Here is a 55188-nt window from a genome sequence, read left to right as displayed (position 1 = left end):
GTTGGTCAGGGTATAGAGCGGAGAGACCGTCGACGGCAGCATCAGCAGGGCCAGCAGCGCCAGCCCCTGGTAACAGCGGCGCAGCCAGGGTGCGCGGGTCCGCAGATCGAGGATGTACACCCACATGATCAGCGCCGCGGCGAAGCCCAGAAAACCGCTGCTGCCCACCATCATGTTCATAAACCAGCCCGGCAGGTCCGGCAGCAGGGTGGCGGCGATGCCGTTGGCGAACAGGTAGTAACAGAAGACGGTGGCGACATAGCCGGTGTAGGCCAGAAGCGCCCCGTCGCGCAGAAGCAGGCCCAGCGCGACATAGCCCAGGACCAGAATGCCCAGCACCCCCAGGAAAAGCCCCTGGAACAGCAGATCGGTCGTCTGGTGGCCGATATAGGCGGCGGGCGCCCACACCCGCGCCGACAGACGGATGGCGCTGACCGAATCGGCACGCAGATAAAGCGAGACCGGCTTTCCCTCCGGCAGGGTCAGAGGCAGGGCGTGCAGCCGGGTCTTCATCGGCCGCTGGCTGAAGGGAACGAAATCGCCCAGCCGGACCAGCCGATAGGCGGCGGGCTCCTGCGGCCGTCCTGCTGCTGCCGTCGCCTTTGGCCCCATGGCCTTTGGAATGAACAGGTCGAGATGGTCGATATAGGCTTCGCCCATCTCCAGCAGCCAGTCCGCCGGGGCGCCGGGTGCCCGCATCAGGTCGAAGCGGTACCAATGGATATCGCGGGTCTGGCCGGCGCCGCGGAAATCCTCCCGCGGCTCCATCCCGCCGTCGGCATCGGCTTTCAGAACCTCGGCGAAGTCCAGCTTGCGGTCGGGATCGACCAGCCGGGCGAAATGGCCGGCCAGAGTCGCGCTGGTGGTGGTGGGGCCAAGCAGCAATGGCTCCATGGCCGCTCCCGCCGCATGCGCCGCACCGGCGAACCACGGCAGGGCCGCCCAGAGCAGGACGAACAGCCTTGCGATCCGGCGAAGACGAACGGACATCGAAGCCGCGGGAGCCGCGTCGCGTGTGGCGCCGACGGTCCGCCGGGCCGGCAAACAGCCTTTCCCGCTTCCGTCCTCACGGCCGTTGTTCAAGTCCGTCGTCATCGTAAGGCATCGATAAAGCTAAAGTTTTAGGAAAAGATTAAGCTGGTATGCATTTTGTCTTCCTGAATTTCCGTGCTTTTTTAGACCGGCTCAGATGCGCGAGGGGGACAGCCTGAACTCGACGACGGCGTCGGTCGAGGCGAGGGCGCCGACCAGCGCCATCGGATCGGGGTCGCCCTTTCCCTGCAGCACCAGCTGGCATTCGAACTGGCCGCTGCCGCTGGCGAGGTGAAAGGCCCAGTCGATCACCTCGAACCCGTGCGCCTTGGCCTGCGCCCGCAACGCCTCGGGCGGCGGCGCCTTGTCGCGGGGGAAAACCAGCATCAGATGGACCACCGACTGGTGGGGCAGCAGGCGCTCGATCGGCCGCAGCAGGCTCATCACCAGGATGGACAGCACCGCTCCGGCGACGGCCGCCGCATAGAAGCCGAGCCCGATGATGATGCCGATGGCCGAGGTCGCCCAGATCGACGCGGCGGTGGACAGGCCGCGGATCGACAGCCCTTCGCGCATGATGACCCCGGCGCCGAGGAAGCCGATGCCGGTGACGATGCCCTGGATCACCCGCGTCGGATCCCCGGCCAGCGCCGCCCCCTGCGCCGCCCCCTGCGTCCCGATGCCGCCATACCACATCGACGGGTAGGCGTTGACCACCGTCAGCGCGGCCGACGCCAGGCAGACCAGCCCATAGGTCCGCATCCCGGCCGCCCGGCCGTGATAGCTGCGCTCGTACCCCAGCAGCAGCCCGACCGCCAAAGCCCCTAAAAGATGAAGGAGAATCAAGCCGTTGGTCACCAGTTCGGCCGACGACCAGTAGGAGCGCAGCAAATCCATGGTCCATCCTATCGCAGACCGGAGCCTCCGGTTCATGCCCTCGACGCCAGTCTAGCGCAGCCGGGGCCGGAGCGCCCGCACGGCGCAAGGCGCCATTCCGTCACAGGGCGTGTACGGCTCCGCTTGACCTGTATCAATTCCAGTCCACCGGAAAGTACCGATACTCAGGGCCGAAAACCGGTACCTAAGGACCAACCAGAAGGACTGGTTGCCGCGACCGGCTCAAACCGTTCCCGCCCGATCCATTCCCGCTCTGCCCGAGAGTGCCGCCATGAGGCCCATCCCCTCCCCCGTCCTGTCCCATCCGTCCGACCGGAAGGCGACCGACTCCGCGCCGGCCCCGACCCGCCGAGCCGAAGGGCTGATGTTCCTGTCGCTGGCATTCCTGGTCTGGCCGGTGATTGCCGTCGGCACCGTCTCCGCCTACGGCTTCTCGATCTGGATGTACCAGCTCCTCACCCACTGAGTCCCCGACATGCCCCGCGCCCCCGAAGTCCACATCTCCAGCCTCGTCATCCAGCACAGCCCCGACCGCACCGACGCGGTGCGCGAGGCGGCGGCCTCCGTTGCCGGGCTGGAGTGGTGCGCGGCGGAGAACGGCAAGGCGGTGGTGACCCTGGTCACCGCCAGCGCGGCCGAGGTCGTCGACCGCATCGCCGTGCTGAACGCCGTCCCCGGCGTGCACAGCACCACCATGGTCTACCACCACTATGAACCCGCGGACGCGATCGACGCCGCCTGACGGCACCGCCATCCGGGCGCGCCGCATCCGCTCTTCCGACCGAATTTCCTCCAAGACTGGAGTCTCCTTGCCATGTTCCTGTCCCGCCGCGAATACCTGAAGGCGCAAGCCGCCGCTGCCGCCGCCGCGGCGGCCGGAATCTCGCTGCCCGCATCCGCCGCCAACATCCTGACCGGTGAAGGCGCCAAGCTGAACTGGTCCAAGGCCCCCTGCCGCTTCTGCGGCACCGGCTGCAGCGTGATGGTCGGCGTCAAGGACGGCCGCGTGGTCGCCACCCACGGCGACGTGAAGGCCGAGGTGAACCGCGGCCTGAACTGCGTGAAGGGCTATTTCCTGTCGAAGATCATGTATGGCGAGGACCGGCTGAACCAGCCGCTGCTGCGCATGAAGGACGGCAAGTTCGACAAGGACGGCGAGTTCGAGCCGATCACGTGGGACGCCGCCTTCGACATCATGGCGCAGAAGTGGAAGGAGACCCTGAAGAAGAAGGGTCCGACCGCCGTCGGCATGTTCGGCTCCGGCCAGTGGACCATCTATGAGGGCTATGCCGCCTCCAAGCTGATGAAGGCCGGGCTGCGCTCCAACAACCTCGACCCGAACGCCCGCCACTGCATGGCGTCGGCGGTGGCCGGCTTCATGCGCACCTTCGGCATGGACGAGCCGATGGGCTGCTACGACGACATGGAGCAGGCCGACGCCTTCGTGCTGTGGGGCTCCAACATGGCGGAGATGCACCCCATCCTGTGGACGCGCGTCACCGACCGCCGCCTCAGCCACCCCGGCTGCAAGGTCGCCGTCCTCTCCACCTTCGAGCACCGCAGCTTCGACCTCGCCGACATCGGCCTGGTCTTCACCCCCGGTTCCGACCTGGCGATCCTGAACTACATCGCCAACCACATCATCAAGACCGGCCGGGTGAACAAGGAATTCGTCGAGAAGCACTGCAACTTCAAGCGTGGCCGCGACGACATCGGCTATGGCCTGCGTCCCGACAACCCCTTGGAGAAGAAGGCGAAGAACGCCGCCAACGCCAACGACTCCGACCCGATCAGCTTCGACGAGTTCGCCAAGTTCGTCGAACCCTACACGCTGGACAAGGCGCACGAGCTGTCGGGCGTGCCGAAGAACCGGCTGGAGGCGCTGGCCGAGCTGTACGCCGACCCGAAGGTGAAGGTCGTGTCCTTCTGGACCATGGGCTTCAACCAGCATGTCCGCGGCGTCTGGGCGAACAACCTCGTCTACAACATCCACCTGCTGACCGGCAAAATCTCGCAGCCCGGCAACGGTCCCTTCTCGCTGACCGGCCAGCCGTCGGCCTGCGGCACTGCGCGTGAGGTCGGCACCTTCTCCCACCGGCTGCCCGCCGACATGGTGGTGACCAACCCAGAGCACCGCAAACACGCCGAGGAGATCTGGAAGCTGCCGGAGGGGACCATCCCCGACAAGGTCGGCTACCACGCCGTCCAGCAGGACCGCATGCTCAAGGACGGCAAGCTCAACGCCTACTGGGTCATGTGCAACAACAACATGCAGACGGCCCCGAACACGGCGAAGGAGACCTTCCCCGGCTACCGCAACCCGGAGAACTTCGTCGTCGTCTCCGATCCCTACCCGACCGTCACGGCGCTGGCCGCCGACCTGATCCTGCCCACCGCCATGTGGGTGGAGAAGGAGGGCGGTTACGGCAACGCCGAGCGCCGCACCCAGCTGTGGCGCCAGCTGGTCGACGCGCCGGACGGCGCACGTTCCGACCTGTGGCAGATCATGCAGTTCTCCAAGCGCTTCACCGTGGAAGAGGTCTGGCCGGAAGAGCTGCTGAACAAGAAGCCGGAGCTGCGCGGCAAGACCCTCTACGACGTGCTGTTCCGCAACGGTCAGGTCGACCGCTTCCCGCTGTCCGACCTCGACTCGAACTACAACAACTTTGAGGCCAAGGAAGCCGGCTTCTACGTCCAGAAGGGCCTGTTCGAGGAATATGCCGCCTTCGGCCGCGGCCATGGCCACGATCTGGCGCCCTTCGACCAGTACCACCAGGAACGCGGCCTGCGCTGGCCGGTGGTGGACGGCAAGGAGACCAAGTGGCGCTACCGTGAAGGCTCCGACCCGTATGTGAAGGCTGGCGAGGGCATGCGCTTCTACGGCAACAAGGACGGCAAGGCCAACGTCTTCGCCCTGCCCTACGAGCCGCCGGCCGAGGCGCCCGATGCCGACTATCCGTTCTGGCTCAGCACCGGCCGCGTGATCGAGCATTGGCACAGCGGTTCGATGACCATGCGGGTTCCCGAACTGCGCAAGGCCTTCCCGAATGCCGTGGTCTTCATGCACCCCGACGACGCCAAGGAGCTGAACGTCCGGCGCGGCCAGGAGGTGCGCGTCACCTCCCGCCGTGGCGAGGTGCGGGTGCGGGTCGAGACGCGCGGGCGCAACAAGCCGCCGCGCGGCCTGGTCTTCGTTCCCTTCTTCGACCAGACGGTCCTCATCAACAAGGTGACGCTCGACGCCACCGATCCCATCAGCAAGCAGACCGACTACAAGAAATGCGCGGTCAAGATCACGCCCGTCGTGAACGCCTGAGGAGTGTCGGCATCATGAAGACCCGTTTCCTGATTGCCGCGCTGGCCCTGCTGGCCGGCATCCCGGCCCTGACCATCGGCGTCGCCACCAGCGGCGTGGCCGCCGACAAGCCCGCCGTCACCGCCAACGCCACCGGCACCGTGGGGGGGATCAAGGTCCCGTCCACCAACCACCCGATCACGCTGGACGTGCCGGCCGAGGCGACCCACCGCGAGATCACCGACGACCAGAAGCGCGTGCGCAACTACGCCGACCAGCCGCCGCTGATCCCGCATGCCATCCGCGACTATCAGATCGACCTGAACATCAACAAGTGCCTGACCTGCCACGACCGCCGCAACACGGCCGGCTCGCAGGCGCCGATGCTGTCGGTCACCCATTTCCAGGATCGTGACGGCCAGACGCTGGGCACGGTGGCGGCGCGCCGCTACTTCTGCACCCAGTGCCATGTGCCGCAGACCGACGCCCAGCCGATCGTTCCCAACAGCTTCCAAGACTTCGACTCGGTCCTGGGCCATGCCCAAGGCGGCCAGAAATGAAAATCCGTGACGCAGTGCTGTGCCTGTGGCGGCTGTTCGCCCGTCCCAGCGTCCATTTCAGCCTGGGCTTTCTGACGTTGGGCGGCTTCATCGCCGGCGTCGTCTTCTGGGGCGGCTTCAACACCGCCCTGGAGGCCACCAACAAGGAAGCCTTCTGCATCAGCTGCCACGAGATGCGCGACAATCCCTATGAGGAGCTGAAGCAGACCATCCACTTCACCAACCGCTCTGGCGTGCGCGCCAGCTGCCCGGACTGCCACGTCCCGCACCAGTGGACCGACAAGATCGCCCGCAAGATGCAGGCGTCGAAGGAGGTCTGGGGCAAGATCTTCGGCACCATCGACACCCGCGAGAAGTTCCTCGACAAGCGCCGCGAACTGGCCGAGCACGAATGGGCGCGGTTGAAGAACAACAACTCGCTGGAATGCCGCAACTGCCACAGCGCCGATTCGATGGACATCACCAAGCAGAACCCGCGCGCCGCGAAGATGCACGAGACCTATCTGTTCACCGGCGAGAACACCTGCATCGACTGCCACAAGGGCATCGCCCACCGCCTGCCCGACATGCACGGCGTCGAGCCGGGCTGGAGCATGAAGACCAGCCAGAAGTAAGCGTTTGAGTAAGGAAACAGCCCCGTCTCCGGAAGGAGCGGGGCTGTTTGCGTTTCACGGGAAACGTGTCGACTTCGAATGCCCCCACTTACCCCAGCATCGCCACCACCGACAGCGCCAGCAGCGTCACCAGCACCGCCTCGCCCAAGCCCACCAGTCCGCGCAGTCCCAGCGCGATGGCCCAGGTGGTCAGGTCGCGGCGGTGGCGGACCTCCTTCAGCAGGCGCTCCTGGATGCCGCCGACGGTGCGGCGGGCCGACAGGCTGGCGATGCCGCCGACCAGCGCCACCACCCCGGTGCCGAGCACGAAGTACAGCGCTCCCTTCCAGCCGGCAAAATGGTCGGGGTCGTTCAGGTAATGCCCGGCACCGACGATGATCCACACCGCCGCCGGCCAGACGCCGACGATCTCCGGCCCCGGTCCTTCTCCCTTCGACTCCTCGTCCATCGCCGCCGCTCCTTAGCCGCCCGGCACATGACGGTAGGCCAGCACGCGCGTCGCCGGACCACCCTCGACATCGGCCAGCGGCAGCAGCAGTTCGACGAACTTCGCCCCCGGCAGCATCGGGTCGTCGCGCACCAGCAGGCAGCGCGGCTCGCCGCTCTCCAGGCAGGCGCGCAGGTCGGACAACCAGCGCTTCGCCGCCTGCTCCGGATGGCAGTCGGTCACCCGCCGCGTCGTCGGCCGTTCGGACAGCCGGCGTTGCAGGGCGCGGCCGCAGGACTTGTAGACGAAATCGCTGCCGTCGGCGGTCGGCTCCATCAGGGCGATGCGCGGCACGCTCTCGCGCACCTGGGCGGTGTCGATCTCGGTCGCCAGCGGCATGCGGCGCTTGCGCTTCAGCCGGAGCCAGTGGGTGTAGAGCACCCGCACCTGCGGCGACTGCTCCACGTCGATCGGGTCGGCCCGGCAGGGCGGCGGCGGCACGTCGAGCACCGGCGTCGCGACCGGCGCGTCGGCGAAGGCGGCGGCGGCCGGCACCGGTTGGGAGACGGGAGGCACCGGCCGCGAGGCCGCGGCGGTGACCAGCGTGTGCGCCTGTCCCGCCGGCGTGTGGCCGATCCGTCCGCCATGCTTCTTCAGCATCGGCAGCGGCGCCCAGGCGCTGCAGGTGTGATAGCCCTTGGTGATGCGGCGGTAGTCCTGGCTGCTGGCAGTGCGGCATTCGCCCTCCACCCCGTGGCGGGCGACGTACACCAGCGTGTTGTCCTCCGACAGCGCGCGCTCCCCGCCCCACGAGACGCAGGCGGCGCAAGCGCGGCTGTCCTTGGCGAATGCGTGGCTCATCGGGGCGTATCTCCAAAGGGTATGCGAAACGGGAGAATGGGAATTGATGCGTCCCTTTCCCCATCGGTTCAAGGGCCGCATGGGCCGGAACTGTCCTGCCCGAGATTCAGTCATGCGAGGGTGGCATCCATGCCACCCCTTCCCCCCCGGCCCGGAACCCCCTATAAGGGGGCCTTGCACGACATGCCCATCCCCGCTCTCCGTCTCCGGTCCCCCGGCGCCGGGGGGTTTTCGGCTGACCACACTTCAGAGAAGCGGACCCATGCCCAAACGCACCGACATCAAATCCATCTGCATCATCGGCGCGGGTCCGATCGTCATCGGACAGGCTTGCGAGTTCGACTATTCCGGCGTTCAGGCGTGCAAGGCGCTGCGCGAGGAAGGCTATCGGGTCATCCTCGTCAACTCCAACCCGGCCACCATCATGACCGACCCCGGTCTGGCCGACGCCACCTACATCGAGCCGATCACCCCGGCCGTCGTCGCCAAGATCCTGGAGAAGGAGCGTCCCGACGCCCTGCTGCCGACCATGGGCGGCCAGACCGCGCTGAACACGGCGATGGCGCTGTCCGACGACGGCACGCTGGAGCGCCTCGGCGTTGAGATGATCGGCGCCAAGCGCGACGTCATCGCCAAGGCCGAGGACCGCATCCTGTTCCGCGACGCCATGGACAAGCTGGGCCTGGAGTCGCCGAAGTCGCGCATGGTCCGCACGCTGGACGAGGCGATGGACGCGCTGGAGTTCGTCGGGCTGCCGGCGATCATCCGTCCCAGCTTCACGCTGGCCGGCACCGGCGGCGGCATCGCCTACAACCGGGCGGAGTTCGAGGACATCGTGCGCGGCGGCCTGCGCGCCAGCCCGGTCGGCGAGGTGCTGATCGAGGAATCGGTGCTGGGCTGGAAGGAGTATGAGATGGAGGTCGTGCGCGACGGCGCCGACAATTGCATCATCGTCTGCTCCATCGAGAACATCGATCCGATGGGCGTCCACACCGGCGACTCGATCACGGTCGCCCCGGCGCTGACGCTGACCGACAAAGAATACCAGATCATGCGCAACGCCTCGATCGCGGTGCTGCGCGAGATCGGCGTGGACACCGGCGGCTCGAACGTGCAGTTCGCGGTCAACCCGGCCAACGGCCGCCTGATCGTCATCGAGATGAACCCGCGCGTGTCGCGCTCCTCGGCGCTCGCCTCCAAGGCCACCGGCTTCCCGATCGCCAAGATCGCCGCCAAGCTGGCCGTCGGCTATCGCCTGGACGAACTGACCAACGACATCACCGGCACCACGCCCGCGAGCTTCGAGCCGACGATCGATTACGTCGTCACCAAGATGCCGCGCTTCACCTTCGAGAAGTTCAAGGGCTCGGAGCCGCTGCTGACCACCTCGATGAAGTCGGTGGGCGAGGCGATGTCGATCGGCCGCACCTTCCAGGAGTCGGTGCAGAAGGCGCTGCGCTCGATGGAGACCGGCCTGACCGGCTTCAACGAGCTGAAGATCGGCGGGGAGGAGAACCCGGACCGCACCGCCATCCGCGGCGCGCTGGCCACCCCGACGCCCGACCGCCTGCTGGTGATCGCCCAGGCCTTCCGCCACGGCTTCTCGGTGGACGAGGTGCAGGCCGTCTCCAAGTACGACCCGTGGTTCCTTGAGCAGATCAAGGAGATCACCGACCGTGAGGCGGCGATCCGCGACGGCGGCCTGCCGACCGACAAGGCCGGCTGGCTGAAGCTGAAGCAGATGGGCTTCTCCGACGCCCGTCTGGCAGAACTGGCCAAGACCAGCGAGGCGGCGGTCGCCGCAGCGCGGCGCATGGCCGGCGTCACCCCGGTCTACAAGCGCATCGACACCTGCGCCGCCGAATTCGCGTCGGCCACCCCCTACATGTACTCGACCTACGAGACCGACGGGACCGGCGAAGCCGAGTGCGAGTCCGAGCCGACCGAAGCGAAGAAGGTCGTCATCCTCGGCGGCGGTCCGAACCGCATCGGCCAGGGCATCGAGTTCGACTATTGCTGCGTCCATGCCGTCTACGCCCTGCAGGAGGCCGGCATCGAGACCATCATGGTCAACTGCAACCCGGAGACCGTCTCCACCGACTACGACACCGCCGACCGCCTGTATTTCGAGCCGCTGACGGCCGAGGACGTGGTGGAGCTGGTGCGGGTCGAGCAGCGCAAGGGCAACGTCCTGGGCTGCATCGTGCAGTTCGGCGGCCAGACCCCGCTGAAGCTCGCCGCCGCGCTGGAGGCCGCCGGCATCCCGATCCTGGGCACCTCGCCCGACGCCATCGATCTGGCCGAGGACCGCGAGCGCTTCCAGAAGCTGCTGCATGAGCTGAACCTGAAGCAGCCGGCCAACGGGCTGGCCCGCTCGCTGGAAGAGGCCGAGGCGGTCGCGACCAAGATCGGCTTCCCGGTCGTCATCCGTCCGTCCTATGTGCTGGGCGGCCGGGCGATGGAGATCGTCCACGACATGGCCGGTCTGCAACGCTACATGGGCACCGCCGTGCAGGTGTCGGGCAAGAACCCGGTTCTGATCGACAGCTATCTGCAGGACGCCATCGAGGTCGACGTCGACGTCGTCTGCGACGGCACCGACGTCTATGTTGCCGGCGTGATGGAGCATATCGAAGAGGCCGGCATCCATTCCGGCGACAGCGCCTGCGCCCTGCCGCCCTACACGCTGCCCGCCGACACCATCGCCGAGATCAACCGCCAGTCGGACGCGCTCGCCCGCGCCCTCAAGGTGGTCGGGCTGATGAACGTGCAGTTCGCGGTCAAGGACGGCACCGTCTACATCCTGGAGGTCAACCCGCGCGCCAGCCGCACGGTGCCCTTCGTCGCCAAGGCCACCGGCACCGCCATCGCCAAGATCGCCGCCCGCGTCATGGCGGGGGAGAAGCTGTCCTCCTTCACCCTGAACGGCCCGACCCCGCCGCACACCGCGGTCAAGGAAGCGGTCTTCCCCTTCGCCCGCTTCCCCGGCGTCGACATCGTGCTGGGTCCGGAGATGAAGTCGACGGGCGAGGTCATGGGCCTCGACCACAACTTCGCGCTCGCCTTCGCCAAGGCGCAGCTCGGCGCCGGCGTCACCCTGCCGGTCAAGGGCAGCGTCTTCGTCTCCGTCAAGGACCACGACAAGCCGGCGCTGGCGGTGATCTCCAAGAAGCTGCACGAGATGGGCTTCCGCATCCTCGCCACCTCCGGGACAGCCAGGGTGCTGAGCGATGCCGGCGTGCCGGCGGAGACCATCAACAAGGTGGTGGAAGGCCAACCGCACATCGTCGACGCCATGATCAACGGCGACGTGCATCTGGTCATCAACACCACGGAAGGCGCCCAGGCGCTGGCCGACAGCTTCAGCCTGCGTCGCACCGCGCTGACCTACAACATTCCGTACTACACCACCGTGGCGGGAGCACGCGCGGCAGTGGAAGCGATTGCCGCACTCCGGAACGGCAGCCTTGAAGTCGCCCCGTTGCAGTCGTACCTTAGCGGATCGTATTAAGGACGGACGACGGCGCGGCGGACCTCCTCCGCGCCGTCTTCGTCCTTGATGTCGCTTTGGACAGGTCGAACGACTGCAAGCGGTGATGGACCGAACATGGAAAAAGTTCCGATGACAGCGGCGGGCTTCAACCGCCTCCAGGAGGAATTGAAGCACCTTAAGATCACCGAACGCCCGGCGGTCATCAAAGCCATCGCGGAAGCCCGCGAACATGGCGACCTTTCGGAAAACGCCGAGTATCACGCGGCGCGCGAACGTCAGAGCTTCATTGAAGGCCGCGTGCTGGAGCTTGAGGACAAGATCAGCCGGGCGGAGGTCATCGACCCGGCCAAGCTGACCGGCAACACCGTGAAGTTCGGTGCGACCGTGACCCTGGCCGACCAGGACACGGACGAGGAGACGACCTATCAGATCGTCGGCCAGGACGAGAGCGACATCAAGAACCGCCTTCTGTCGATCCAGGCGCCGCTGGCCCGCGCCCTGATCAACAAGGCCGTCGGCGACAGCGTGGAGGTCTCCACCCCCGGCGGCTCCAAGCTGTACGAGATCGTTTCGGTCGAGTTCCGTTGAGGTTTTGATCTTCCCTCTCCCGCCCCCGGGAGAGGGAAGATAAAGCCCCCCTCACCCCCCAAGCTTCTCTTTGAAAAACTCCATCACCCGCCGGATCGCATCCGAGCGGGCGTCTTCGTTGGTGCCGACATGGGCGGTGCCGTCAGGAGCGGTTGCGAGATCCTGGCGCTTGCGCACCGGGGCGTCCGGCGCATCGAAGCCATGATAGGCGTCGGGGTAGACCACCAGATCGACCTTGTCCTTGACCCCGTCGCGGCCGGCCAGATCGATGCAGGCCTGCGGCGGCGTCCAATCGTCCTTGCCGCCGGCCAGCAGCAGAAGCGGACCGTCGGGCTGCCAATCCTCGTTGCTCAACGGCGCCTTGCAGCCGGGGTAGAAGGCCACGGCGGCACGGAAGCCGCCCTCCTCCGTCCCGGCCGGCCCATCCTCGCCGGCGCCATAAGCGGCCAGCACGGTGCTGGCGCCCTGCGACCAGCCGATCAGGCCGATGCGCTCATGATCGACCTCCGGCCGCTTGCGCAGGAAGGCCAGCGCCCCCCAGGCGTCGCGCTTGCGCTCCATTGTGGCGCGGACGGTGCGATCCTTCAGCGCGGTGGTGCAGACCTCCTCCACATCGCGCGGGCCGAAGCTGTCGACCATCAGCACCTCGAAGCCCTGCCGCTGCAGGTGGGTGGCCCACCAGACATGGCGCGGCGACACCCGGCCGTTGCGGGCATAGAGACCGCCGCAGCCATGCAGCATGACCACCGCCGGATGCGGACCGTTGCCGGCGGGGCGCAGCAGCCGGCCGCTCAGCATCGTCGGCGCCCCGCCGGTCAGATCCCCGTCGGCGGAGGGAAAGCGCACGATCTCCTCGGCATGGACGCCGACGGCGGCCTGCGCCGGCCCCGCCAGCACCAATTGCCCAAGAACCATCACCCCGACACCGGCACACAGCGCCGCGCCCAACACAGCCGCGCGACCGCGGGCGGAAGCCTTCATTCTGCAACGTCCCCGACGTCCGGCGCCGGCCACGACGGCGGCGCTCGCGGTTGCAATATTAATCCTCCGCGATGCGGAAGACCATGGGCGGCCCGCAATTGTCTCCACCACCAGGATCGGTGTCGATGACTCTCCTGCGGGGGCTCTCCTGCGGCGGCTGTCTTGCGGCGACGTTTGCGCTAGGGTGCGGGACATGACCGAATCCGAATCCCGCTCCCCCACCCCGCCCTTCGGCGCCTTCTGCCTCTATTGGCTGCGGCTTGGGCTGACCAGCTTCGGCGGGCCGGCCGGGCAGATCGCGATGATGCAGGGCGAACTGGTCGACCGCCGCCGCTGGATCGACCAGACACGGTTCCTGCACGCGCTGAACTTCTGCATGCTGCTGCCGGGACCGGAGGCGCAGCAGCTCGCCACCTACATCGGCTGGCGGATGTATGGCGTGCGCGGCGGGTTGGTGGCGGGCGGGCTGTTCGTGCTGCCGGGAGCGCTGGTCCTGCTCGCCCTGTCCTGGATCGCCGCCGCCCATGGCGACGCCGGACCGGTCGCTGCGCTGTTCGACGGCATCAAACCGGCGGTGGTGGCGATCATCGCCGCCGCGGTCTGGCGGATGGGCCGCCGCACGCTGAAGGGGCCGGCGGCCGTCGCCATGGCCGGTGCCGCCTTCCTGGCGCTGTTCGCGCTGCACCTGCCCTTCCCGCTGGTCATCGGCGCGGCGGCGGTGGTCGGCGGCGTGGCGGCACGCATGGGCCGCCATTGGTTCGCACACCCGCATCCGCTGGCCGACGGCGATGCCGGCCCGGTGGAGCCGGCGCCGGGACGCGGCCGGCTGGCGGCCCTTGCGGGCCTGTTCGTGCTGCTGTGGCTGGTTCCGGTCGGGGCAATCCTGCTGGCCTTCGGGAGCGATCCCTGGCGCGGCGTCGCGGCGCTGTTCACCAAGGCCGCCCTCGTCACCTTCGGCGGCGCCTATGCCGTGCTGCCCTACATCGCCGGGCAGGCGGTGGATGTCTATGGCTGGCTGAGCCCGCGCGAGATGGTCGACGGCTTGGCATTGGCCGAGACGACTCCGGGGCCGCTGATCCTGGTGACGCAATATGTCGGCTTCTTCGCCGGCTGGAACCGGCCGGGCGCGCTGTCGCCGGCGCTGGCGGGAGCGCTGGGGGCGGCGCTGACGACCTACGTCACCTTCCTGCCCTGCTTCCTGTTCATCTTCGCCGGCGCACCCTATGTGGAGCGGCTGATCCACAACCGTCTGGCCACGGGGGCGCTGGCCGCCATCGCCGCGGCGGTGGTGGGGGTGATCCTGAACCTGGGAGTCTATCTGGGGGTGGCTGTGCTGCTGCTGGATGGCCAGACGGCCGGGCACATGATCTGGACCTGGGCGATCATGCTGGCCGCGCTCTATGCGCTGACCCGCCGCGACATGGCGATCCACTGGGTGGTGCTGGGGGGAGCGGCGGCGGGCCTGCTCCAGGCGCTCGCCGCATCTTCCCTATAAAACGAGCCCCTGACCCCGCTCAGCGCCGGGTGGCGCGGGCGGGCGTCTCGGCCTCGTCCTCGACGAAATCCTCGTCCTCGTCGTCCTCGGTCCCTTCCGGGATGTCGGGCGAATCGACGTCGATGGGAACGCCGGGGGTGTGCTTGCTGGTGCGGATCGACAGGGCCGACTTCACATGGGCGACGTTGGGGGCCGCCGTCAGCTTGGTCGTCAGGAAGCGCTGGTAGTCGTCCCAGTCCTCCGCCACGATCTTCAGGACGAAATCATATTCGCCGGCCAGCATGTTGCACTCACGAACAAGCGGCCAGCTGTTGACGAGCTCCTCGAATTTCTTTAGGTCCGCTTCGGCCTGGCTGCTGAGGCCGACCTGGGCGAACACCGTGACGCCGAATCCCAGTGCATCGGGGTTGACGTCGGCGTGGTAGCCACGGATGAATCCCGCCTCCTCCAGCGCGCGGACGCGGCGCAGGCAGGGCGGAGCGGAGATGCCGGCACGTCGGGCAAGCTCCACATTGGTCATCCGGCCGTCGTTCTGCAGATCGCGCAGAATCCGACGGTCAATTCGGTCGAGTTTGACCCGCCGCATGGTTTTACTCGGTCGCTCCGGGGGTGATTTGGAGAAAGGATATTACACGGGCATGGTGTCTACGCCAAGACGGAAACCCCCGCAAGGGCGAGCAACCCGGATAACGGTCTTTTCGCCGCAATCCCCTTCGCAGCCACAACGATCCGAGTTCTCATGCAACCTTTGACCTGCTGGGTGGTGTCGGACGGCAAGGCCGGCATGGAAAACCAGTGCATCGGCCTGGCGGAGTCGCTTGGCCTGACGCCGGTCGTCAAGCGCGTCCACCTGCGCACGCCCTGGCGCCAGCTGACCCCCTACTGGCGCATCGGCAACCGCTTCGCCGCCGGTCCGAAGGGCGATCCGGTGGAACCGCCCTGGCCCGACCTGCTGATCGGCACCGGGAGGCAGTCCATCGCCGTCTCGCTGGCGGTGCGCCGCCAGTCGGGCGGCCGGACCTTCACCGTCCAGATCCAGGATCCGGTGATGAACCCGCGCCAGTTCGACCTCGTCGTCGTGCCGCGTCACGACAAGCTGCGCGGCGACAATGTGCTGGTGACCCGCGGCGCCCTGCACCGGGTGACGCCCGCCATCCTGGCCGACGCGGCAGAGCGATTCGCACCAAAGCTGGCCCATCTGCCGCACCCGCGCATCGCCGTGCTGATCGGCGGCGACAACGGCGTCTACCGCCTGACGCCCACCATCATGGGCGACGTGGCCGAGAGGCTGGCCAACCTGACGCGCACCCACGGCGCCGGGCTGATGGTCACCCCGTCGCGCCGCACCGGCGCCGACAACGAGGCGATCCTGCGCGCCCGCCTGTCCGGCCTGCCGGCGGAGGTGTGGGACGGCAACGGCGAGAACCCTTACTTCGCCTATCTCGGTTTGGCGGATGCGGTGGTGGTGACCTGCGACAGCGTGTCGATGACGTCGGAGGCCTGCTCCACCGGCAAGCCGGTCTACGTGATCGAGCTGGAGGGCGGATCGCCCAAGTTCCGCGCCTTCCATGACGGGCTGTACCAGGACGGCATCACCCGGCCCTTCGACGGCTCGCTGGACCAGTGGAGCTATCCGCCGCTGAACGAGACGGAGGTGGTGGCCGACGAGGTGCGCCGCCGCCTGTCCGCCCACCGCAAGCGGTTCGGTCTGTAACGACAAGCCGGCGGGGTGCGGCGCGACCAATGCGCGCACCCCGCTGGTAAGACCGGTTTGGGTGCGGAGTTCCGCCGTGGGTCATGCCATAAGCGCTGGCGAACCGGCCGTCTCCGAAAAGCACGGTCCGGGGCCGTCCTTCCATCCGGAACTTCGCCGCCATGACCACCCCCGACGCCGTTTCCGCCTCCTTCCTGCGTTGCCTGGAAAACAGCCGGCCGTTCGACCAGCCGTACAATCACTGGCTGCTGGCCGAGGCGTTGCCGGAGGAGTCCGCCGACGCCATCGCCGACCTGCCCTGGGGTCCGCCCCCGGTGTCCGACACCTATGGCAAGCGCGAGACCAACAACGCGTCGCGCACCTATTTCGGTGAGGAAAACCGCGCCAAATATGCCGTGTGCGAGACGGTGGCCCAGGCCTTCCAGAGCCGCCCGGTGGTGGACGCCATCCAGAAGACCTGCAACGTCGACCTGACCGGCACCAGCCTGCGCATCGAATATTGCCAGGATACCGACGGCTTCTGGCTGGAGCCGCACACCGACATCGGCGTCAAGAAATACACGATGCTGATCTATCTCTCGAAGGGGCCGAACTGCTCGCATTGGGGCACCGACGTGCTGGACGAGAGCCGGACGGTCGTCGCCCGCGCGCCCTACGCCTTCAACGAGGGGCTGATCTTCATCCCCGGAAGCAATACTTGGCATGGGTTCGAGAAACGTCCGATCGACGGTGTGCGTAAATCGATTATCGTCAACTATGTCGGCCCCGAATGGCGGGCACGGCAAGAATTGTGCTTCCCTGACAAACCTGTTGCATAAAACTTCCGTCGTGGTTAAGTGACGCCGGTTTTGGGGGGCAAAGCCATCGTCGGCACGCTCTTTGGGAGTTCCGTACCCATGTCCATGCTTGATCTGGACAAATTCCGCGCCACCCCCCTGCAGCACGATCCCTATGATTTCCTGTGCGTTCCGGGTTTCGTGAAGCGGGAGTTTCTTGAAGAGCTGCACCGCGACTATCCCAAGGTCGACAAGCCCGGTTCGATCCCGCTGGGCGTCTTCCCGCAGGGGCCGAGCTTCGACCGGCTGATCGGCGAACTGAAGGGGCCGGAGGTCTGCAAGGCCTTCTCCGACAAGTTCGATCTGGATCTGTCGAAGTATCCGACCATGTTCACGGCGCGCGGCATGTGCCGGCCGACCGACGGCAAGATCCATCCGGATTCGGCCAGCAAGGTCATCACCGTGCTGATCTACATGAATCCGCCCTGGGAGGCGACCGGCGGCCGCCTGCGCATCCTGCGCTCCCAGAACCTGGAGGATTACGCCGCCGAGGTCCCGCCGGAGGAAGGCACCCTGATGTGCTTCCGCCGCAGCGACACCTCCTGGCACGGCCACTATCCCTTCGAAGGCCAGCGCCGCGCGATCCAGATGAACTGGGTCAAGGGCAGCGTCTATATCTGGCACGAACAGTGGCGCCACCGCATCGGCGCCTGGGCGAAGGGCGTCTTCGGCGGCCAGCAGTCGGCAGGCTATTGAGGACGGTGAGTTTTTAGGGCCGATTATCCGCCGTCATCCCCGCGGAGGCAGGGATCCGGGAAACCCCGCAATCAAGCGGCTGAAGCGACTGGATTTCCGCCTTCGCGGGAATGACGGCCGAAAGACGTGAAACTCCGAAGGACCGCATCCCTTCTCAGTCGATCAGATCCTCGACCTCGCGGATGCGGCCATTGTCGATCATGAACTGGACCAGTTCCGGGCGCTGCTTGCCCAGCGTGCGGTGACGCTGGCGGACAGCGGCGATCAGGTCGCCGTTGCGGCCGAGGATGTCATCGGCGAACTCGATCATGCGCAGGTTGGGCCAGGTCTGGGCGCGGATGCCCACCACCGTCCCCACCGCGTCGGCCGCCGGAAGGTCGGGGCGCGCCTGGGCCAGGATCATGGTCAGCGCCGCGGTGGACCGCGACACGCCGGCATGGCAGTGGACCAGCAGATGGCGGCAATCCACCGGCTCGGCCAGCAGGTCGCGGCCGAAGGCCAGGATGCGCTCCACATCCGACCGTTCCGGCGCGATCTGGCCGCGGGTCGGTTCGATGACATCGTGGAAGCGCAGTTCCAGCCGCTCATGCTCGCCGTAATCGCCGAACTCGCTTGGCTCCGTCATCTCGGGGTCGAGGATGGACAGCACGTGGCTGACCTTGCCGCCGCCGAAATTGCAAAGCTCGCTGAGACCGCAGACCGTCAGGCCGAAAGGCACGAAATCGCTGGCCATCATTCTCTCGTTCGATTGCGGAGGGAAGGAAACGGAGGGCTGGGGAGCCGTATTTGGCACCCGGCGCCGCAGCGCCGTCAACCCGGCGGTCAGGTCAAAGAATGTTGAACAGGTAGAGCAGAAGGATGACGGGGATCGGAATGCCGACCAGCCACAGCAGAATACCGCGCACGAAGCCTCTCCTTCCGTCGTTGCAACGGGCGATCCGGCCGGCCGGCGCCGGCCCTCTCACCCGTTACAACGGCGCGGCCGCCGGTTGGTTGCAGCGGCGGATAAGACCCTCAGGCCTCGTCGCCCCCATCGCCGTCGGAAACGGCCGGGCCGGCGTCCTCTCCGGCCGCTGGCGGCGTCGGACGCGGACGGCGGGTGCGCAGCTTCTTCAGCAGCAGCGAGAAGGGCTTCAGCGCGGTGTCCATGATGGTCTGGTCACCCTCCAGCCGCGACAGCAGGAAGGCGCCGGCCTCCAGGGTGGAGACGCTGTCGCGCCGCGGCTCCTTGCGCGCCTGCCCATAGAGCGAGCGGAACTGCGGGTTCAGCACGATGCGGCGGCATTTCAGCAGCCAGGCATTGCGCCACCACAGGGTCTTGGCCTGGCTCCAGGTGCCGTCCAGGACGATGACGCCCTCCAGATCCTCCAGGATGTCGGCGCTGTCGCGGAGCGGCTGGCCGTCCTTGTCGACCACCGCCACCTCCGGCCGGGGAGCGCCGCCGTCCTTCACCGGGCCGAGATACAGCACGCCCCAGCGCTTGGGATCGACCTCCCGCCCCAGGATGCGCTTCAGCCCCGGCCAGCTCAGCCCGACCTTCACCATTGAGTTGGCGAACTGCAGATGGGCGATCTGGGCGGTGCCCAGATTTTCCCGCTTCTCCTGCGGGTGCTGCAGGATCAGCAGGAACACGCCGTTGTCGATCGGCTGCACTGCCTCGCAAACGCACAGATGATTAGGTTTTAGGCAGGTCGGGCAAGAATCGGGTACGGGGGCGCTGTGCATGGGAGGTACGCATTCCTTGAAGAGGATTGGCCCCGAATATGGGTTGGAACGGCACGGAAGGGAACACATCTCACACGGGACGGCGGCGATGCCCGATCGAAGGGCGATGGCCGCCACGGCGTGTACGACAGTGTCCCTCGTGTCATACCGGTTCATGTGGGTTCGAGTGGCTTCGTATAAACCGTTTGTAGAGACTTAGTCGTGTGTCATGGAACTCGTGTGACGCGCTTAACAGCTGGCCTGGAACTTGCGTAGTTATTATCCAGGCAAACAGGAACGACGGGTGGGCCAGGACCGGCCTTAGTCAGGCTGATCCGCGGTGCCATCCGGCGCTCAGAAGGAGACCTGCCATGCTGCCCGCCCACCTTGCCGACCGCCTGCTGAAGCAGCGCCGCGATGCTGACAACGCGGAATTCGCCCGCCAGCTGCCGCTCTACGCCCCACTGGACGCGGATGACCCGCGCTGGATGACCGAGCCGGACGGGTCGGAGCAGCCCGCCCGCCGCGAGCCTGACTGGGCCACCAACTACTGACTCGGCACTCAGCGCGCGATAGCCGGTTTGCGGTGATCCGACAAGCGACCCTGTCGGTTGTCGGACATCGAGTCCAGGGCCATCGAATGCGAGGCTATCGAGTGCCGGGCCGGCCATAGCCTCGAGTCGCTTCGCGCGGCCTGCCCAAGGCCGCTTCCATCCTCTTTCCCCACGTCGCGCCAGCCCTCCCCGTCCCAGGAGAGGGTCCAGTGCCCTGGGCGCCCGCCCCGGCACCGTTCCAGCGCGACGGACCAGCGTGGTTTTCCCAGCCCCGGCGGACCTCCGGCCGGGCGCGGGGCCGCATCCTCCTCCCCATCCAGGCTGGGTGCCGCATCCAGGCGCCAGCGGGTCACCGCGGCGCTGAGCCCTTCCGCCCGCCGGTTGCGTCCACCCGACGCACCCAAACCCGCGCTCACGTCCAGCAGGAAGCCGGTCACCCCCGACGACTCGGCGGCGAGCTGCAGCCGCCGGCTGGCGGTGAGGTCCAGCCCCTCCAGTTCGCCCAGCACCGCCGACAGGGCGGAGCAGCGCAGCGCCTCCTCCATCGCCCACAGCGCATCGACCGGCCGCACCGCCCGCACCGCCACCAGCCTGTCCGGCGTCAGCCCATAGGTAGCCAGCCCCGGGGCATACAGGTCGCGCCCGCGCAGGATCCACAGCACCGGCGTTCTCGGCGTTGCCAGCCGGGCCAGCAGCGCCGCGGCGAAACCGGTGCCCGCCCCCGGATCCTGCGCCGCCACCGCATGCAGGCAGCCCAGCGGCAGCCCGCCGTCGGGCAGATGGCTGTCGACCGGGTCGATCCCGAACGGCAAAATTCTCCCTCCCTCCCCGCCCGCCCCCTCGATCCGCCGGATGCGCGCGCGCAGGTCGGCCAGCACGCCGGCACGATCGCGCGGCACAGGCTCCGCGGACGGGGAAGGGGACGACAGGACAGGCATGACTCGGCTCCGCTCGACAGGCATATGTTCCTGATATGTTCTATCATGGAGCCATGTCGAGGGGGAGTCTGCGACTCCTGTCTTGTCCTGTGACCGATTGCCCGAAGGTCCGCCGACCTCTCAGGTCAATTGCCGATGGGCGTGACGCCGATCTTGCTGCGCGGGGCGGCCTTGATGGTCGGGCCGGCATTGTCGACCGGCTTCTCCAGGGTGGTGGAGGTGCCGCGGCTGCCGCGCGGCGTGTTGCTCTTCAGGCTGAGCAGATGCAGCCGGACATAGGCGGTGGACCCGCCGGCCTTCACCGCCACCCAATCGCTGTTGCGCACCCGGCCCAGCGTGGTCACCGCCTGCCCTGCCCCCAGCGTGGCGACGACGCCCGCACCGGCGGACGGCTGGGCGCGCAACGGGGTCGGCTTGTCCACCTGCCATTCCCCATAGATCGGTTCCAGCCCCGCCCCGGTATCGGGCGCGGTGCGCACGGTCGGCGGATTCGGAATCCGCTGGTACGGCATGCAGCCGGGAACCATCAGCGTGGCCAGGGCCACCATCAGCGGAAGGAAACGCACACGCCGGATCATCGCTCACCTTGATATGGATCGGTGATTTGCAGGAAGGGCGAAAGGGGCTGGCAAACAGGAGCAATGGACCTTCGGCGCGACCATACAGGAGGTGCCCCCCTCTTCGCCACCGCAGCACACCCAACCTCGCTATGCGCTTTTTGGGGCACGTCGCCCGCCCCCCGAAGAATTAATGCAAATCCAATCTTTTTTGCGTCGCCCCAGCGCAGGAGTCCGGCCGCGCCCCGCGTATCTTGACCATCACGACGGCACCTTACGGGGGCATCCGGCCATGATCTCCTCCCTCGGCAGTTCCAGCAGCGCGGCGACGCTCCAGAAATTCTTCTCCAAGGCGGATGCCAACAGCGATTCGTCGCTGTCCAAGGACGAGCTTCTCGGTGCGCTCGGCGGCACTTCCGCCGCGTCCGACAGCAACAAGCTGTCCTCGGCGGTCGACAGTCTGGTCGGCAGCCTGGACAGCGACAAGAACGGCTCGCTCAGCGCGACGGAGTTCAGCTCCTTCTCCAGCCAGTTCGACTATGGCAACGGCAGCGCCCTGCTGGCGGCGCAGGAGCAGGCAAGCGCGATGCAGCAGCAATTCGCGCAGAACCTCTATTCCAGCCTGGACAGCGACAGCAGCGGCGGCATCAGCACCGACGAGCTGACCTCCGCCCTTACCTCCGCCGGCCAGTCGTCCACCGACGCCTCGTCGCTGTTCAGCAGCCTCGACAGCGACGAGGACGGATCGATTTCCGAGGACGAGCTGAGCAGCGCGCTGAAGGAGGCCGACGCCAACCGCCCGCCGCCGCCTCCCCCGCCGCCCGCCAACGACAGCGGCACGGCCAGCGCTTCGGAGAGCACGTCCGACAGCAGCAGCGGCGCGCCGGCAACGTTCTCTGCCTCGTCTTCGGGAAGCACCGCGTCGGCGGGCGGCACGACCAGCTACGACCCGCTGGACACCAACAAGGACGGCTATGTGTCGGAACAGGAACGGATGGCCGCCTATGGCGGCGTCACGCAGCAGCAGGCGGGCGGCGTGACGTCCAACCGCCTCAGCGGCGACATGCTGCGGACATTGATGCAGGGCATCAACGAGGTTGCCGCGTAGCCTTGTGGGTTCGGATGCGCGGCACGGGAAAAGGCGGTCGGCGGGTGGCGCCGGCCGCCTTTTCTTTTTGAAGAACGGCCCTCAGACTGCCCGGCCCTCAAACCGCCCGGCTGTGCCGCCCGGCGCCCTTGGACAGGTGGGTGTCGAAACGGGCGGCGACGATGCGCATCAGGGGGCGGGCGCTCTCCGGCACATGGACGCGCCGGCCCTCCACCACCGCGACGCCGTCGGCGACCAGATCGGCCATGCCCTCCAGCTCCGCGTCGAAGGCCGACTCAGGCAAGCCGTGAGCTTGGGCGATGGCGGCGGTGTCGACCGACAGGTCGCACATCAGCCGCATGATCAGGTCGCGCCGCACCTTGTCGTCCGTGGTCAGCGCGATGCCCTTGCCGGTGGGCAGGCGGCCTTCCTCGATGGCGGTGGCGTAATGGTCGAAGGGCACGGCGTTCTGCACATAGCCCTGCGGCAGCGCGCCGATGGAGGAGGAACCGAAGCCCAGCAGCACCTCGGCGTCGTCGGTGGTGTAGCCCTGGAAGTTGCGGCCCAGCCGCCCTTCCTCCTGCTGCACCGCCAGTTCGTCGCCGGGACGGGCGAAATGGTCGAGACCGATGGCGCTGTAGCCGGCGGCGGCCAGCGTGTCGCCGATGGCGGCGAACTGCTCCCACCGGCCAATCGAACCGGCCAGCGCCGCCTCGTCGATCTTCTTCTGGTGGGTCTTCATCCACGGCACATGGGCGTAACCGAAGACCGACAGCCGATCCGGCGCCATCTCCAACGCGATCTCGGCGGAGCGGGTGACGCTCTCCACCGACTGGTGCGGCAGGCCGTACATCAGGTCGAGGTTGACGCTGGTGATCCCGGCCTCCTTCAGCCAGGCCAGCGCCTGTTCGGTGACGGCGCGCGGCTGGACGCGGTTGATCGCCTGCTGCACCGTCTCGTCGAAATCCTGCACGCCCAGCGAGGCGCGGTTGACGCCGGCGCGGCCCAGCGCCGCGGACATTTCCGCCGTCAGGGTGCGCGGGTCGATCTCCACCGCCAGTTCGGCATCGGCGGCGACGTCGAAGCGGGTGCGCAGCAGCGCGATGATCGCCTCGAAGTCGTCCGGCGCCATCATGGTCGGGGTGCCGCCGCCGAAATGGATGTGGCGCACCGCCAGCCGGCCGGGAACGCGCTCCGCCACCATGGCGATCTCGCGCCGCAGATGGCCGAGATACTCGGCGATCGGCTCGTAGCGCGCGACGATCTTGGTGTGGCAGCCGCAGTACCAGCACATCTTCTGGCAGAAGGGAATGTGCAGGTAGAGCGAACCCGAGCGGGCGGGATCGATCGCCTCCAGCCAACCGCCATAGACGTCGCCGTTCACCTTGGGGGTGAAGTGCGGCGCGGTCGGGTAGCTGGTGTAACGCGGCACCCGCAGCCCGTCATACTTGGCGAGCAGCGCGGGATCGACACCGTGGGAACGGGACGGGGCGGGGGCCGGCTTTACGGCCAGGGCGGTGATGGCGTTCATGAGCGACAGAGTGCCGCAGTCCCCCCACCCCTGCCTTGATCCACGTCAAGATCGCAGGGACCGCCATTTCAGCGCTTCGCCGCGGCGGCGGCCAGACGCTGTTCCAGATGCTCGTGCAGCAGGTTCAGGTTCATCCGGTTGGCCTTGAAGGCGATGTCGAAGACGGTGCCCAGCACCGGGACGGACCCGCCGGCCCAGTCGAGCAGGACGTTGAAGACCATGCGGGCCACCAGCGTCTTGGGCAGGTCGAAGCGGGCGGCCTCCATGATGATGTAGGCGGAAACCAGCGCGGTCGCCGTGTCGCCCGCCACCGGCACCAGACTGGCGATGCCGTCCAGCCCGACCGGGATGCGGGTGAAGGGGATGCGCCAGCGGCTGTCCATCAGGCGGGACAGGCGGCGCAGCCGCTCCAGCCGCTGGAAGTCGATGGGGATCGAGCTGCCGGACCCGCCCGGTGGGGGATCTTCGGCAACGGTGCGCCGGCGTGTGCGGATGGCGTCGATCATCGCATGTCCCCCCGATCTGTCGGTCCCGCGCCTGCCGCGCGACTCCCCACCAAGGAAGAACCGGCCAGCACGCCCGCGGGTTCCGCCTTCCCGGAACAAAGTTCGCGCACCAAACAGATACCATGGGCGACTATCTTTGGCGATAACCTTCGCCGATCGGCATCAGGTCGCCCGCGCCGCCGCCCGTGTCCGCCTTGTGCCGGCGACATGGAGCAGCCCGTAGCCGACCAGCGCCGAGGCGAGCGAGCCGGCCAGCACGCCCAGCCGCACCGCCACCGCATGCTCCGGGTCGGCGAAGGCCAGCGTCCCGATGAACAGGCTCATGGTGAAACCAATGCCGGTCAGAACGGCGACGCCGTAGACCTGACCCCAGCTGGCCCGCGCCGGCCGCTCGACCACGCCGATATGCACGGCGATCCAAACGGCCAGGAACACGCCCACCTGCTTGCCCACGAACAGGCCCAGCGCGATGCCCAGCGGCACCGGCTCCAGCAGGCTGGCGGGGGTGATGCCGTCCAGCGGCACACCGGCGTTGGCCAGCGCGAAGACCGGCATGATGAGGAAGGCGACCCAGGGATGCAGCGCATGCTCCAGGCAATAGAGCGGCGCATCCTCCGCCCGCTTGCCGTCGGGACCCTTGACCCGCAGCGGAATGGCGAAGGCCAGCACCACGCCGGCCAGCGTGGCGTGGATGCCCGATTTCAGCACGCACACCCACAGCACCAGCCCCAGCAGCAGATAGGGCGTCAGCGAACGCACCCCGGCCCGGTTCAGCAGCCACAGCCCGACGGCCGATGCCGCCGCCAGCCCCAGCGCCATCGGCACCAGCCCGTGGCTGTAGAAGACGGCGATGATCACGATGGCGCCCAGATCGTCCATGATCGCCAGCGCCAGCAGGAAGACGCGCAGGCTGCCCGGCACGCGGTTGCCCAGCAGGGCCAGCACGCCGAGAGCGAAGGCGATGTCGGTGGCCGCCGGGATCGCCCAGCCCTGCAGGGCGCCCGGTTCGGCCTGGGCGAACAGGCAATAGACCAGCGCCGGCACCGCCATGCCGCCCAGCGCGGCGATGCCCGGCAGCATCGCCTTGGCCGGGCTGGACAATTCGCCCTCCAGCACCTCGCGCTTGATCTCCAGCCCGACCAGCAGGAAGAAGATCGCCATCAGCCCGTCGTTGATCCACAGGATCAGCGGCTTGTCCAAACCGACGCCCCCTGCCGTCACCGCCAGTTTCGTCGCCAGGATCGTGTCGTACAGCGGGGCCGCCGGCGAGTTCGCCCACAACAGGGCGAGCACCGCCGCAATCATCAGGACCACGCCGCTGGCGCTTTCGGTTTTCAGGAAGGTGGCGAGGCGTCCAAGCGTCATCGCGTCTCGTCTTTCCGGTCTGTTGGTCGAAAGGAACAAATGGCACCGTCAGGCTTCCGTTGGAAGACGCGGATGTCGAAAAATGCGTACGCCAACGATCGGCAGAGCATCGCGGCGAATTGACGCGCATGTGCATCTAAGCTGCTGCTGCTGCTCCGAATTTTGACGCCGAATACTTGAGGCCAGTCGGGCTTATGTCTTTTGATCGCTGGCGATGTCTGAGGGCAGCCGACACAATTCACCCAACAGCATCAGCAGAGCCGAAGGCCGATCGCTCCCAAGGCAATCAAAAATTGGGGCGATCACCGCAAGGCTCGGGGCAGGCCGGCAAACGGCCGCCCGTTCCGGAGGAAACGACCATGACCACGCTTTACTGCGCCTGCTGCGGCAGGCCCTTCGTCCGCACGTCCGCCCGCGGTCCGGCGCCCTTCTATTGCTCCCAGGATTGCCGGCTTCAGATGGCGGTCCGCCGGCGCGCCTGGAGCGGCAGGACGGCCACCCGACAGACCGTCGAGCGGCACGAGGTGGAGCCGGCCCCCTTCGGCCGCCTCCCCGCCGCGGCAGGCGGACAGCGGGCCGCCGCCTCCTGGAGGTGAAACGCACCGCCCCCGGATCAACGGCAAGACGGCGTCAGGACGGGGGAAGAATGGCGGAAAAATGGAACTGGCCCCTCTTGCAGCGGACCGCGGCCGACCTCATGTGGTCGCGGTCACGCTGGTGCCCTGCGGTGCCGGCGTGCAGCCTGTCGACTGCACCCATTTGACCGCCGGAGCCCCGCCCCTTCATGCTCGACCTTCTCGCCGACCCGAATGTCTGGGCCAGCCTTCTGACGTTGACCGCGTTGGAGATCGTGCTGGGCATCGACAACATCATCTTCATCTCGATCATGGCGTCGAAGCTGCCGCCCGAACGGCAGCACAGCGCGCGCCGCGTCGGTCTCGCGCTGGCGCTGCTGACTCGCTTGGCCCTGCTGGCCTCCATCGCCTGGGTGGCGCAGTTGACCCAGCCGCTGTTCACCGTCGCCGGCTGGGAGGTGTCGGGCCGCGACCTGATCCTGATCCTGGGCGGCCTGTTCCTGCTGGCCAAGGGCACGCTGGAGATCCACCACACCGTCGAAGGCCATGAGGAGAGCGGGTCGGCGCCCAAGCACGCCACCTTCACCTCGGTGGTCGTCCAGATCATGTTCCTGGACATCGTCTTCTCGCTCGACAGCGTCATCACCGCCGTCGGCATGTCCGACCATCTGCCGGTGATGATCGCCGCCGTCGTCATCGCCATGGCGGTGATGCTGTTCGCCTCCGGCCCGGTCGGCGACTTCGTTAACCGTCACACCACGGTGAAGATGCTGGCGCTGTCCTTCCTGCTGCTGGTCGGCGTGGCGCTGGTGGCGGACGGCCTGGGCTTCCACATTCCCAAGGGCTACCTGTACTTCGCCATCGCCTTCTCCGCCCTGGTGGAGGCGCTGAACCTGTTGGCCCGGCGCAAGCAGAGCCCGGGGCACTGACGGCAAAGAGGGGACGGCAAAGAGGGGCGCCCTTCCCGGCGCCCCCTTCTCTCCCTCACGCCTCGGCGCGGTCGGCCATCATGTGCTCGTAAGCGACCTTGAACAGGTCGCGGATCGACACGATGCCGACCGCGCGCTTGCCCTGGGTGATGGGCAGGTGGCGGTAATGCTTGTCGTGCATCAGCTTCAGCGCGTCGACCGCGTCGGCATCGGGCGGCAGGCTGTCGGGGTTGCGGGTCATCACCGTCCCCACCTCCACCGCCGACGGGTCGAGATCCTTGGACAGCACCTTGTTGTTCAGGTCGCGCTCGGTGACGATGCCGATCAGGGCGCCGTGATCGACCACCAGAACCGCGCCGATGTTCTTTTCGGCCATCATCTTCGACACGGTGGCGACGGAGGTATCCTCCGGCACCAGGATCAGCTCCTGCGACTTCACGACGTCCGGAACCAGCTTGCGTTTCATGACTTCCCCGAGGATCTGGTTGTTGTGGACCAGACTGTAGCCAAAGCGGACGATCGGGGAGAACAACGGCATAGCAGCAGAAGCGGCGCCGATTGTCGCAGGCAGACCTTACGAATACTTACGAAGCTTTTGGAACCGAAGCATTGGGCGTCGCCATTGCCGATCCCGCCGATGCCTGCCGCCCGGCGATCACCATGCCCAGCACCAGCAGCAGCGTGCCCAGCACCACCGCGGCGGCGGCCCCCAGCAGCGCGGCGTTGAAGCTGCCGGTGCGCGTCACCACCAGCCCGGCCGGAAGCGGCCCGATGATCTGCCCCAGCCCATAGGCGGCGGTCAGCGCCCCGACCACCCGTGCCGACGCTCCACCCGACAGTTGCCGCCCCAGCGCGAAGGCCTGCGACACGATCCCGACGAAGGTGCCGCCGAACAGCAGGGCCGAGACCACCGACGCGGTGGGCGATCCGGTCATCGGCAGCAGGATGGCCACCGTCTGCGTCAGATGCGCCAGGATCAGCGACCACCAGCTGTTGGTGCGCCGGGCGACTGCGGCCCAGAAGACCCCGGCGCCCATCGCCCCGATGCCGACGACCATCCAGGCGGCCTCGCCCACCGCGGCGGTGCCGGGATCGGTCTTCAGGATCGACACCAGGAAGGTGGCCGACACGATGTAGCCGCCGCCCTCCAGGAAATAGGCGACCGTCAGCAGCAGCAGCGGCGCCGACAGCCCGCCCGCCCGCGCCGGGGCGGCCCCCTCCGCCTTGGCGACCGCCGCGTGGCTTTGCGGCGCCGGATCGCGCACCCAAAGGCCGGGCATCAGCCCCAGCACGGCACAGATCGCCCCCAAGGCCAGCCAGTCGCCGTCCCAGCCCAGCCGTCCGCCGAACAGCGCGACGAACAGGCCGGAGGCGGCGATGCCCACCCCGATCCCGGTGTAGAGCCAGCCGGCCAGCCGCTCCCCGCCACCGCGGGTCAGCGTGTCCAGAACCATGGCGATGCCCAGGATGAAGATGCCGGCGCTCGACACCCCTGACAGGAAGCGCAGGACCAGCCAGACCGGCATCGCCTGCCCGGCGTCCCCGAGATCGAGCCCCATCGCCGCGGTGGTGGCGACGCTGATCAGCAGCGACAGCCGGAACACGGCGGTCCGCGTGGCGCCGTGCGGCACCAGACCGGCCCCCAGCGCCCCGACGAAATAGCCCAGATAGTTCAGCGAGGCGAGCAGCCCCGCCCCGTCGGCCCTCAGCCCGGTGGCCTCCTGCATCGCCGGCAGGATCGGGGTGAAGGCGAAGCGCGCGACACCCATTGCGATGGCAAGCCCGATCAGGCCGCCAACCAGCACCCGAACCATGTTCCACGCCCTCTCGGTGTTCGGCCGGCTCGTTGAAACAAGAACTGTTTGGAAAAACGAACCGTTCGGCCGGCCGATTGATTTGCGGTTCATCATGGCCGCGGCACTGCCCTCATTTCCAATGAATTGTTCTGATGATAAGCTCCACTTTCAGTGATGGGTGCCATGCATTGGCGGTTGGGGAGATGGTGCGATGGATCTGGCCGGTTTGCGGGTGGTGAAGGCGGTGGCCGACACCGGCAGCGTCAGCCGGGCGGCGGAGGCGCTGAACTGCGTGCAGTCCAACGTCACCGCGCGGATCAAGCGGCTGGAGGAGGATTTGGGCGTTGACCTGTTCCTGCGCCTCAGCCGCGGGATGGAGCCGACGCCGGCCGGCCGGGTGCTCAGCGGCTATGCCGACCGGGTGCTGCGGCTGGTCGCCCAGGCCCGCGACGCGGTGGCGGAGGCGGCCGGGCGCGGCGGCCGGCTGGCGGTGGGCAGCATGGAATCGACCGCCGCGGTGCGGTTGCCGCCGATCCTCGCCCGTTTCCACCGCGACCACCCCGACGTGGAGCTGACCATCACCCCCGGCCCGACCGAGACCCTGCTGGGCGACGTGCTGGCCGGACGGCTGGACGGCGCCTTCGTCGGCGGCGAGGTGGCGCATCCCGACCTGACCGCCCGGCGCATCTTCGACGAGGAGCTGGTGCTGGCCGAACCTGCCGCCGGGCTGACCACCGACTCCGCGCGCCGCACCCTGCTCGCCTTCGGCCGGGCCTGCGCCTATCGCGGCCGGGCGGAGATGGCGATGCGCGAGGCCGGGCGCGTGCCCTTCCGCGTCATGGAGTTCGGGGCGCTGGACGCCATCCTGGGCTGCGTCGGCGCCGGCATGGGGGTGACCGTCATCCCGCGCTCCGTCGTGGAGCGCGATCCCTGGCGCGAGTTGCTGGTCGCCCGGCCGCTGCCGCAAGCGCTGGGCCGCATGCCGACGCAGTTCGTGCGCCGCACCGACGCCATCGAGACCGCCAGCCTGCGCGCCTTCCTGGACGCCTTCTCCGGGGACATCGCTTCCGTTGCCCATTCGAAAAAGGCCGCCACGGGTGCGACAGGGTCGCCCACATCACGCGCAGGGTTGAACGGTTCGTCTGCGGCATGCTAGGCAGGCGCGGGTTGGCCATCCGGCCCGTTGCCATGCGCGTGCCCATTCCTGCCGGCACCGCCGGCCGGAACAGCGGAGAAGAATCATGCCCTACGTCGTCACCGACGGCTGCATCAAGTGCAAGTACACCGACTGCGTCGAAGTCTGCCCCGTGGATTGCTTCTACGAGGGTGAGAACATGCTGGTCATCCACCCGGACGAGTGCATCGACTGCGGCGTGTGCGAGCCGGAATGCCCGGCCGAAGCGATCGTCCCCGATACCGACGACCGCGCGACCAAGTGGCTGGAGATGAACCGCGACTATTCCGGCCAGTGGCCGAACATCACCCGCAAGAAAGACGCGCCGCCCGACGCCGACGAGTTCAAGGGCGTCGACGGCAAGTTCGAGAAATACTTCTCCCCGAAGGCGGGCGGCTGAGGCCGGACCAGCGGATGCGGCCCGGCCATTCCGAGTCGGGCTGCATCAACCGATTGATCCCGCCGATGTTGCTATGCAAAATCGACGGGGCGGCCATGGCCGGGCGATGAACGATTTCCGCCCGGTAGATTGCGCGTTCCCTTTGTAACTCGGGCGTAACATCGCTATAATGCGCGACCGGAGCCGGCCTCCGCGCCATTGCCGGTTTTCCCTATGTTCCAGGACCTGTGGCTTTTGTGATCGTCGTGGATGGGTCCCATCCCCACGGCGCCATAACTGTCCGGGGTCCTTTTTCGTCCCTTCCACCGGGGCGGCAAAATGGCGTGATCGCGAGAAGTGAGAGCCAATCCAAATGTCGAACAAGCTTGACTTCGAAGCCGGTGACTTCGTCGTTTATCCGGCTCATGGCGTCGGTCGGGTCGAAGGGATCGAGACCCACAGCATCGCCGGACTCGAGGTTCAACTCTACGCGATCACGTTCGAGAAAGAGCGCATGACGCTCAAGGTTCCGGTCACCAAGGCCCGCAACGCCGGCCTGCGCCGCCTGTCCTCCAAGGACCGCATCAAGGTCGCGCTGGAGACGCTGCAGGGCCGGTCGCGCGTCCGCCGCACCATGTGGAGCCGCCGCGCCCAGGAATATGAGGCCAAGATCAACTCCGGCGATCCGGTGTCCATCGCCGAGGTGGTGCGCGACCTGTACCGCGGCGCCGACCAGTCCGACCAGTCCTACAGCGAGCGCCAGATCTATCAGGCCGCCCTGGAGCGTCTGGCCCGCGAACTGGCCGCCGTCGAGAAGATCGACGAGACCAAGGCGACGGAGCGTCTGGAGTCGGTGCTGTCCAAGGCAGCCTGATTCCAGGGCCTGGGTTTCAGGCTCCTCATATACGTCCGTGACACGAACGGGCGCGCGGCTGCTACGTCACGCCGCGCGCCCGTCTCGTTTTTCGCCTTTGTTTCCGTGGCATGACACGCCTAAACTCCCGCCGCTTTCCGGCAGACGCCGCCGGAACGACTTCGCGACCGACGTCGAAGGGAATCCAGTTTGGGTCTGCCGCCGCGCCTTGCTCTTCCCAACCGTCAGGCCAGCCGCCATGCCGCGAGCATCGTCGGCGCCATCGAGGATGGCAGCCGTTTCGCCTCGCTCGGCCGGCCGCGCCGCGTCTGGGCCATCGGCGCCATCCATGCGCAACCCGACCGGCTGGATTTGATCCATCACGCCATCGGCCAGCGATTCCGCCCCGGCGACCGGCTGGTCTATCTCGGCAACATGATCGGCTTCGGCGACCAGGTGGTGGAGACCATCGACCGGCTGCTGGCCTTCCGCATCGCCCTGCTGGCGATGCCGGGCATGATCGCGTCGGACATCGTCTATCTGCGCGGCCAGCAGGAGGAGATGTGGCAGAAGTTGCTGCAACTCCATTTCGCCCCCGATCCCCGCACCGTGCTGGACTGGATGCTGCGCCAGGGCGTGGCGCCGACGCTGGCGGCCTATGGCGGCAACCTGGATGCCGGGATGGCGGGGGCGCGCGGCGGTGCGGTGATGCTGGGCCGCTGGACGCGCGAGCTGCGGCAGGCGGTGGCCGCGAGGCCGGGGCATGAACAGCTGTTCAATGCCCTGCGCCGCTCCGCCTACACCGGCGGGCCTGCAAATGACATCGCCAAGAAAGAGGGGGCCACGAAAGAGGGGGCCGCGAATGACGGGGCACCCGATGGGACCTCGGACGGCGCCGACTGGACCGGCAACAGCCGGGGCGGCGGAAGCCTGCTGCTGGTCAATTCCGGCATCGATCCCCGGCGCCCGCTGACCGGCCAGGGCGACGCCTTCTGGTGGGGCAGCGCCGGCTTCGCCCGGCTGGAGCAGCCCTATGGCGGCTTCAATCGTCTGGTGCGCGGCTACGATCCCGGCTGGACGCCGGAAAGCCCCGGCGTGGATGTCGGACCGGTGACGGTGACGCTGGACGGCGGCTGCGGCCGTGGTGGTCACCTCGTTTGCGCCTGTTTCGATTCTTTCGGCGAGATGCTGGACCTTTTCCAAGCGTGATCCATCCTTAGGTCCAGCCTGACCCTTCAGCCCGTCCGCCCCCTTCCTCCGTACAGGTCCGGCTATCCTTCCGGCAGCCGCCTCATGGGCCGCCGGCAAAAAACCTCCGTCCCTTGTGATCCGCTCCCCCTACACCTGCGTATGATTCCGCAACAGGGCGCGCTCATGCTTGTTGTCTAACCCGACGGCATCGGCCGGGGGCAGGCGGCAAAGCGGCGAAGACCCGATAGTACGGGGATATGCGAAGGAACACGATGCCGCCCAGACGGGAAGGAAGGGACGGATGGCATACATCGACGATCCGGAGACTCAGCGTGCTAACCTGAGCTTCATCAAGGCATCCATGCGCGAACCGTTGCTGTCGCGCGACCATGAATTCGACCTTGCCCGAAAATGGCGCGAGGGCCATGACGAACGGGCGCTGCATCAGCTGGTCCGGGCCTATACCCGTCTGGTGGTGGCCACCGCGTCGCGCTTCCGCAATTACGGCCTGCCGATGGGCGATCTCGTCCAGGAAGGCAACGTCGGCCTGATGCAGGCGGCCAGCCGCTTCGAACCCGACCGCGAGGTGCGTTTCTCCACCTACGCCGCCTGGTGGATCCGTTCGGCCATGCAGGACTACATCCTGCGCAACTGGTCGATCGTGCGGACCGGCACCACCGCCGCGCAGAAATCCCTGTTCTTCAACCTGCGTCGCCTGCGCGCCAAGATCGACAGCGCCACCCAGAACGGCAACGGCGCACGCCTGACCAAGGAAGGCCGCGAGTGGATCGCCGGCGAACTGCAGGTCGAGGTGTCGGAGGTCGAGGCGATGGAGATGCGCCTGTCCGGCTCCGACCAGTCGCTGAACACGCCGGTGGCCGACGGCTCCGATGACGACTGGCAGGATTTCCTGGCCGACCAGCGCCCCTCGCCCGAGGACGTGGTGATCGGCATGCGCGACGCCAACACCCGTTCGCAATGGCTGGCGGAAGCGTTGGGCGAACTCAGCCCGCGCGAACGCACCATCATCCGCGAACGCCGCCTGCGCGAAGAAGGCGCCACGCTGGAGGAACTCGGTCGCGAACTGGGCGTCAGCAAGGAGCGCGTGCGCCAGTTGGAGCATCGGGCCCTGCTGAAACTGCGGCAGTCGATGCTGAAGCGGGTCGAGGATTCCGACGACCTGCTGGCGGAGGCGTGAAGACCAAGCCTCGCTTGCCCCCACCCCGACCCTCCCCCGCTTCGCAGGGGAGGGAGTAAAGTGCAAGGGCTGCGGCAGTCCCCTCCCTCGCGAAGCGGGGGAGGGTTAGGGTGGGGGTCTAACGTCCCCACCCCGTCACACCATCAATGCCGGAAGTGCCGCATTCCGGTCAGCACCATCGCCAGACCCTTCTCGTCCGCGGCGGCGATCACGTCGGCGTCGCGGATCGAGCCGCCGGGCTGGATCACCGCGGTCACACCCGCTTCCGCGGCGGCCAGCAGGCCGTCGGCAAACGGGAAGAAGGCATCCGACGCAACCACCGAACCCCTGGTCAGCGGCTCCGACAGGCCGGCGGCCTTGGCGGCTTCGGCCGACTTGATGGCGGCGATGCGGGCCGAATCGACGCGGCTCATCTGACCGGCGCCGACGCCCACGGTGGCGCCGTTCTTGGCATAGACGATGGCGTTCGACTTGACGTGCTTGGCGACGCGGAAGGCGAACAGCAGGTCGGCCAGTTCCTGTTCGGTCGGCGCGCGCTTGGTGACGACCTTCAGCTCGGCCGGGTTGACGCGGCCGCTGTCGCGGTTCTGCAGCAGGAAGCCGCCCGACAGCTGCTTGATCATCATGCCGGGCTCGGCCGGGTTCGGCACGTCCTTGGTCAGCAGGACGCGCAGGTTCTTCTTGGTCGCCAGCAGCGTGCGGGCGGCCTCGTCGGCGTCCGGAGCGATCACCACCTCGGCGAACAGCTTGGAGATCTCCTCGGCCGTCTCCGCGTCCAGGCTGCGGTTGACGGCGATGATGCCGCCGAAGGCGCTGACCGGATCGCACAGCAGGGCCGACTTGTAGGCCTCCAGGAGGTTGGTGCCCTGGGCAACGCCGCAGGGGTTGGCGTGCTTGATGATGGCGACGGCAGGCTGCTCGAACTCCGCCACCAGTTCGAAGGCGGCGTCGGTGTCGTTCAGGTTGTTGTAGGACAGCTCCTTGCCCTGGAGCTGCACGGCGGTGGCGACGCCCGGACGCTTCTCGCCGGTGACGTAGAAGGCCGCCTGCTGGTGCGGGTTCTCGCCATAGCGCAGGGTCTGGGCCAGCGATCCCGACAGGGTGGTGCGCGGTGGGAAGGTCTCGCCCAGCTGGCCGGCCAGCCAGGTGGAGATGGCGGCGTCATAAGCGGCGGTTCGGGCATAGGCGCGCTGGGCGAGCCGGCGGCGCAGGGCCAGCGTGACGCAGCCGTCATGGGTCGCCAGCTCGTCCAGCACCGCCTCGTAATCGGACGGCTCGGTGACGATGGCGACGAAATCGTGGTTCTTGGCGGCGGCGCGGATCATCGCCGGCCCGCCGATGTCGATGTTCTCGACGCAATCGTCATAGGCCGCGCCCTTGGCGACCGTCGCCTCGAACGGGTAGAGGTTGACGACCACCAGATCGATGCCGGGGATGTCGTGCTGGGCCATCGCGTCGGCATGGATGTCGCGACGGGCCAGGATGCCGCCATGGACGCGCGGGTGCAGCGTCTTGACGCGGCCGTCCATGATCTCCGGGAAGCCGGTGTGGTCGGAGACCTCCTTGACCGGGACGCCGGCCTCTGCCAGACGCTGGGCCGAACCGCCGGTCGACAGGATCTCGACGCCACGGGCGGCGAGCGCCTTGCCCAGCTCCACCAGACCGGCCTTGTCGGACACGGAAATCAGGGCGCGGGTGATGCGGACCTTGTCGGGGGCGGGGGCGTGGTTGGCTTTGGGCGGGCTCATGGCGTCATCCTGATCGCTGCGGGTGGTGCGTTGGGCCGCAGGCAACCGGGGAGACCCGGACAAGCACGGAAGAAGAAAAGCACGGACGGCCACGGAAATGCCGCTCGGCTGTGCTTATCCGCGTCCGCCCGCCCGCACATTGCCGGTCCGGACGGACATGGATAAGCACGGCGAGACGAGTCCCGTGGTCGCCCGTGCCCCAAATCCCGTGTTCATCCGTGTTTCCACGCCCCTTCCGAAAGGAATAGGCCCGGCCACCGCGGATGGGCGCGATTTACGCCGCCTTGCGCTCGCGGCGCAAGGCCCATTTCACCGTCAGCCCTTCGGGGCCGCATTGTCCCTGCATCATGATCTGCCGGCTGCGGCGCGGCTCGTCCCCGCTGCCGAGATAGACGCTCTCCGCCACCTCCAGCACGGCGCCGGTCACCCGCATGCGCCAGGTATTGCCGCTGGGCAGGCGCAGAAGCACCTGATCGTTGCGCCCATCGCCCTGCCCTTGGACCGGCACCACCTCGACATTGGGATGCAGGTGGAAGCGGATGGCGTAGGGCTGCGGCTGCGGCGTGGCGCCGATCACCGGCTCCAGCGTGTCCTCGCCGCGCAGGTCCTCGCCATTGTCGGCCAGATAGACGCGGCGGCGGTGCAGCAGGCCGAATCCCTTGCTGTAGCCATTGTGGCTGGCGACCACCAGCATGGCGCCGTCGGATTCCTGCCGCTCGCAACTGACATTCGTCGGCCGGCGGCCGAGCCCGCCCTTCTCCAGCACTTCCGACGAGTTGGTGTCGGCCACCACCATGGTCGAATGGGCGGACGTCCCGGCCAGCGCCGCGCGCCAGGGGCCGCGCTGGGACGGGTGGCTGCCGCAATTGACGATCAGCCGCTCCTTGTTGACGGAAACCTCCATCGACAGGGTGCCGGCATGGGCGGTGCGGTCCAGTCCGGCCGGCGGCGGCGCGCCGGTGTCGAGCAGCACCAGCGTGCGCCCGGCGAGCAGACGCTCGAACCCGGTGTGCGGCGCGCTTTTCAGCGGACGGCCGCGGGCGTCGGCCTGGGCCAGCACGGTGTCGATCAGCGCCGGCTCCTCCTCCCGCCCGCCGTTGAACAGGGCGAGCCCGCCATCGACATGGCGGAAGAAGCGCAAGGCCGGCGTCATGCGGTCGATGGCGTGCTGGAGGCTTTCCGGCACTTCTTCCCGCGCGACGCGCAGCACGGCGCGCATGTCGATAAGGTCACGCAGAACCCGCATCTGGATCGACGGGTTGCGCTCCACATGACCGCCGTCGGGCAGGATCTGGCGCGGCAGTTCCTTGTCGAGCAGGCGCAGCGCCTCGCGCGCCGCCTTGTCCTGATCGGGCAGGCAATAGCCGCCATAGAGCAGGCCCTTGATCGCGCCGATCAGCCGTTCGCCGTCAAGCTTGGCCGGCGCCACCCGCAGCAGGTGGCGCAACTGGCGGGCCATGCTCTCGAACATCCGCGCACGGAACTCGTCGTCGGCGGACGCGCAGTAGAAGTCGTGCAGACCGATCCAACTGGCCAGCCGCACGCCCAGCACGTCGGGCGCCCAGCTCTGCGCGTGCCAGCCGCCATTCTGGTCCAGCCACGACCACACCAGCACCCGCGCCCGGCGCCGCGCGGTGTCGCCGCCGACCGCCCGCAGGTCGCGCAGCCACTCAAACCCATGGGCGGCGCGCAGCCAGCCGGCGCTGGCGCCCTGGGGCCGCCAATTGGGCGCACCGTTGGGATCGACCATGATCGGCTGCCCGGCGAAGTTCATCCGCCCGGCCAGCATGGCGTTGCCGTTGTCGATGTCGCCGGGCCAGGGATCGGGCGGGATCACCGCCAGCGCCCCCGGCGCCTTGCCGCCCAGCATCAGGGCGTAGAGGGGATTCCCATAGGCAAGGCGCGCCATGCCGCTGCGAAACCGTCCGTTCCCGTCGCCCATCTGCGCCGACTCCTTCAGGACCGCGAGCGGCGTCGGCGGCCGGCGGAGGGTGATGATGCGGTGCGGGAGAACGCGGACGGAAGCATGGGTCGTGTCGTATCAATTCGCCGCCCGCACCGCAAGACGGGCCTGGGATTTATCCCGCGGTGCGGACCGCAAAAGCTTCAGTCCGAACGTCGGCGCAGGCGCGCCACGAAGAAGCCGTCGATCCCACCGAGGTCGGCCAGCATGCCCGGAAGGCTGCGGACCTCCCCCACCTCGTTGATCGGCTCCGACAGGCCGCCGAGTTCGTCGGCGGTCACAGGCCAACGCTCCACCCGCCTGTCCTGTTCCAGCAGACGGGCGATCTGCGCCTCCCCTTCCTCCGGCTGGATCGAGCAGGTGCAGTAGATCAGCGTGCCGCCGGGCTTCACCAGCTCGACCGAGCGGGCGAGCAGCCGCGACTGGGCGCGGGCCAGCTTGGCGATGTCGTCCGGCGTCTTGACGCGCAGGATGTCGGGATGGCGCCGGATCGCACCAGTCGCCGAGCAGGGCGCGTCGAGCAGAACAGCGTCGGCCGGCTCCTCCGGATCCCACGTCGCGGCGTCGGCGGCCAGCACCTCGGCCTCCAGACGCAGGCGCTTCAGGTTCTCCGTCACCCGCTCCAGCCGGCGGGCCGAGCGGTCGATGGCGGTGACCTGCGCGCCCTGCACCACCAGTTGCGCCGTCTTCCCACCGGGGGCGGCGCACAGGTCGAACACCCGCTTACCCCGAAGATCGCCGAACAGCTTGGCCGGCAGCGAGGCGGCGAGGTCCTGGATCCACCACTCCCCCTCATCGAAGCCGGGAAGCTCGGTCACCGACCCGCCCGGCGGACGGCGCAGCGAGCCGGTCGGCAGCAGGGTCGCGCCCAGCCGCTCGGCCCAGCCCTCCGGATCCGACTTTACCGTGATGTCGAGCGGCGCTTCGTGCAGGTGCGCCTCGACGATGCCGCGGGTGCGGGCGGTGCCATAGGCGGAACGCCAGGACAGCCACAGCCAGTCCGGCGTGTTCAGCCGCCCGGCATCCTGCCGCGCCGCCATCTCCGCCCCTTCGCGCCCGATGCGGCGCAGCACGGCGTTGATCAGCCCCTTGTAGGGAGCGGCGTTGCGCGCGGCGGCCAACTCTACCGCGGTGTCGACCGCGGCATGGGCGGGGGTGTTCAGGAACACCAGCTGCGCCGTGCCCAGCCGCAGCATGTCGTGGATGGCGGCCTTGGGCAGGCCCGGCTTGGCGAGGCTGGCCTGGATCATCTCGTCGATCTGGCCCAGCCGGCGCAGGACGGTGGCGACCAGCAGGCGGACGAAGCCGCGGTCGCGCGGCTGCAGCGCCGCCAGATCGGGATGCGCGTCGAACGCGTCGTCGAAGGGAACGGACTTGCGCAGCACGTCGCGCAGCAAGTCGAGCGCAACGCCGCGGGCGGCGAGGGAAGTGTCGGTCATGACTATGGATCTAGCGCGCCGGACGGCCAGTGTCGATAAGGGATGCCCGGTGTTTCCGGACAATGAAGACCAAAAAGCGGAGGTCGGAAAAGCGAAGGGCCGGTGCGTTGCCGCCCGGCCCTTAGGTCTTCGCTTCTCTACCGGAGAACTGGAGCGGGCGAAGGGATTCGAACCCTCGACCCCAACCTTGGCAAGGTTGTGCTCTACCCCTGAGCTACGCCCGCGCTCCCGTCGTCCGGGAGCCGCTTTCTACGGAAACGCGGCCTCCGCCGCAAGAGGAAAATTCACCCTCCCCTCACTTTTTTCGCGACGGCTTTCCCCTCCCCTGCTGCGCTGCGGCACCGGGCGTCTTGCGTCCCGGCGGAGGCGCGCTATGGTACGCAACCATACGGCAACGGATGGAGATTGCGGCATGGCCGGCACCATCACCCTGACCCGCGATGGAGCGGTCGCGACCCTGACCCTGTCCAACCCGGACAAGCTGAACGCCTTCGACAAGCCGATGTGGCATGCCCTGATCGGCCACCTGACAGCGCTTGAGGCCGACGAGGGAACCCGCGTCGTCGTGATGCGCGGCGGCCCCAGCTCCAACGGGTCGCGCACCTTCTCCCCGGGCGCCGACATCTCGGAGTTCGAGAGCGAGCGAAACAGCCCCGAACAGGGCGCCAGCTACGGCGACCTGATGGACGAGGGGCTGGACGGCCTGCGCGCCCTGCGCCACCCGGTTCTGGCCGCCATTGACGGTCCCTGCTGCGGCATCGGGCTGGCGGTGGCGCTGGCCTGCGACCTCAGGGTCTGTTCGGAGAGCAGCCGCTTCGGCGTGCCGGTCAGCCGGCTCGGCATCTCCATGGGACCGACGGAGCTGAAGCTGGTCGCCGACGTCGCCGGCGGCCCGGCGGCGCTGGAGATCCTGCTCGAGGGCCGCGTCTTCGGCGCGGCGGAGGCCAAGGACAAGAATCTCGTCCACCGGGTCGTCGCGGATGAGGGCTTCGAGGCGGAGATCGCCGCCACGATCCAGCGCATCGCCACCGGCGCGCCGCTGGCCGCCACCCTGCACAAGCGCTATGTCCGCCGCCTGTCCGACCCGGCGCCGCTGACCGAGGCCGAAATCGCCGAATGCTACCACTGCTTCGGCACCGAAGACTTCCGCGAGGGCTACCGCGCCTTCCTGGAGAAGCGGAAGCCGGTATTTACGGGACATTGATCTTTGGAAAGAGTGTAGTTGCGGCAGGCAAGATTTACACGGATTTAGACACGGATTACACGGATTTTTTCTTGCTCGTGGCAACGCCTTGACCTCTCCCGGCAAGCAAGGACCTGGGCAATGCCATATCCGTGAAATCCGTGCTTCAATCCGTGACATCCGTGTCGATCTTGCCCGCCGATCCAGCGCGCCCCAAGAATCACCTCCCCGACCTCGCTTACGCATGGCAGGGCTTTCGCATGTGCGATGGTCAATGCGGCGGAACGTCTCACATTCGTAGGGCTCCGTTCCCTGCCTGACGGTCCGTCATGTCGCGCGTCACCCCGCTAATCATCGCCTGCGCCCTGTTCATGGAGAACCTCGACTCGACGGTGATCGCCACGGCGCTGCCGGCGATCGCGCGGTCGATGGGCGAGGATCCCCTGCGGCTCAGCCTGGCGATGACCTCCTACATGCTGGCGCTGGCGGTGTTCCTGCCGGTCAGCGGCTGGGCGGCCGACCGCTATGGCGCGCGCACCGTCTTCGCCAGCGCCATCGCCGTCTTCATGGCGGGGTCGATCGCCTGCGGCCTGTCGAACGGGCTGGTGGAACTGGTGGCTGCCCGCATCCTCCAGGGCATCGGCGGCGCGATGATGGTCCCGGTCGGCCGGCTGATCCTGCTGCGCACGGTGCCGAAGGACCAGCTGGTGACGGCGATGGCGCGGATGACCCTGCCGGCGCTGATCGGGCCGGCGCTGGGGCCGCTGGTGGGCGGCGCGATCACCACCTATGCCTCCTGGCGCTGGATCTTCTTTATCAACGTGCCGATCGGGCTGGTCGGCATCGCGCTGGTGCTGGCGCTGATCCCCAACCTGAAGGAGGAGCAGCGCGACCCCTTCGACGCCCGCGGCTTCCTGTGGAGCGCGATTGCGCTGGCGGCCTTCATGTTCGGTTTCGAGAATATCGGGCGCGACCTGCTGCCGGCCAGCGCGGTGGCGATCCTGCTGGTGGTGGCGCTGCTGGCGACGCTGGCCTACCTGCGCCATGCCCGCCGGGTGGTGCGGCCGGTGCTCGACCCGTCGCTGTTCCGGCTGCCGACCTATCGCGCCTCGGTCCTGGGCGGCACGCTGTTCCGCGTCGGCAACGGCGCGGTGCCCTTCCTGATGCCGGTGATGCTGCAGATCGGCTTCGGCCTGACCGCCTTCGAGTCGGGAGCGCTGACCTTCGCCGGTGCGGCGGGGGCGCTGACCATGAAGGCGCTGGCCGGCCCGATCCTGCGGCGCTTCGGCTTCCGTCTGGTGCTGACCCTCAATTCGCTGGTCAGCGGTGCGATCCTGGCCAGCTACGGCGCCTTCCGTCCCGACACGCCGCATCTGGTGATCCTGGGCGCGCTGCTGGTGGGCGGCTTCTTCCGCTCGCTGCAGTTCACCGGGATGAACACGCTGAGCTATGCCGAGGTGCCGCAGCCGATGACCAGCCGCGCCAACACGCTGGCCAGCGTGATGCAGCAGCTGTCGCTGAGCCTGGGCGTCGCCGTCGGCGCCACCGCGCTGCACCTGACCACCCAGTGGAGCGGCGGCGCCCTGACCCCCGCCACCTTCGTTCCCGCCTTCCTGACGGTGGGGCTGATGGCCTGCGCCTCCAGCCTGCCCTTCTGGCGCCTGCCCGCCGATGCCGGCAACGAGATCAGCGGGCATATCGGCAGCGCCCGCCCTGAAACACGCCCCGAAACGCGGCATGACGCTGCCCGCAACGCGACGGTCAAGACCGCCGCCCTGACCGACGCCGCGGATTAGCAAAGATGGGGGCGAATGGCCGCCGTCCCATTTCCGAGCATCGCAAACACCCCTATCCATTATACGGATATGCCCGGATCGCTGTGACTTCGGATGAGAATAATTCCGGCGATCATGATTAATTTTCGTGCGAGTCGCTTTTACTAGCGCGTGCGTTCCGGGCGCGTTCCCGCTATAAACATGCATGGCGGCCATGCGCCGTCCTCAAGATAAACGGGAGGCTCCGGGCGGCTGCGCATCGGGGCGGGACAGCATGATGGATTGGGACAAGCTGCGGGTATTCCACGCGGTGGCCGAAGCCGGCAGCTTCACGCATGCCGGCGAGACGTTGAACCTCAGCCAGTCGGCGGTCAGCCGCCAGATCAGCGCGCTCGAGGAAAGCCTGGGCGTTCCGCTGTTTCACCGCCACGCCCGCGGGCTGATCCTGACCGAACAGGGCGAGTTGCTTCACCGCACCGCCCGCGACGTGTTCGCCAAGCTGTCGATGACCGAAGCGATGCTGACCGAAAGCCGGGAGCATCCCAAGGGACCGCTGCGGGTGACGACGACCGTCGCCTTCGGATCGACCTGGCTGACGCCGCGCATCAACGAGTTCATGTCGATCTACCCCGACATCCAGCTGACGCTGCTGATCGACGACGACGAGCTGGACCTGGCGATGCGCGAGGCGGATATCGCCATCCGCATGAACACGCCGCGCCAGCCGGACCTGATCCAGCGGCACCTGATGTCGATCCGCTTCCACCTCTATGCCAGCCAGAGCTACCTGAAGAAAAAGGGCACGCCCAAGACGGCGGCCGAGCTGGACAATCACGACCTGATCACCTATCCGCCCGACGTGCGGGCGCCGATTCCGAACGTCAACTGGATCATGGAGGTCGGCGACCCCTCGCCCAACCGGAAGCCGATCCTGCAGGTCAACAGCGTCTACGCCATCTATCGCGCGGTGGAGAGCGGGCTCGGCATCGGCGCGCTGCCGGACTTCCTGGTCGACAGCTTCTCCAAGGACGTGACCCGGATCCTGCCGGACGTCGACGGGCCGAAGGTCGACGCCTACTTCGTCTATGCCGAAGAATTGCGCCATTCCAAGCGCATCGCGGTCTTCCGCGACTTCCTGGTTAAAAAAGTGGCAGAAACTCCGTTCTGACCTCAAACAATTTTCAATGATCCCGTAAGAGAATTGCCGAAATCGACGATGTCTTTCCGACTTTCCGGAGCGGCATCGTCGATTTCGGCATTTTTATTAGCCTTCTAAGGATATTTTGAAGCCATGCGCGTCTTGCATGGTAGATTTATATATTTGTGCCTGGAAAGTTGGCAGCAGAATGGTCAAATTTTGATCGTTGGATGTTGCGACGCAGCATCCGATGTTTCGTCCCGGAGGTCTCCCCTCCGGGGTTGGGTCCTCGGACCCAGCGTCTCCCAGACGTGAAGCCTCCCTGTTCAACTCGCCGCTAATCCAATGGGTTAGCGGCGGTTTTTTTATGTGCGCAGGGTCTGGGCCACTCCGGGGGAACGGTCAAACCGCATTTCCGCTCCCCTACGGCGACGGACACCTCATGGCCAAGCTGTCGACGCACAAAGGGCCGCCCCATGGGACGGCCCCCTGTTCACGCTCGACAGCCTGCCCCTCAAGCCATCTCGGCCAGCTGGATCTGCTCGGCGCGGTCGTTCACCTTGGTGCGGATCCGCTCCAGCGCAGCCAGCGGAATGTCGATCTTCACGCAGGGTTCCTGAACGCGCGGATCGTCTCCCGGATACAGCGCCTCATACTCGGCGGCATTGTCGTAGGCTTGGCGGTTGTCCGCTTCGAGATAGGTCTCGACCGGCAGCCCCTCGGCATACATGCCGTCATGGCTGTCGAGTTCGATGTGGAAATATTCGATCTCCTCCATCGCATCGACCTGCCGGATCGACGAGCCGTTGATCAGCAGGCGGGCCGATACACCATACTCGCCGATCAGCAGCGCATGGCTGGGGGAGATGTAGAGGTCGCGGGCGGGCAGGTCCCGGGCGATGGCGCCGCGGGCGATCCGGACCGGCAGGTGAACCTTGCGCAGATGCTCGGTGTCTAAGGACGACCCCGCCAGCAGGCGGCGGCCGATCCAGCGGATCGAACGGAACTCGCCGGTCACAGACGACTGGATCAGATCGCCGATCTTCAGGCTGTCGACAGGCACGTCGCCAAACATGGAACGGACGTAGGTGCCGCGGAGAATGCAGGTCGGAGTGGGAAGGGGAGTCATTGTATTGAAAAGCCCCATGTCATTTCGATGAGTCTTCCACCGGCCGTGCCAAGCTTCACGATGCCCGGCACGGCGGTGGCGTACTCCGAAAAGGTTACTCCGTTAAGCAATCCGCGGGGCGGCGAAGTTGTGCGGATTTATGACTGCCGGTGACCAATTGTCGCAGATGCGCCGGCGGACGACTGCGGCATTTCGTCCGGTTCCTGCTCTTCCAGCGCCGCCCGAGCAAGGGCGAGGATATTGTCCAGCCGGATCACCAGCTCGTTCTCGCACAGGGCTGAACGTGCTGATGCGGCTTCGTTTATGATCGCCCGCAAGGCGTCGCATTGTGTCATGTCGACCTCCGATCCCGTGGTACCCGCTTGTCCGTTTGATAGAACTCCACCCGACAGGTCCCCATTCCCTGTGAAAAACTTCACAGCACGCATCCCGCCGTTTCACATACCCATTTATGCATCGGCAACGGAGGGCTCCCCCATGCACATGCGCAATATCAGGGTGAACGGCAAGCGGACCAGCATGAAGCTGATGCCGGTCGAGTGGGAGTCGCTCGAGGAAATCTGCGCCCGCGAGAACATGACGATGAGCGAACTGGTGTCGAAGATCGATGCCGAACGCCAGGACTGCGACAACCTCACCGGCTGTGTCCGCGTCTATGCGCTGTGTTATTTCCGCAAGGCCGCCAGCCTGTCGGAGCCGATGCCCCGCCACCGCGCGCCCGCAGCCGTGGCCTTCGCGGCGGAATAACCACCCGGCCCATCCCGCATAAGCAGTTTGCCGAAGTACCGGCCGCCGGGGTCCGACCATCGGACAGGACCCGTGGCGCTGCCGCGGCCGGCACACCATGTTCGACGCAGGCCCCGTTCCGGCGGCCATCCTCCTTGCGTCGACCGAGATGGTGTGCCGATGCCGGATGCCGATCAGTTTCCCGTCTACAGCGCCGCCGAGCGGCGGGCGGATGCGGCCGTTCATGCCATCGGGGTAACGGCGGGCGTCGCCGGCTTCGTCTGGCTGCTGAATGCCGGCGTGTTCTCCGGGGCGGTTCCGGTCCACACGGCGCTGGCGCTGGTCATCTACGGATTGGGGTTGGTGGGGATGCTGACGGCGTCCGCCGCCTACAACCTCGCCCCGCCCGGCCTGGGCAAGGCGCTGCTGCGGCGGATCGACCATGCCATGATCTTCGTGATGATCGCCGGCACCTACACGCCCTTCACGCTGGGGCTGGGCCAGGGGATCGGGCTGGGCGGCGCCGTGTGGGGCGGGGCAGCCGTCGGCGCGACGCTGAAGCTGCGCTTTCCGGGCCGCTTCAACCGGCTGGGGCTGGCGCTCTATCTCGGGCTCGGCTGGGCGGTCGTCACCGCGCTGGAACCCTTGGGCACGGCATTGTCGACCCCCGCCCTGTGGCTGCTGATCGCCGGCGGGCTGGTCTACACCATCGGCGTCGTCTTTCACCTGATGGAGCGGATGCCCTACAACAACGCGGTCTGGCACCTGCTGGTGCTGGCCGCCGCCAGTTGCCACTTCGCCGCGATCACAGTGGCGTTTCTCTGATTGGCGTTCCTCTGAAATGCCGGGGCCGCAGAGGACAAGCGGCCGCCGATTCCGTATCTTCCGCGGATCACGATCCAAGGGAGACATGATGGCCAACATGGGACCATCCTTCCGCCTGTCGCCGGCCAGCGCGGCACTGGCCTTAGTGACCGCGGTTCTCATGACCGGCACGGTCGGCACCGCGCGGGCCGAGCCGTCCTTCGATTGCAAGGCGGCCGCCACGCCGGTTGAAAAGGCGATCTGCGCCGATTCCAAACTGGCCGATGCCGACCGCGAGATCGCCGACGCCTACAAAACCTTGCAGGATCTGTCGGGCACCGCCGATCGCGAGCGGCTGCGCACGGAGCAGCGGGCATGGCTGGCCCAGCGCAACCAGTGTGCGACGGCGCCCTCCCCCGGCACCTGCCTTGGCCCGGTGCTGGACGCCCGGCGCACGGCCCTGTCCGAGTCGGTGCCCAAGGCGGTCGCCGCGGTGACCACCATCATCGACGGCATCGCCGCCGACCCGGCCGGTGCCGCCAAGCGGCTGGCCGAGATCCGCGGCGGGCTGGGCAAGGGATGGAGCGCCTATCTGCTGCGCTTCGGCCCCTCCCCCGACCGCGCCAAGGCGGATACGCTGCTGCGCGACGCCATCGCGGGCATCGACGATTCCTATGCCCGCGAAACCGCGTCCGGCGTCGATCTCGCCACCGACGACGGCTTCCTCACCGCACTCCGCGTCGTCAGCGACGATGTGGAGATGGCCTGGCCCTGCTCGGTGATGGAAAAGCGGGGGGCGGCGGCCTGGAAGGCGATGGAGCCGCTATACGGCAGCAACCGCGACAATTTCGGCGCCTATCCTGCCTGCCCCGACGACAACGCCCTGCTCGCCTCTCCGGATTGGAAGGCGCTGGACGAGCTGTTCGCGCCGATGCTGGAGGCGGCCTCCAACCGCACCGGCACCATCCGCTTCGCGGCCTACCGCCAGATGGGCATCGATCGCATGAAGTCGGCGGTCGATCCGCGTCTGTTCGTCGCCGACGCACCGGAACTGGCAACGCTGGTGAAGGACACCGCCGGCTGGTCCAACCCGCGCTGGATCGCGCCCGGCTGGGGCGATCGCCTGCGCAAGGCGGTGGACGCGGCGGTCACGGCCTGGACGCCGCAGATCGCCGCCCGCTACGGCATGACCAAGCCGGAGGCCCGCCGGGTGGCCGAGGCGGTGGCCGCGCAGGGGCTGAGCGGCAGCGTCGGCCTGATCACCGACAATCTGGAACTCCAGAAGGACACCCGCCTCCCCGACTGGCTGCGCGGCAGCTGGAGCTGGAACGGCGGCGGGTCCGAGGACACGCCCTTCACCGGTCCCGCCGGAAAGGCGCGCATCGACGAGACCTCCATCTGCGTCGGCAGCGAGTGCGGCGGCTATGACGTCGCCGGCCAGGGGGAGGACGCGCCTTTCGACCCCAAGGAGATGCCGAAGGACGTCAAGCCCGCCCCGAACGCCGCCCGCCAAGCGGTCAGCCTTGCTCCGGTGTCGGCCGGCTCCAGCCTGACCATCGTCCCGCTCGCCGGCGGCAATCTGCTGGTCACCGGTACGGCCAAGCCGGTGGTGCTGAAACGCGAGGGGAAATAGACCGACTCCGGCGCCGGCTGTTCTTCCCCCAGGATCGCGAAAGTCTCGAACGCGAAAGTCTTGCCTGCATCGTTCGGGTAGGCGACACTTCGCGGCGCGTGCTGCGGTTGCGGAACCGGGCGCGGCTTTCCGGGGGGAGGCATGGCACGGAACCTCAAGGCGCTCGGGTTGTGGCGCACCGCGCTGGTCGCCAGCGTCCGCAAGGACGCGCCGGACCTGTCGGCGCGGCAGCTGGCGATCCTTCTCCAGGTCTATCTGACCGACCCGCCGCACACGGTGCGCGGTCTGGCATCCCTGCTGAACATTTCGAAGCCGGCGGTGACCCGCGCGCTCGACCGCCTGTCGGTACTGGGCTTCGTCAAGCGCAAGCGCGATGCGGAGGACAAGCGCAACGTGCTGGTCCAGCGCACCGTGAAGGGCAGCGTCTATCTGTCCGATTTCGCCGAGCTGGTGATCGCCGCCGGCGCCGTCGCGCCGGAGGACATGGCCCGCATCCAGGCCGACGAGGAACTGGCCGCCGCCGCCAAGGCAAGGCTGGAGGCGGCATTGCAGGATGTACCGACGCGGGAGGCCGCCGCACTGGAAGCCTCCGCATCCTGAGCGGTCCCAGGTCAGCCCATGACAACTGGCACGTCTTCGCTGAAGCCATCATCCCCGCGAAGGCGGGGATCCAGGCACTCCATCAAGGAAACCAAAGGGCAAGCTGAATTCCCGCCTTCGCGGGAATGACGGACGATAAGGCGCCGATTGCCCCATTTCTTCCTTACAGCAGCGCTTCCAGCACGCGGTCGGGCGGGGCGTGGCCGTCGGTGAAGGTCTTGATGTTGATCACCACCTTCTCGCCCATGTCGATGCGGCCCTCGATGGTGGCGGAGCCCATGTGCGGCAGCAGGACGACATTGTCCAGCCGCAGGAGCTTCGGGTTGACCGCCGGCTCATGCTCGAACACGTCCAGGCCGGCACCGGCGATCTCGCCCTTCGACAGCATGCGGGTCAGCGCCACCTCGTCGATCACCTCGCCGCGCGAGGTGTTGACGATGTAGCAGTGCGGGCGCAGCAGCTTCAGCCGGCGTTCCGACAGCAGGTGATAGGTGGCCGGCGTGTGCGGGCAGTTGATCGACACGATGTCCATCCGCGCCAGCATCTGATCCAGGCTGGACCAGTAGGTCGCCTCCAGCTCCTGCTCCAGCTCCGGATGGACGCGGCGGCGGTTGTGGTAATGGATCGACATGCCGAAGGCGCGCGCCCGCTTGGCCAGCGCCGAGCCGATGCGGCCCATGCCCAGGATGCCCAGCCGCTTGCCGCTGATGCGGTGGCCCAGCATGGTGGTCGGCCCCCAGCCGGTCCATTGGCCGGAGCGGACCAGACGCTCGCCCTCCGCCACGCGGCGCGCGGTGGCCAGCAGCAGCGCCATGGTCATGTCGGCGGTGTCCTCGGTCAGGACGCCGGGGGTGTTGGTCACGACGATGCCGCGCTCGCGCGCCGCCTTCAGGTCGATGTGGTCGACGCCGGTGCCGAAGGAGGCGATCAGCCGCAGCTGCGGCCCGGCGGCTTCGATCAGCGCGCGGTCGATGCGGTCGGTGACGGTGGGCACCAGCACCTCGGCGATGTTCATCGCATCCTGCATCTGGGCCGGGGTGAGCGGCACGTCGTCCGGATTGAGCCGGGTGTCGAACAGCTCCATCATCCGCGTCTCGATGACGTCCGGCAGCTTGCGGGTGACGACAACGAGCGGCTTCTTCTTGTCGGTCATCGGTGCTGGTCCTCCCTTGCCCCGGCCCGCCCGCATCGAGGTCCCGGCACGGGCTGCTCCGGTCCATGGTTGCCATACCAAGCGGTCGTGGGACTGTCCAGAAGTCCGTCGCGAAAGACCGGCCTGCGAGAGGGAGATTGCAGCCTTGGATTGGGGTGGCGGACCGGGGGTGGCGGCGCTTGCCCAATCGAACGGGTGGTCTCTATAGTGCGGCCCGGTTTTTCCCTCGTCAGCTCCGGTGCCGCCATGCCTGTCCGCCGCTCCGTCCTCGCCTCCCTGGCCCTGATTCTGGGGGTGGGCATGGGGCTTGCCGCGGGCGGCGCAGTTACCGGCGCGGGCGCGGCGTTCGCCGCGGAAAGCAAGGATCCGACCCATGCGTCGGGCCTGCCGATCCCCCGCTTCGTCACCGTGCGCGTCGGCGAGGTGAACCTGCGCTCCGGCCCCAACGGCAGCTATCCCATCGAATGGGTCTTCAAGCGCAAGGACATGCCGGTTGAGATCATCCAGGAATTCGACACCTGGCGCCGCATCCGCGACTGGGAGGGGGCGGAAGGCTGGGTTCACCAGAGCGCGCTGTCCGGCCGCCGCGGCATCCTGATCGTCGGCCAGACCCGCGCGATCTTTGAGTCGCCGCGCGGCGACAGCGCCGTGGTGGCGCGGGCCGAGCCCGGCGTCGTCGGGTCGCTGAAGAAGTGCCGCGACGAGTGGTGCGAGGTCGAGGTGAAGGGCTATCGCGGCTGGATGAAGCGTACCGATTTCTGGGGCACCTATCCCGGCGAGAAGATCGAGTAGTCGACCGCATCGTTCGGTAATCATCGCGTCGGCAGACCGGTATCCTGCACCGATACCAGCGTTGACAGCAACCGGTTACAGGATCACCAGTCTAGAGATGCACAGATCCGTGCTTCTCGCGATTCCGGCGATGCGATGCTGAAGCTTGCGTTTCTGCTGATCGGCCCTCGGGCCTTTCGGTCCCACTGGTATGTGATCGCCGTGCTCGGCCTGCTGTCGATGGGGTTGGGGCTGGCGTTGGCACTGAATGCTTCCGTCGGGCTGACCCAGGTGATCTACAGCTTCCTGGGACTGGTCTTCACGGCGGCCGGTGCCGTAAGCCTGCTGATGGCCCTCTCCGCGTCCTTGGGGGCAAACCGGCGCTTCGCCCTGGCACGGTCGGTGCTGGCGATCCTTGCCGGCGGATTGCTGCTGGCCTCGCCGCTGTTGAACGGCTGGGCGCTGGCCTTGCCTCTCGCCATCGTCCTGGCGCTCGACGGGGCGAACCGGGCGGCGGCGGCGGCAGTGTTCCGCGTGCGGAACTGGCGGCTCCTGATCCTCTGCGGGCTGGCGGAACTGGCGCTGGCGGCGATGATGATGACGGAATGGCCGCTGCCCTCCGACCGCAACACGCCACTGTGCATCGGACTGTTCATCGGCCTGTCGGGCTGGCTTCTGCTGCGGCTGGGGGTGATGCTGCGCAACCTGGAGGACGAGGCGGCAATCCTCAACCTGCCGCTCTTTTCCGGCCGGGGCTGGTACGACAATGCCCCCGTTCTGGTGGGCGACAGTCCGGAACCGGCCGGCCGTCACGACCGGCCGCTGGTGGTGCGGGTGTGGACCCCGGTCGCCTCCGCCACCGCGCCGCTGGACAGGCGGCTGGTGATCGACCGCTACATCGCCGCCATCGACCGCAACGGCGTGGTGTCCACCGGCCACTCCGCATTGGAATTGGCGCCCGACCTGTATATCAGCCACTATCCGGCCAACGAGATCGACCAGTCCGGCGTCAGCTTCGTGACCGCGTTGCGCAGCGGCACCGAAAACGACGTGCCCGGCCGCTTCCTGCCGTCCTACGAGGAAGAGATCGCCGACTGGTGCCCCGCCGATTCGACCGTGGAGCTGTGGACCTACGATCGCTGGCGTCTGCGGGCATTCTGGGCCGGATACCGGCAGGACAGCACCTACAACCTCTCCAACCGGAACTGTTCGGTCGTCGTCGCCGCCGCATTGGACGCGACGCTGGAAGGTGCCTTGGCCAGCCGCTTCCCCTGGGTGCGTCTGCTGCGCCTGCTGATGGATCCCGATATCTGGGTCGCCTCCCTGATCCGCAGCCGTGCCGATGCGATGAGTTGGACGCCGGGCTTCGTGCTGGACTATGCGGCGGCGTTGGCCCGCGTCGTCGACCGCCCCGACCGGTCCTGGCACCGCCGGCTCGGCGGCTTTCTCGGACAGCTGCGCGGCACCGCCCGTCCGCCGGAAGGCGGCATGGAGGGCCGGCCGGATACGCAGCCGTCATGACCGATACCCATCACCTTATTGAAAAAGGAGCAGGCATGACATCGGAGCCGACAGCGGATGACGGCGGCCTGCTGTCGCGCGCCGCGGTGATCGCCACGGCGATGATGTTCGGGCTGACCTACAGCCTCAGCGCCGCCCTGATCGCGCTGGATCTGTCGCGGCAGAACCTGAGCGACCTGACCATCGGCGCCAACGCGGCGATGCATGCGCTGGGCGTGCTGGCGATGGCGGTGCTGCTGCCGCGGATCGTGGCGCGGCTGGGCATCCGCCGGCTGGTCATCCTGGCACTGGCGGGGGCGGCGGTTCTGCTGGCCCTGTTCCCCGCCACCCCGATCTGGATCTGGTTTCCCCTGCGCATCCTGCTGGGCGCCGCGTCGGAAACCCTGTTCGTCCTGTCGGAGACCTGGACCAACAGCCTGAGCAGCGAGGGCAGCCGCGCCCGCGCCATGGCGGTCTACACCGCGGCGCTGTCCTCCGGCTTCGCGCTGGGGCCGCTGATGCTGTCGCTGCTGGGCTCCGGCGGGGCTCTGCCCTATCTGGCCGGCGCCGGTGTCGCCTCCGCCGCGGCGCTGCTGGTCGCCTCCCCCCGCATCCGGGCGCCGGAGTTCGAGCGGCCGTCGCGCGAGGGGCCGTTGCACTTCATCCGGCTGGCCCCGGTCGCCATCGGCGCCATCGTGCTGAATGCCGCCATCGAGACGGCCGGGCTGTCCTTCCTGGCGATCTACGCCACCAAACTCGGCTGGTCGGAGACCGGAGCGACCAGCCTGATGTCCTGCATGATGATCGGCGCCATCCTGCTGCAGCTTCCCATCGGCTGGCTGGGCGACAAGATGGACCGGCTGACGCTGGTGATCGGGCTGGCGGTCTGCGCCGCGCTGGGGGCGCTGGTCTGGCCGGTCGCGCTGATGAGCGAGGTCGCGACCTACGCGCTGCTGTTCGTCTGGGGCGGCGCTTTCGTCGGCGTCTACACCATCATGCTGGCCATCGTCGGCAGCCGGTTCCAGGGATCGGAACTGGTGGGGATCTATGCCGCGATGGGGCTGATGTGGGGCGTCGGCGCGCTGGCTGGGCCGGTGCTGGCCGGGGCGGCGATGGAGCTGACCCGGCACGGGCTGGCCTTCTTCGCCGCTGGCGCCTGTCTGGCCTTCGCCGCGTCGGCGCTGCGCCATAGGACGGCGGAAGGCCGCCCGGATGGCACCCAACCGGGCACGGGGGCTTGAAGGCGGGCGGGAAAGGCCGTACGGTCGCCACCTTACCTTTCTCTACTGCAAGAGCAGTCCAATGAGCGGCGCGTCCGGCAAACAGATCAAGAAAGTGGTGCTCGCCTATTCGGGCGGCCTCGACACCTCGGTCATCCTGAAGTGGCTGCAGGAAACCTATTCCTGCGAGGTGGTGACCTTCACCGCCGACCTCGGCCAGGGCGAGGAGTTGGAGCCCGCCCGCAAGAAGGCCGAGCTTCTGGGCATCAAGCCGGAAAACATCTTCATCGACGACCTGCGCGAGGAATTCGTGCGGGACTTCGTCTTCCCGATGTTCCGCGCCAACACGCTCTATGAGGGCACCTACCTGCTCGGCACCTCGATCGCCCGGCCGCTGATCGCCAAGCGCCAGATCGAGATCGCCAATATGGTCGGCGCCGACGCCGTCGCCCATGGCGCCACCGGCAAGGGCAACGATCAGGTCCGTTTCGAGTTGGGCTATTACGCCCTGCGCCCGGACATCACGGTCATCGCGCCGTGGCGCGAATGGACCCTGAACAGCCGCACCACGCTGCTGGACTACGCCGAGAAGAACCAGATTCCGATCGCGAAGGACAAGCGCGGCGAGGCGCCCTACTCCACCGACGCCAACCTCCTGCACATCTCGTACGAGGGCAAGGCGCTGGAGGACCCGTGGGTCGAGCCGGACGAGGACATGTACACCCGCTCCGTCGCCCCGGAAAAGGCGCCGGACACCCCGACCTACATCGAGGTCGAGTTCAAGAACGGTGACGCGGTCGCCATCGACGGCAAGGCGCTGTCGCCGGCGGCCCTGCTGACCGAGCTGAACCGGCTCGGCGGCGAGAACGGCATCGGCCGCCTCGATCTGGTCGAGAACCGCTATGTCGGCATGAAGTCGCGCGGCGTCTACGAGACCCCGGGCGGCAGCATCCTGCTGGTGGCGCATCGCGCGATGGAGAGCATTACCCTCGACCGCGGTGCCGGGCACCTGAAGGACGAGCTGATGCCGCGCTACGCCGAGCTGATCTATTGCGGCTATTGGTGGAGCCCGGAGCGTCTGGCCATCCAGGCGCTGATCGACCAGACCCAGTCGCTGGTCAACGGCACCGTCCGTCTGAAGCTGTTCAAGGGCAACGTCACGGTCGTCGGCCGCAAGTCGCCGAACTCGCTGTACCGCATGGACTATGTGACCTTCGAGCAGGACAGCGTCTACAACCAGAAGGACGCGGAAGGCTTCATCAAGCTGAACGCGCTCCGCCTGCGTCTGGGCGCGATGGCCAAGCAGAAGATCGGCTGATCCATCGGCTGATCCAGGGACCGGCTCCACCGCCCGCCAGCCGGGCGGTGGAGCGTTCCTCCGTTTACTGTACCGCCAGCATGTCGCGGCGGATTTCCACGGCACGGTCGGCCGCCTTGCCGACCACCTCCTGAAGCCGTTCGAACTCGGCGCTGTAGCTGCCGACGCCGAAGGTCAGCGACCGCAGCTCCACGATCAGATCCTGCATGTCAGCCTGCGGCATGCACGCCTTCACCTCGTCCCAGCCGGGCCAGCCCGGCCGCGCATCGAAGCCCAGAAGCTGGCCGCGCCGGCCGCTGACCAGACGCTGCACCTTGGGCGTGAAGGCGCTGGGCACCGCGATGGTGACGGTCAGGATCGGTTCCAGCAGCACCGGCTCGCAGGTCGGCAGCGAGTCGGCCATCGCCTGCCGCGCCACCGTCTTGAACGCCATGTCGGAGCTGTCGACGGCGTGGAACTGGCCGCCGGTCAGCGTCACCGCGAAGTCGACCACCGGGAAACCCAGCGGCCCGCGCACCGCCGCCTCGCGCACGCCGGTCTCCACCGCCGGGATGTACTGGCGCGGCACGGCGCCGCCGACCACCGCATCCTCGAACTGGATGCCCGACCCGCGCGGCAGCGGCCGGACCTCGACATGGATGTCGGCGAACTGGCCGTGGCCGCCGGTCTGGCGCTTGAAGCGGGCGTGGTGGCTGGTGCCCTTGCGGATCGTTTCCTTATAGGGGACCTGCGGCGGCTGGCCTTTCACCGCCACATTGAAGCGGCTGCGCAGCCGGTCCATCGCCAGCTTCAAATGGACGTCGCCCTGCCCCCACAGCACCAGTTCGCCGGTCTCGGCCGACTGGTCGAGCGTCAGGGACGGGTCCTCCTCCTGCAGCTTCTGCAGGGCGGCGGACAGCTTCACCTCGTCGTTGCGGTTCTCGGCGCGCAGCGCCAGACCATGCACCGGCGGGGCGGCGGCCGGCCAGTCGGCGGGGGGGCCGAGGTTGGTCTTCTCGGTCAGCCGGTCGCCGGTCGCCGCCTTCTCCAACCGGCCGAGCGCCACCAGATCGCCGGCGACCGCCTGCGGCACCTTGGTCTGGTCGCGGCCGAACAGTTGGAAGATGCCGGACACCCGCTCGCCACCCAGCGTCATGCCGTCGGTGACGGTGCCGCGCCAGACGCGGGCGAGGCTGAGCTTCCCGGCATGGGAGCCCATCATCGTCTTCACCACCTGCGCCGCCACCGCCGTATTGGCGGGGATGTCGATGCGGGCCGCGGGG

At 67.7% G+C, this 55188-nt stretch carries 53 protein-coding genes and 1 tRNA gene (1 of these 54 only partly in view); 31 read left to right on the top strand and 23 right to left on the bottom strand.

Going from position 1 to position 55188, the window contains the following annotated elements; genetic code table 11:
• Positions 1-990: the start of a sensor histidine kinase gene (locus TSH20_RS35680; protein WP_247882833.1), read on the bottom strand. The gene continues 1026 nt to the left of window position 1, outside the view; the window shows 990 of its 2016 coding nt (coding positions 1-990); its start codon is at positions 988-990; its stop codon lies off the left edge, out of view.
• A gap of 195 nt (positions 991-1185) precedes the next feature.
• A complete protein-coding gene (locus tag TSH20_RS13505; protein ID WP_109075230.1) occupies positions 1186-1929 on the bottom strand; it encodes an MgtC/SapB family protein in 744 nt (247 codons plus the stop codon).
• A gap of 271 nt (positions 1930-2200) precedes the next feature.
• Here TSH20_RS13505 and TSH20_RS13500 point away from each other — a divergent pair, with 271 nt between their 5' ends.
• From TSH20_RS13500 to TSH20_RS13480, 5 genes are all read left to right on the top strand, one after another.
• Complete coding sequence (locus tag TSH20_RS13500) at positions 2201-2395, top strand: periplasmic nitrate reductase, NapE protein (RefSeq protein WP_109075229.1); 195 nt, start codon at positions 2201-2203, stop codon at positions 2393-2395.
• Positions 2396-2404: 9 nt separating this feature from the next.
• Positions 2405-2671: a chaperone NapD gene (locus TSH20_RS13495; RefSeq protein WP_109075228.1), complete on the top strand. Its 267-nt coding sequence runs from the start codon at positions 2405-2407 to the stop codon at positions 2669-2671.
• A 72-nt stretch (positions 2672-2743) separates the two neighbouring features.
• The gene (napA, locus tag TSH20_RS13490; RefSeq protein WP_109075227.1) at positions 2744-5245 is read left to right on the top strand and encodes a nitrate reductase catalytic subunit NapA; all 2502 of its coding nucleotides are present in this window, start codon (positions 2744-2746) and stop codon (positions 5243-5245) included.
• Between the two features lie 14 nt (positions 5246-5259).
• Positions 5260-5784: a nitrate reductase cytochrome c-type subunit gene (locus TSH20_RS13485; protein ID WP_199232079.1), complete on the top strand. Its 525-nt coding sequence runs from the start codon at positions 5260-5262 to the stop codon at positions 5782-5784.
• Positions 5781-6398, top strand: a complete 618-nt coding sequence (locus TSH20_RS13480) for a NapC/NirT family cytochrome c (RefSeq protein WP_109075225.1) — start codon at positions 5781-5783, stop codon at positions 6396-6398. The genes TSH20_RS13485 and TSH20_RS13480 overlap by 4 nt, the downstream gene beginning before the upstream one ends.
• 88 nt (positions 6399-6486) lie before the next feature.
• On the opposite strand, the gene TSH20_RS13475 is transcribed toward TSH20_RS13480, so the two are convergent.
• Together TSH20_RS13475 and TSH20_RS13470 are read right to left on the bottom strand one after the other, a co-directional pair.
• Positions 6487-6846, bottom strand: a complete 360-nt coding sequence (locus TSH20_RS13475) for a hypothetical protein (RefSeq protein WP_109075224.1) — start codon at positions 6844-6846, stop codon at positions 6487-6489.
• Positions 6847-6858: 12 nt separating this feature from the next.
• On the bottom strand, positions 6859-7686 hold the full coding sequence (locus tag TSH20_RS13470) for a hypothetical protein (protein WP_109075223.1): 828 nt from the start codon (positions 7684-7686) through the stop codon (positions 6859-6861).
• A 262-nt stretch (positions 7687-7948) separates the two neighbouring features.
• On the opposite strand from TSH20_RS13470, the gene carB reads away from it, so the two are divergent.
• Positions 7949-11197: a carbamoyl-phosphate synthase large subunit gene (carB, locus tag TSH20_RS13465; RefSeq protein WP_109075222.1), complete on the top strand. Its 3249-nt coding sequence runs from the start codon at positions 7949-7951 to the stop codon at positions 11195-11197.
• 96 nt (positions 11198-11293) lie between these two features.
• On the top strand, positions 11294-11767 hold the full coding sequence (gene greA / locus TSH20_RS13460; protein WP_085090382.1) for a transcription elongation factor GreA: 474 nt from the start codon (positions 11294-11296) through the stop codon (positions 11765-11767).
• Positions 11768-11818: 51 nt separating this feature from the next.
• Here the strand turns inward: greA and TSH20_RS13455 are convergent, their stop codons facing one another.
• Positions 11819-12748 carry a dienelactone hydrolase family protein gene (locus TSH20_RS13455; RefSeq protein WP_109075221.1) on the bottom strand — a complete coding sequence of 310 codons (930 nt, stop codon included), beginning with the start codon at positions 12746-12748 and terminating at the stop codon, positions 11819-11821.
• A gap of 193 nt (positions 12749-12941) precedes the next feature.
• Between TSH20_RS13455 and chrA the strand changes: the two genes are divergently transcribed.
• Positions 12942-14243, top strand: coding sequence for a chromate efflux transporter (gene chrA, locus TSH20_RS13450; protein WP_109075220.1), 1302 nt, complete (start codon positions 12942-12944; stop codon positions 14241-14243).
• Positions 14244-14262: 19 nt separating this feature from the next.
• Here the strand turns inward: chrA and TSH20_RS13445 are convergent, their stop codons facing one another.
• Positions 14263-14829: an Lrp/AsnC family transcriptional regulator gene (locus tag TSH20_RS13445; RefSeq protein WP_012972884.1), complete on the bottom strand. Its 567-nt coding sequence runs from the start codon at positions 14827-14829 to the stop codon at positions 14263-14265.
• Between the two features lie 153 nt (positions 14830-14982).
• On the opposite strand from TSH20_RS13445, the gene TSH20_RS13440 reads away from it, so the two are divergent.
• The 3 genes from TSH20_RS13440 to TSH20_RS13430 all read left to right on the top strand — a co-directional run bounded on the left by TSH20_RS13440 (position 14983) and on the right by TSH20_RS13430 (position 17489).
• Positions 14983-15957, top strand: coding sequence for a mitochondrial fission ELM1 family protein (locus tag TSH20_RS13440; protein ID WP_109075219.1), 975 nt, complete (start codon positions 14983-14985; stop codon positions 15955-15957).
• Positions 15958-16118: 161 nt separating this feature from the next.
• Entirely contained in the window at positions 16119-16775 is a 657-nt protein-coding gene (locus TSH20_RS13435) for a 2OG-Fe(II) oxygenase (protein WP_109075218.1), read from the top strand.
• Between the two features lie 78 nt (positions 16776-16853).
• The gene (locus TSH20_RS13430; protein ID WP_109075217.1) at positions 16854-17489 is read left to right on the top strand and encodes a 2OG-Fe(II) oxygenase; all 636 of its coding nucleotides are present in this window, start codon (positions 16854-16856) and stop codon (positions 17487-17489) included.
• Between the two features lie 154 nt (positions 17490-17643).
• On the opposite strand, the gene TSH20_RS13425 is transcribed toward TSH20_RS13430, so the two are convergent.
• Both TSH20_RS13425 and TSH20_RS13420 read right to left on the bottom strand, forming a co-directional pair.
• Positions 17644-18225, bottom strand: coding sequence for a protein-tyrosine-phosphatase (locus tag TSH20_RS13425; protein WP_247871555.1), 582 nt, complete (start codon positions 18223-18225; stop codon positions 17644-17646).
• A gap of 278 nt (positions 18226-18503) precedes the next feature.
• Complete coding sequence (locus TSH20_RS13420) at positions 18504-19142, bottom strand: tRNA-uridine aminocarboxypropyltransferase (RefSeq protein WP_247871554.1); 639 nt, start codon at positions 19140-19142, stop codon at positions 18504-18506.
• A gap of 422 nt (positions 19143-19564) precedes the next feature.
• On the opposite strand from TSH20_RS13420, the gene TSH20_RS13415 reads away from it, so the two are divergent.
• Entirely contained in the window at positions 19565-19747 is a 183-nt protein-coding gene (locus tag TSH20_RS13415; RefSeq protein ID WP_109075215.1) for a hypothetical protein, read from the top strand.
• An 8-nt stretch (positions 19748-19755) separates the two neighbouring features.
• On the opposite strand, the gene TSH20_RS13410 is transcribed toward TSH20_RS13415, so the two are convergent.
• Positions 19756-20685, bottom strand: a complete 930-nt coding sequence (locus tag TSH20_RS13410) for a hypothetical protein (RefSeq protein WP_247871553.1) — start codon at positions 20683-20685, stop codon at positions 19756-19758.
• 125 nt (positions 20686-20810) lie between these two features.
• Entirely contained in the window at positions 20811-21251 is a 441-nt protein-coding gene (locus TSH20_RS13405) for an SH3 domain-containing protein (RefSeq protein ID WP_247874471.1), read from the bottom strand.
• Between the two features lie 283 nt (positions 21252-21534).
• Here TSH20_RS13405 and TSH20_RS13400 point away from each other — a divergent pair, with 283 nt between their 5' ends.
• Positions 21535-22350, top strand: a complete 816-nt coding sequence (locus tag TSH20_RS13400; protein WP_158281991.1) for an EF-hand domain-containing protein — start codon at positions 21535-21537, stop codon at positions 22348-22350.
• Between the two features lie 97 nt (positions 22351-22447).
• Here the strand turns inward: TSH20_RS13400 and hemN are convergent, their stop codons facing one another.
• From hemN to nhaA, 3 genes are all read right to left on the bottom strand, one after another.
• Positions 22448-23860, bottom strand: a complete 1413-nt coding sequence (gene hemN, locus TSH20_RS13395; RefSeq protein ID WP_109075212.1) for an oxygen-independent coproporphyrinogen III oxidase — start codon at positions 23858-23860, stop codon at positions 22448-22450.
• A 68-nt stretch (positions 23861-23928) separates the two neighbouring features.
• Positions 23929-24366, bottom strand: coding sequence for a DUF4112 domain-containing protein (locus TSH20_RS13390; protein WP_109075211.1), 438 nt, complete (start codon positions 24364-24366; stop codon positions 23929-23931).
• Between the two features lie 162 nt (positions 24367-24528).
• Positions 24529-25731 (bottom strand): Na+/H+ antiporter NhaA, encoded by a 1203-nt coding sequence (gene nhaA, locus TSH20_RS13385; protein ID WP_109075210.1) that lies wholly within the window; start codon positions 25729-25731, stop codon positions 24529-24531.
• 359 nt (positions 25732-26090) lie between these two features.
• On the opposite strand from nhaA, the gene TSH20_RS13380 reads away from it, so the two are divergent.
• Together TSH20_RS13380 and TSH20_RS13375 are read left to right on the top strand one after the other, a co-directional pair.
• The gene (locus TSH20_RS13380; protein ID WP_109075209.1) at positions 26091-26327 is read left to right on the top strand and encodes a hypothetical protein; all 237 of its coding nucleotides are present in this window, start codon (positions 26091-26093) and stop codon (positions 26325-26327) included.
• Between the two features lie 188 nt (positions 26328-26515).
• Positions 26516-27235 carry a TerC family protein gene (locus TSH20_RS13375; protein WP_109075208.1) on the top strand — a complete coding sequence of 240 codons (720 nt, stop codon included), beginning with the start codon at positions 26516-26518 and terminating at the stop codon, positions 27233-27235.
• A 55-nt stretch (positions 27236-27290) separates the two neighbouring features.
• Here the strand turns inward: TSH20_RS13375 and TSH20_RS13370 are convergent, their stop codons facing one another.
• A complete protein-coding gene (locus TSH20_RS13370; protein WP_247870761.1) occupies positions 27291-27701 on the bottom strand; it encodes a CBS domain-containing protein in 411 nt (136 codons plus the stop codon).
• Positions 27702-27819: 118 nt separating this feature from the next.
• Positions 27820-29049: a YbfB/YjiJ family MFS transporter gene (locus tag TSH20_RS13365; protein ID WP_109075206.1), complete on the bottom strand. Its 1230-nt coding sequence runs from the start codon at positions 29047-29049 to the stop codon at positions 27820-27822.
• Positions 29050-29242: 193 nt separating this feature from the next.
• Here TSH20_RS13365 and TSH20_RS13360 point away from each other — a divergent pair, with 193 nt between their 5' ends.
• The 5 genes from TSH20_RS13360 to TSH20_RS13340 all read left to right on the top strand — a co-directional run bounded on the left by TSH20_RS13360 (position 29243) and on the right by TSH20_RS13340 (position 33826).
• Positions 29243-30187: a LysR family transcriptional regulator gene (locus tag TSH20_RS13360; RefSeq protein WP_109075205.1), complete on the top strand. Its 945-nt coding sequence runs from the start codon at positions 29243-29245 to the stop codon at positions 30185-30187.
• An 85-nt stretch (positions 30188-30272) separates the two neighbouring features.
• Positions 30273-30605, top strand: coding sequence for a ferredoxin FdxA (gene fdxA, locus TSH20_RS13355; RefSeq protein WP_085090756.1), 333 nt, complete (start codon positions 30273-30275; stop codon positions 30603-30605).
• Between the two features lie 352 nt (positions 30606-30957).
• Positions 30958-31458, top strand: coding sequence for a CarD family transcriptional regulator (locus tag TSH20_RS13350; RefSeq protein ID WP_014248912.1), 501 nt, complete (start codon positions 30958-30960; stop codon positions 31456-31458).
• Between the two features lie 189 nt (positions 31459-31647).
• Positions 31648-32646, top strand: coding sequence for a hypothetical protein (locus tag TSH20_RS13345; protein WP_109075204.1), 999 nt, complete (start codon positions 31648-31650; stop codon positions 32644-32646).
• 283 nt (positions 32647-32929) lie between these two features.
• A complete protein-coding gene (locus TSH20_RS13340) occupies positions 32930-33826 on the top strand; it encodes an RNA polymerase factor sigma-32 (protein WP_109075203.1) in 897 nt (298 codons plus the stop codon).
• Positions 33827-33969: 143 nt separating this feature from the next.
• On the opposite strand, the gene purH is transcribed toward TSH20_RS13340, so the two are convergent.
• The 4 genes from purH to TSH20_RS13320 form a co-directional block, all read right to left on the bottom strand.
• Positions 33970-35574 carry a bifunctional phosphoribosylaminoimidazolecarboxamide formyltransferase/IMP cyclohydrolase gene (gene purH, locus TSH20_RS13335; RefSeq protein ID WP_109075202.1) on the bottom strand — a complete coding sequence of 535 codons (1605 nt, stop codon included), beginning with the start codon at positions 35572-35574 and terminating at the stop codon, positions 33970-33972.
• Positions 35575-35848: 274 nt separating this feature from the next.
• Complete coding sequence (locus tag TSH20_RS13330) at positions 35849-37516, bottom strand: heparinase II/III family protein (RefSeq protein ID WP_109075201.1); 1668 nt, start codon at positions 37514-37516, stop codon at positions 35849-35851.
• Positions 37517-37680: 164 nt separating this feature from the next.
• Positions 37681-38976, bottom strand: a complete 1296-nt coding sequence (locus TSH20_RS13325; RefSeq protein ID WP_109075200.1) for a transcription antitermination factor NusB — start codon at positions 38974-38976, stop codon at positions 37681-37683.
• 149 nt (positions 38977-39125) lie between these two features.
• Positions 39126-39200, bottom strand: a tRNA-Gly gene (locus TSH20_RS13320).
• Positions 39201-39388: 188 nt separating this feature from the next.
• On the opposite strand from TSH20_RS13320, the gene TSH20_RS13315 reads away from it, so the two are divergent.
• The 3 genes from TSH20_RS13315 (at position 39389) to TSH20_RS13305 (ending at position 43102) form a co-directional block, all read left to right on the top strand.
• Positions 39389-40180: an enoyl-CoA hydratase-related protein gene (locus TSH20_RS13315; RefSeq protein WP_109075199.1), complete on the top strand. Its 792-nt coding sequence runs from the start codon at positions 39389-39391 to the stop codon at positions 40178-40180.
• Between the two features lie 308 nt (positions 40181-40488).
• A complete protein-coding gene (locus TSH20_RS13310; protein ID WP_109075198.1) occupies positions 40489-41955 on the top strand; it encodes a DHA2 family efflux MFS transporter permease subunit in 1467 nt (488 codons plus the stop codon).
• 256 nt (positions 41956-42211) lie between these two features.
• Positions 42212-43102 carry a LysR family transcriptional regulator gene (locus tag TSH20_RS13305; protein WP_109075197.1) on the top strand — a complete coding sequence of 297 codons (891 nt, stop codon included), beginning with the start codon at positions 42212-42214 and terminating at the stop codon, positions 43100-43102.
• Positions 43103-43586: 484 nt separating this feature from the next.
• Here TSH20_RS13305 and TSH20_RS13300 read toward each other — a convergent pair whose 3' ends face one another.
• Positions 43587-44201 (bottom strand): Hint domain-containing protein, encoded by a 615-nt coding sequence (locus TSH20_RS13300; protein WP_158281990.1) that lies wholly within the window; start codon positions 44199-44201, stop codon positions 43587-43589.
• A gap of 137 nt (positions 44202-44338) precedes the next feature.
• Complete coding sequence (locus TSH20_RS13295) at positions 44339-44536, bottom strand: hypothetical protein (RefSeq protein ID WP_109075195.1); 198 nt, start codon at positions 44534-44536, stop codon at positions 44339-44341.
• A gap of 142 nt (positions 44537-44678) precedes the next feature.
• Between TSH20_RS13295 and TSH20_RS13290 the strand changes: the two genes are divergently transcribed.
• The 4 genes from TSH20_RS13290 (at position 44679) to TSH20_RS13275 (ending at position 47964) form a co-directional block, all read left to right on the top strand.
• Positions 44679-44948, top strand: a complete 270-nt coding sequence (locus TSH20_RS13290; protein ID WP_085090410.1) for a ribbon-helix-helix domain-containing protein — start codon at positions 44679-44681, stop codon at positions 44946-44948.
• Positions 44949-45107: 159 nt separating this feature from the next.
• The gene (locus TSH20_RS13285; protein WP_169055022.1) at positions 45108-45752 is read left to right on the top strand and encodes a hemolysin III family protein; all 645 of its coding nucleotides are present in this window, start codon (positions 45108-45110) and stop codon (positions 45750-45752) included.
• Between the two features lie 85 nt (positions 45753-45837).
• A complete protein-coding gene (locus tag TSH20_RS13280) occupies positions 45838-47364 on the top strand; it encodes a lysozyme inhibitor LprI family protein (protein ID WP_109075193.1) in 1527 nt (508 codons plus the stop codon).
• 141 nt (positions 47365-47505) lie between these two features.
• Positions 47506-47964, top strand: a complete 459-nt coding sequence (locus TSH20_RS13275) for a MarR family transcriptional regulator (RefSeq protein WP_109075192.1) — start codon at positions 47506-47508, stop codon at positions 47962-47964.
• Positions 47965-48127: 163 nt separating this feature from the next.
• Here the strand turns inward: TSH20_RS13275 and TSH20_RS13270 are convergent, their stop codons facing one another.
• Positions 48128-49117 carry a D-glycerate dehydrogenase gene (locus TSH20_RS13270; RefSeq protein WP_109051890.1) on the bottom strand — a complete coding sequence of 330 codons (990 nt, stop codon included), beginning with the start codon at positions 49115-49117 and terminating at the stop codon, positions 48128-48130.
• 246 nt (positions 49118-49363) lie between these two features.
• Here TSH20_RS13270 and TSH20_RS13265 point away from each other — a divergent pair, with 246 nt between their 5' ends.
• The 4 genes from TSH20_RS13265 to TSH20_RS13250 all read left to right on the top strand — a co-directional run bounded on the left by TSH20_RS13265 (position 49364) and on the right by TSH20_RS13250 (position 53926).
• On the top strand, positions 49364-49909 hold the full coding sequence (locus TSH20_RS13265; protein ID WP_247871551.1) for an SH3 domain-containing protein: 546 nt from the start codon (positions 49364-49366) through the stop codon (positions 49907-49909).
• Between the two features lie 135 nt (positions 49910-50044).
• Positions 50045-51409 (top strand): protease, encoded by a 1365-nt coding sequence (locus tag TSH20_RS13260; protein WP_109075190.1) that lies wholly within the window; start codon positions 50045-50047, stop codon positions 51407-51409.
• Between the two features lie 35 nt (positions 51410-51444).
• A complete protein-coding gene (locus TSH20_RS13255; RefSeq protein ID WP_109075189.1) occupies positions 51445-52629 on the top strand; it encodes an MFS transporter in 1185 nt (394 codons plus the stop codon).
• 61 nt (positions 52630-52690) lie between these two features.
• On the top strand, positions 52691-53926 hold the full coding sequence (locus TSH20_RS13250; RefSeq protein ID WP_109075188.1) for an argininosuccinate synthase: 1236 nt from the start codon (positions 52691-52693) through the stop codon (positions 53924-53926).
• 64 nt (positions 53927-53990) lie between these two features.
• Here TSH20_RS13250 and TSH20_RS13245 read toward each other — a convergent pair.
• The coding region (locus TSH20_RS13245; protein WP_109075187.1) for an elongation factor G at positions 53991-55188 on the bottom strand (1198 nt) is incomplete at its 5' end.

It is taken from the genome of Azospirillum sp. TSH20, assembly GCF_003115935.1.
Taxonomy (GTDB): Bacteria; Pseudomonadota; Alphaproteobacteria; order Azospirillales; family Azospirillaceae; genus Azospirillum.
Note: the sequence above shows the minus strand (reverse complement) of the source record. Positions and strands in the feature narration are given on the sequence as shown.

What these genes read in the sequence shown, in the direction of transcription:
- TSH20_RS13430 (WP_109075217.1), top strand. Translation starts at nt 16,854, where the DNA reads ATGTCCATGCTTGATCTGGACAAATTCCGCGCCACCCCCCTGCAGCAC.
- TSH20_RS13375 (WP_109075208.1), top strand. Translation starts at nt 26,516, where the DNA reads ATGCTCGACCTTCTCGCCGACCCGAATGTCTGGGCCAGCCTTCTGACG.
- TSH20_RS13470 (WP_109075223.1), bottom strand. Translation starts at nt 7,686, where the DNA reads ATGAGCCACGCATTCGCCAAGGACAGCCGCGCTTGCGCCGCCTGCGTC.
- purH (WP_109075202.1), bottom strand. Translation starts at nt 35,574, where the DNA reads ATGAGCCCGCCCAAAGCCAACCACGCCCCCGCCCCCGACAAGGTCCGC.
- TSH20_RS13415 (WP_109075215.1), top strand. Translation starts at nt 19,565, where the DNA reads ATGCTGCCCGCCCACCTTGCCGACCGCCTGCTGAAGCAGCGCCGCGAT.
- nhaA (WP_109075210.1), bottom strand. Translation starts at nt 25,731, where the DNA reads ATGACGCTTGGACGCCTCGCCACCTTCCTGAAAACCGAAAGCGCCAGC.
- TSH20_RS13290 (WP_085090410.1), top strand. Translation starts at nt 44,679, where the DNA reads ATGCACATGCGCAATATCAGGGTGAACGGCAAGCGGACCAGCATGAAG.
- TSH20_RS13495 (WP_109075228.1), top strand. Translation starts at nt 2,405, where the DNA reads ATGCCCCGCGCCCCCGAAGTCCACATCTCCAGCCTCGTCATCCAGCAC.
- TSH20_RS13295 (WP_109075195.1), bottom strand. Translation starts at nt 44,536, where the DNA reads ATGACACAATGCGACGCCTTGCGGGCGATCATAAACGAAGCCGCATCA.
- TSH20_RS13305 (WP_109075197.1), top strand. Translation starts at nt 42,212, where the DNA reads ATGGATTGGGACAAGCTGCGGGTATTCCACGCGGTGGCCGAAGCCGGC.
- TSH20_RS13370 (WP_247870761.1), bottom strand. Translation starts at nt 27,701, where the DNA reads ATGAAACGCAAGCTGGTTCCGGACGTCGTGAAGTCGCAGGAGCTGATC.
- TSH20_RS13255 (WP_109075189.1), top strand. Translation starts at nt 51,445, where the DNA reads ATGACATCGGAGCCGACAGCGGATGACGGCGGCCTGCTGTCGCGCGCC.
- TSH20_RS13310 (WP_109075198.1), top strand. Translation starts at nt 40,489, where the DNA reads ATGTCGCGCGTCACCCCGCTAATCATCGCCTGCGCCCTGTTCATGGAG.
- TSH20_RS13380 (WP_109075209.1), top strand. Translation starts at nt 26,091, where the DNA reads ATGACCACGCTTTACTGCGCCTGCTGCGGCAGGCCCTTCGTCCGCACG.
- TSH20_RS13325 (WP_109075200.1), bottom strand. Translation starts at nt 38,976, where the DNA reads ATGACCGACACTTCCCTCGCCGCCCGCGGCGTTGCGCTCGACTTGCTG.
- TSH20_RS13475 (WP_109075224.1), bottom strand. Translation starts at nt 6,846, where the DNA reads ATGGACGAGGAGTCGAAGGGAGAAGGACCGGGGCCGGAGATCGTCGGC.
- TSH20_RS13270 (WP_109051890.1), bottom strand. Translation starts at nt 49,117, where the DNA reads ATGACCGACAAGAAGAAGCCGCTCGTTGTCGTCACCCGCAAGCTGCCG.
- TSH20_RS13360 (WP_109075205.1), top strand. Translation starts at nt 29,243, where the DNA reads ATGGATCTGGCCGGTTTGCGGGTGGTGAAGGCGGTGGCCGACACCGGC.
- TSH20_RS13350 (WP_014248912.1), top strand. Translation starts at nt 30,958, where the DNA reads ATGTCGAACAAGCTTGACTTCGAAGCCGGTGACTTCGTCGTTTATCCG.
- TSH20_RS13440 (WP_109075219.1), top strand. Translation starts at nt 14,983, where the DNA reads ATGCAACCTTTGACCTGCTGGGTGGTGTCGGACGGCAAGGCCGGCATG.
- TSH20_RS13330 (WP_109075201.1), bottom strand. Translation starts at nt 37,516, where the DNA reads ATGGGCGACGGGAACGGACGGTTTCGCAGCGGCATGGCGCGCCTTGCC.
- greA (WP_085090382.1), top strand. Translation starts at nt 11,294, where the DNA reads ATGGAAAAAGTTCCGATGACAGCGGCGGGCTTCAACCGCCTCCAGGAG.
- TSH20_RS13485 (WP_199232079.1), top strand. Translation starts at nt 5,260, where the DNA reads ATGAAGACCCGTTTCCTGATTGCCGCGCTGGCCCTGCTGGCCGGCATC.
- TSH20_RS13480 (WP_109075225.1), top strand. Translation starts at nt 5,781, where the DNA reads ATGAAAATCCGTGACGCAGTGCTGTGCCTGTGGCGGCTGTTCGCCCGT.
- TSH20_RS13505 (WP_109075230.1), bottom strand. Translation starts at nt 1,929, where the DNA reads ATGGATTTGCTGCGCTCCTACTGGTCGTCGGCCGAACTGGTGACCAAC.
- TSH20_RS13500 (WP_109075229.1), top strand. Translation starts at nt 2,201, where the DNA reads ATGAGGCCCATCCCCTCCCCCGTCCTGTCCCATCCGTCCGACCGGAAG.
- TSH20_RS13340 (WP_109075203.1), top strand. Translation starts at nt 32,930, where the DNA reads ATGGCATACATCGACGATCCGGAGACTCAGCGTGCTAACCTGAGCTTC.
- napA (WP_109075227.1), top strand. Translation starts at nt 2,744, where the DNA reads ATGTTCCTGTCCCGCCGCGAATACCTGAAGGCGCAAGCCGCCGCTGCC.
- TSH20_RS13275 (WP_109075192.1), top strand. Translation starts at nt 47,506, where the DNA reads ATGGCACGGAACCTCAAGGCGCTCGGGTTGTGGCGCACCGCGCTGGTC.
- TSH20_RS13365 (WP_109075206.1), bottom strand. Translation starts at nt 29,049, where the DNA reads ATGGTTCGGGTGCTGGTTGGCGGCCTGATCGGGCTTGCCATCGCAATG.
- TSH20_RS13410 (WP_247871553.1), bottom strand. Translation starts at nt 20,685, where the DNA reads ATGCCTGTCCTGTCGTCCCCTTCCCCGTCCGCGGAGCCTGTGCCGCGC.
- TSH20_RS13400 (WP_158281991.1), top strand. Translation starts at nt 21,535, where the DNA reads ATGATCTCCTCCCTCGGCAGTTCCAGCAGCGCGGCGACGCTCCAGAAA.
- TSH20_RS13445 (WP_012972884.1), bottom strand. Translation starts at nt 14,829, where the DNA reads ATGCGGCGGGTCAAACTCGACCGAATTGACCGTCGGATTCTGCGCGAT.
- TSH20_RS13455 (WP_109075221.1), bottom strand. Translation starts at nt 12,748, where the DNA reads ATGAAGGCTTCCGCCCGCGGTCGCGCGGCTGTGTTGGGCGCGGCGCTG.
- fdxA (WP_085090756.1), top strand. Translation starts at nt 30,273, where the DNA reads ATGCCCTACGTCGTCACCGACGGCTGCATCAAGTGCAAGTACACCGAC.
- carB (WP_109075222.1), top strand. Translation starts at nt 7,949, where the DNA reads ATGCCCAAACGCACCGACATCAAATCCATCTGCATCATCGGCGCGGGT.
- TSH20_RS13315 (WP_109075199.1), top strand. Translation starts at nt 39,389, where the DNA reads ATGGCCGGCACCATCACCCTGACCCGCGATGGAGCGGTCGCGACCCTG.
- TSH20_RS13390 (WP_109075211.1), bottom strand. Translation starts at nt 24,366, where the DNA reads ATGATCGACGCCATCCGCACACGCCGGCGCACCGTTGCCGAAGATCCC.
- TSH20_RS13265 (WP_247871551.1), top strand. Translation starts at nt 49,364, where the DNA reads ATGCCTGTCCGCCGCTCCGTCCTCGCCTCCCTGGCCCTGATTCTGGGG.
- TSH20_RS13260 (WP_109075190.1), top strand. Translation starts at nt 50,045, where the DNA reads ATGCTGAAGCTTGCGTTTCTGCTGATCGGCCCTCGGGCCTTTCGGTCC.
- hemN (WP_109075212.1), bottom strand. Translation starts at nt 23,860, where the DNA reads ATGAACGCCATCACCGCCCTGGCCGTAAAGCCGGCCCCCGCCCCGTCC.
- TSH20_RS13250 (WP_109075188.1), top strand. Translation starts at nt 52,691, where the DNA reads ATGAGCGGCGCGTCCGGCAAACAGATCAAGAAAGTGGTGCTCGCCTAT.
- chrA (WP_109075220.1), top strand. Translation starts at nt 12,942, where the DNA reads ATGACCGAATCCGAATCCCGCTCCCCCACCCCGCCCTTCGGCGCCTTC.
- TSH20_RS13435 (WP_109075218.1), top strand. Translation starts at nt 16,119, where the DNA reads ATGACCACCCCCGACGCCGTTTCCGCCTCCTTCCTGCGTTGCCTGGAA.
- TSH20_RS13300 (WP_158281990.1), bottom strand. Translation starts at nt 44,201, where the DNA reads ATGACTCCCCTTCCCACTCCGACCTGCATTCTCCGCGGCACCTACGTC.
- TSH20_RS13425 (WP_247871555.1), bottom strand. Translation starts at nt 18,225, where the DNA reads ATGATGGCCAGCGATTTCGTGCCTTTCGGCCTGACGGTCTGCGGTCTC.
- TSH20_RS13285 (WP_169055022.1), top strand. Translation starts at nt 45,108, where the DNA reads ATGCCGGATGCCGATCAGTTTCCCGTCTACAGCGCCGCCGAGCGGCGG.
- TSH20_RS13280 (WP_109075193.1), top strand. Translation starts at nt 45,838, where the DNA reads ATGATGGCCAACATGGGACCATCCTTCCGCCTGTCGCCGGCCAGCGCG.